The sequence below is a fragment of the Clostridium porci genome, from assembly GCF_009696375.1.
In the GTDB taxonomy this organism is placed as follows: Bacteria; Bacillota; Clostridia; order Lachnospirales; family Lachnospiraceae; genus Enterocloster; species Enterocloster porci.
The window spans coordinates 1-57,671 of sequence record NZ_VUMD01000001.1 but is presented as its reverse complement, the minus strand read 5'-3'; the positions used below and the strand labels follow the sequence as shown (position 1 = coordinate 57,671).

Sequence of the window (57,671 nt, the reverse complement as noted above, 5' to 3'; positions counted from 1 at the left end):
ATCTCTGATTTCCTTCTCATCATCCGCAATCAGCAGATTGTATTTTCCTTCCTTCATATCTATCCCTTTCACCCTTCTATTCCAATGCTCCATGGAGGATGCAATCCATTTGCGGCTCCTTCCGCTTCACGGCCCTCCTTATACGCCTGCAAACTGACTTTTATATAATGCTGCATAGAAGCCCTTTTGTTCAAGAAGCTCCTCATGCCGTCCCTTCTCCAATATCCTTCCTTCCTTCATCACCAGGATCACATCCGCCTCCTTAATGGTAGACAGGCGGTGGGCTACAATAAAGCAGGTTCTTCCCTTCATCATCTGTGCAAAGGCCTTCTGTACCTGCAGCTCCGTCCTGGTATCGATGGAGGAGGTAGCTTCATCCAATATCAGCATAGGCGGCAAACAGAGCATAACCCTGGCAATACAAAGCAGCTGTTTTTGGCCCTGAGACAGGTTTCCGGCTTCCTCGCTGATAATGGTATCATAGCCCTGAGGCATACGCATGATAAATCCATGGGCATGAGCCGCCTTCGAAGCCTGCACGATCTCCTCCTCTGATGCCTCCGGCCTCCCATATGCAATATTTTCCCGTATGGTTCCTGACTTAAGCCAGGTTTCCTGAAGCACCATTCCGTAGCTTGCGCGAAGGCTCTCTCTTGTAACGTCCCTTATATCCCGTCCATCTACCTTGATGGCCCCTGATCTTACGTCATAAAACCTCATCAGAAGATTGATCATGGTTGTCTTTCCACAGCCTGTAGGACCTACAATGGCCACTCTCTGCCCAGGCTCCACCTCCAGATTTAAATTCTCAATCAGCCTCTGATCCGGCTCATAGGAAAAGCTTACAGCCTGAAGCTCCACCCTTCCCCTGGCCTGCTCCAGCTTTACAGCGTCCTCCTTATCCTCTGGAATGACCGCCTCATCCATCAGCTCAAAGACCCTGGCCGCACAGGCCAGCGCATTCTGGAGCTCAGTCACCACTCCCGAAATTTCATTAAAGGGTTTTGTATACTGGTTAGCGTAGCTTAAAAAGCTGGTCAGCTGCCCTACCGTCATAAATCCCTGAATCGCCCCCCAGGCTCCGGTCATTCCTACAGCCGCATATACCATACTGTTGACAAACCGGGTAGCCGGATTTGTTATAGATGAAAAAAACACAGCCTTCAGGCTGTACCCTTCCAGCCGCTTGCTGAGCGCTTCAAACCGGGACTGAACCTGACTTTCACAGCCGAAAGCCTGAACCAGCTTCATGTTGCCCAGCATCTCATTTGTAAGAGCCGTCAGCTCTCCTCTGGTTTCCGACTGGCGCTGAAACATCGTAAAGGTTTTCTTTGCGATAAAGCTGGCCACAAACAAGGAAAGGGGTGTCAGAAGCACAACGACAACTGTAATAAAAGGATTGATCAAAACCATAAAGGCCAATGTGCCGCCAATGGTCATCACGCCTGTAAACAGCTGAGTAAAGCCCATTAAAAGCCCTTCCGAAAACTGATCCACATCTGCGATCATGCGGCTGAGAATGTCCCCGGATGGCTGAGAATCCAGATACCTCAGAGGCAGCCGTTCCACATGCTTGAATGCTTTTGTGCGTATATCCATCACCACCCGGTAGGTAATCCTGTTATGAATGTGGTTCATCAGCCACTGGGCAGCAGCCGCAAGAGCTACTATCACCAGAATTTTCCATATTATTTTTGCAATTTCCCTGAAATCCACCTGTCCCTTTGCCACAACACAATCCACTGCCTGGCCAATCAGGACAGGAACATACAAGGTAAGGGCAACCGTAAGCAGAGCCAGAAGCAGAGAAAGGATTACCGCCCACCTGTACTGCCTGATATATTCCAATATTTTCTTTAGGGTCCCTCTGCCTGTATCTCCCGTCATAGAAGCCTTCCTACTGCTCATCCTTCTCAACCTCCTCAGATAGCTGGGACAGGCATATTTCCCTGTAAACCTCACAGTTTCTAAGAAGCTCCCTGTGGGTTCCCAGGCCTGCCAGATGCCCATCCTCCAGCACCAGTATTATATCTGCATTTTGTATGGCAGAGGCCCTCTGAGAGATAATGAACACAGTCATGTTATCCATATGCTCTCGAATCGCAGCCCGCAGCCTGGCTTCTGTAGCAAAGTCAAGAGCCGACGCACTGTCGTCTAAAATCAGGATTTCCGGCCTTCTCACCAGAGCTCTTGCAATGGTGAGGCGCTGTCTCTGGCCTCCTGACAGGTTCCTTCCCTCCTGGTCAATAGCAAGCTCCAATCCCTGCTCCTTGCTGTCAACAAATTCCCTGGCCTGGGCTATCTCCAGGGCCTCATAGATTTCCTCATCCGACGCATTCTGCCTTCCCCATTTCATATTGTCCCGAAGGCTTCCCTTAAAAAGCGACGCATGCTGGGGAACCATCCCCACCTTCTCTCTCAGCTCCTTAAGTCTGTACTCCTTCACATCTGTACCGTCAATCAGGACCTGCCCTCCAGACGCTTCATAAAACCGGGGAATCAGATTCACCAAAGTTGTTTTACCAGAGCCTGTTCCTCCAATCACTCCAATGGTCTGTCCTGGCATAGCTTTAAATGAGATGGATTTTAAGGCCTCTGCCCCAGCGCCTTCATAGATAAAATCCATATCCCTGAACTCTACCTTTGGCGCAAAAGCTGTTATCGCTTCCGGCCTGGCTTCTGCATGAGCTGCCGGTGTATACACTTCCCCCCACTTTATTCCCTCTTCCTTTCTTTGGGGCTCCCGGATGGAGCTCTCCACCTGGAACACTCCGTCCACCCGGTTCATGCAGGCAATGGCTTTGGAAATTAAAATTATTAGATTTGCCATCTTAATAAGCTCTACCAGAATCTGGGACATATAGTTTACCAGGGCAATAACCTTACCCTGACTGATGGCTCCCGCCTCCACCTGCTCTGCTCCAGACCAGAGTACGGCTACTAAAGCTATATTGAGAATTACATAGGTAACAGGATTTAAAAGAGAGGATGTGTTTCCGACAAACACCTGCATCTTCACCAAACGGGCATTTTCGCCCTGGAATTTCTCAGTCTCGCTCCTCTGCCGGTTAAAAGCCCGTATCACCCGGACTCCCGCCAGGCTTTCTCTGGTAAGCAGGAGCACCTTATCAAGCTGTCTCTGAACCGCTCTGTAAAGAGGCATGCTCACCAGCATAATTCCAAATACCACCACGCACAAAACCGGTATGGCTGCCACAAATATCATAGCGGTTCTTACATCCACTGTAAAAGCCATAGCCATAGCTCCGAAAACCACAAAAGGGGAACGCAGCAGCAGGCGCAGAGCCATATTGAGCCCATTCTGAACCTGGTTGACATCGCTGGTCATTCTGGTAATCATGGCGGAGCTCCCCAACTGATCCAGCTCTGTATAGGAAAGGCCGCCAATATGAACAAATAAATCATTTCTCAAACGGGCAGCTATCCCTGCGGCTGCCTTAGCTGCAAAATACTGGGCTGTGAGGGAGCAGGCCAGTCCGATCATAGCCAACATAAGCAGCAGGCCTCCCATCCTCATAATGTATCCTCCATCCCGGTTTTTGATTCCCACATCTACCATGCTTGCCACTACCAGGGGTACAAAAAGCTCGAAGCTAGCCTCCAGCATCTTAAAAAGAGGGCCAAGAACACTCTCCTTCTTATAATCCTTCATATATCTGAATAATCGTTTCATCCCCTGCTCCAATCCAAAAGGACTATCCCCTGCAGCCGTCCTTGTGGCAGACAATAGCCCTTTTTCATTCTATTCCTCCTACTCCAAATACAGGTTGCCTCAACTGTAAATTTCCAAGCCCTTATTGTACCGATCCTGCCTGCCATGTTCTCTCCCCTCTGCCGGGCTTATAATAAATCTCAAACTACAGTATATACTATTTATTACTAAATTACTATCCAAACCTTATCTCATTCTGTCAAAATCGGTGTTGCCGCAGCAGCTTTGTCCAGGACAGGCAAAAAAGCAGGAAGCCTTTTTAAGGCCTCCTGCTCTTGCTGCTGCAGAAGATGGGAGTCGAACCCACAAGGTATTGCTACCACACGGACCTGAACCGTGCGCGTCTGCCAATTCCGCCACTTCTGCATCTCGCTGCTTTTACAAGCAACGAAGATTATTATAATGGATATAAAAGCTATTGTCAATCATTTTTAATCCAAAATGTTTCAGATCCGTTCAATGGCTCTATCCTCTTAATTCAATGCCAAGGCCCTTCAGCCCATTTAAAATTTTATTCATAACAGAGGTTACCTCCTTTTCCTCCAGCGTATGGTCCTTTGCCCTGAAGGTAATGGAATAAGCCACTGACTTATGACCTGCCAGCACCTGCGCTCCCTCATAGATGTCAAACAGCTCATAGCTCTCCAGCATCCTGCCCCCTCTTTGCTCAATCACCTCCTCAATCTGTCCTGCCAGAATATCCTTAGGAACTACCATGCTGAGGTCACGGGTAACAGCCGGGAATCTGGCAATTCCGGTATACTTCCGATCAAAGGTAGTGTATTCCATCATAGAAGGCATATCAATAACAGCAATATAGGTTCTATCACCGATTTTATAATTGTCAGCCACCTCCGGGTGAACCTCTCCTAAAAAGCCGATAACCGTTCCCTCATAAAGGATGTTGGCTTTTCTTCCGGGATGGAGATAGGGATGCCCGCACTGAGGATTATAGCGGGGCTTCCTGCCCATCCCGGCTTTCTCCAGGAATTCCTCTACTACGCCCTTCATAGTATAAAAGTCCCCGTCTCCATAAAAGCCTAGGGTAAACTGCATCCGCTCATCCGGGAGCTGGGAAAGAGGCAGAGCCTTGGGGCGGTATACATTTGCCAGCTCATAAAGGCGCACAGCCTTATTCCTGCGGTTATAGTTGGTGGACAGAGAGGTCAGCATACCATTTAAGGAAGTGGTTCGCATCACGCTGAAATCCTCCCCCAAAGGATTGGAAATATTCACTGCGCTTCTCAGCGGACTGTCTGTGGGAATCAGCATTTTATCAAATACCCTGGGGCTCTCAAACGAATAGGTCATTCCCTGAGAAAATCCGCTGAATTCTGCAACCTCCCTTGCGATCTGCTCAATTCTCAGCTTATAGGACAGCTTTCCTGTAGTAGCTTCTCCAGAAGGAAGCGTGGCTGGAATCCTGTCATATCCGTAGAATCTGGCAACCTCTTCTGCCAAATCTGCCATTCTCTCCAGATCCTGGCGCCAGGTTGGAACGATGACCTCCTTTTGTTCAGGGTCAAACCCAAGATCAATCGCCCTGAAATACGCTAGCATGACTTCCTCTTTCACATTCGTTCCAAGCAAACGGTTGATCTTGGAGGAGTCAAAGGGGATACGACGTTCCCTTTTTTTCTCAGGATAAATGTCGATGATTCCTCCGATAACCTCTCCTGCCCCCAACTCCTGAATAAGCTGGCAGGCACGGTTTACAGCTTCCTCTGCTGTATTGGGATCAAGGCCCTTCTCGTACTTGCCAGAGGCGTCTGTCCGAAGCCCCACCTTCTTAGCAGAAAGGCGAATGTTCGTTCCGTTAAAGCAGGCAGACTCAAACACCAGCCGCTTCACATCATCGGTAATTTTGGAGTTTTCACCGCCCATGATACCGGCGATGCCCACCTCCTTTTCCCCGTCATTGATCATAAGAATGGTAGAATCCAATTTCCGCTCCTGACCGTCCAGCGTCTGGAATACGTCCCCATCTGCCGCGCATTTTACTATGATTTCATGCCCTGCCAACTGATCATAGTCGAAGGCATGCATTGGCTGTCCGTATTCCTCCATTACATAATTGGTAATATCCACAATGTTATTAATAGGGCGAATTCCGCTGGCTGCCAGCCTGCGCTGCATCCACTGAGGAGACGGAGACAGCTTTATATTCTTCACCATCCTAGCGCAGTAGCGTGGACACAGCTCTGTATTTTCCACCTGAACCTTCAGATAGTCATGAATGCTTTCATGGTTGCCTGTAGCAACTGCTGCCGGAGGAACAAAGGTCTTTTGGAAGGTAGCCGCCGCCTCTCTAGCAATGCCGATCACACTGTAGCAGTCCACGCGGTTGGATGTAATCTCGTACTCAAACACCACATCTCTAAGCCCCATAACCTCCACTGCGTCAGCTCCCGGCTCGCTGTCTGCCGGAAGCAGGTAAATACCGCTTTCCGGCGCATCTGGATACATATCCCTGCTTGCTCCAAGCTCCTCTACAGAGCACATCATGCCACAGGATTCCACACCTCTTAATTTGCCTTTTTTTATTTTAATTCCTTCCTCCGGAATGGCTCCTCCATCATGGCCTCCTGCCACACGCCCCCCGTCCAAAACCACAGGAACCTTAACTCCCGCCGACTCCTTTGTAATGTTTGGAGCGCCTGTTACGATCTGCACAGGTTCCCCTGTGCCCACATTCACCTGGCAGACCACCAGCTTATCCGCATCGGGGTGCCGCTCCACGGAAAGGATTTCCCCCACTACAATCTTCTCCAGATTTTTATCCAGGCAAGCATAGCTCTCCACCTTAGTGCCTGTTAGGGTCATAGCGTCCGTGTATTCCTGAGCCGTTACATCCAGATCCGGAACATATGCTTTAATCCATGATAATGCTGTATTCATGTCGTTTCTCCCTTTCTATCTTCTCACTGGTTTTCGATCCATCTCAGAACTGCTTTAGGAATCGGATGTCATTCTCATACAAAAGGCGCATATCGTCAATCTCGTACTTAAGGAGGGCGATACGCTCAAGCCCCACTCCGAAGGCAAAGCCTGAGTACTCGTCAGGATCAATGCCGCACATTTCCAGCACATGGGGATGCACCATGCCGCAGCCTAAAATCTCAATCCAGCCTGATCCCTTACAGAACCGGCAGCCTCTGCCGCCGCACTTAAAGCAGGTTACGTCTACCTCCGCGCTTGGCTCCGTAAACGGGAAATGGTGGGGACGAAATTTAACCTTGGTCTCAGGTCCGAAAAGCTCCTTTGCGAACTCAGCCAAAGTTCCCTTCAAATCCGCAAAGGTAATGTTTTTATCAATCACAAGCCCCTCAATCTGGTGGAAGGAGGGTGAATGGGTCGCGTCCACCTCATCGGAACGGAATACACGTCCCGGAGCAATCATACGAATGGGAAGCTTTCCCTTCTCCATCGTGCGGATTTGCACAGGAGAGGTCTGGCTTCTTAAAAGTATTCTGTCATTGATGTAAAAGGTATCCTGCTCATCCCTTGCCGGATGTCCCTTTGGAATGTTCAGCTTCTCAAAATTATAGTGATCATACTCCACCTCAGGCCCTTCCACCACTTCATAGCCCATTCCTATGAAAATACGCTCCACTTCCTCCAATGCGATGGTATTAGGATGACTGTGGCCTGTTTTACGCTTCTTCCCCGGAAGGGTTACGTCAATTACCTCTTTTTTTAGCTGCTCCTCCCTGGCCTTTCTCCCAAGAACGGCCTTGGCCTCCTCCAGACAGCTTTCAATCGCAGTCCTGGCATCATTAACCATCTGTCCTACCTTGGGCCGCTCCTCAGGAGCAACATCCTTCATACTCTTTAATAGATTTGTAAGCTCTCCCTTTTTTCCCAGGTAGCTAACCCGTATTTCATTCAGCGTTTCAAGGGCTTCTGAAGACTGAATCTGCTTCAGGGCTTCTTTTTTGATTTTTTCTAACTGCTCTCTCATGGCTTCTCCTTTTCTTTATATGGCTTCAGGAACCTCACAAAACAGGCTTTGAGCCTTTCCCGTTTATCTGCCTGATTTACGCATTAAGGCTACGGCTTGCAGACCGCTATTGAGTTCTTGTCAGCTACTCCGCTTGGGACTTCTCACTAGGAGCAGAGCATGACCGTCACACTATAAAAGCCCCGTCTCTTCATCTGAAGGGACGAGGCTGTAAGCTCGCGGTACCACCCTGCTTCCCGCTCCGGCTGTCTCGTTATGCAGAGGAAGCCCGGACAGGCGCTCATATCACGTAACGTGTGTAAACGTCACAAACTACCGGGAGTCTCCTCCCATTCATCCGTGCGGCTTCCGTGGGAATTTCAACTGCTTATCTGAACCTGGGCAGGCTTTCAGCCGGTGGCCTTCCCTCTCTGACGGAAAATAAAGCATCTACTATACACGTTCATAGCCTTTTAATATGAATCTAATCTTCATTCTATCCACATCTTTTGAAAATGTCAAGACTTTTTACTATGTTTTTCACAACAAACGCAGAAGTGAATTTTATATTTTATTCAATCATGCATTCTCGCTATGTTTTTAAACTGGACAAGCCGGCTTAGCCAGAGCGCATCCGGCAGGAGTTGCCGCGCACCCCCCCATGGCTGTTTCCCGAAATTCCACAGGAAGCTTTTTACCAATGGAGTACATGGCCTCCAGCATCTCATCAAAAGGAATGAGCTGCCTGATCCCGCTAAGAGCCATCTCAGAAGCAGCCAGGGCATTGGCAACTCCTGCCGCATTTCTGCTTTGGCAGGGACATTCTACAAGGCCTCCTATCGGGTCGCACACAAGGCCCAGCATGTTCATCAGAGCAATCGAAGCCGCATCCAGGCATTGTCCTGGCGTTCCACCCATCAACTCAACGGCAGATGATGCTGCCATAGCTGAGGCAACCCCTACCTCCGCCTGGCAGCCTCCTACCGCTCCGGCCACAGTAGCATTGCGCATAGCCAAATAGCCTATAGCGCCTGCATTAAACATTACATTGATAACTCTGTCATCAGATATGTGATACTCATCCTTCAAAGCAAGCATAAGGCCAGGGACAATGCCTGATGATCCCGCCGTAGGAGCAGCCACAATCAGCCCCATAGAGGCATTCACCTCAAGCATGGCTACTGCATAAGTCATAGCCCGGCTCAGCACATTACCACAGATATTCTTTCCCTTCGCCCGGTGCTTATCCAGCAGTTGGGCCTCTCCTCCTATGAGGCCTCCTATTGATTTTTTCGGATTTTTAACCGGTATAATAGAAGATTCCTTCATAATTTCCAGCGCGTGCTTCATCTTTTCTGTTATCTCATCTGGATTTTTATGTTCAAGCTGACATTCCCGAAGCTTCATAATCTCGGAAATGGGCTGGTATTGTGTTTGACACAGCTCCAGCAACTCTTTTCCACTTTTAAAGTCTGCTTCCATCGGTTCCTCCCTGCAAATTAACCAGCATTACATCCTGGACATATTTGTTTTTCTTAATCTCACCTGATACATGTTCAGTCAGCTGCCCGTCTGATTCCACAATGCTGTAAGCCAGTTTACCCTTTTCTTCTCTGAACAGCTTCATAAAAGCAATATTAACATTCTCATCGCTGAGGCAGCGAGTGATATGGGCCACTACACCTGGCTTATCCCTGTGAATTACGATTACTGTGCTGTATTCTCCCGTAAAATCCACCTCTACGTTGTTGATTCGGGTAATGCGGATTTTACCTCCCCCAAGGGATTCCCCCCGTATAGTCATCCTACGTCCAAGCTCATTGGTCATAACAATATCTACTGTATTAGGATGAACCTCCGTTTCTCTTTCATTCACAGCAAAGGAAAATAAAAGTCCCCTCTGCCGGGCGATGGAGAAGGAATCAGGAATCCTCTTGTCATCTGTAGCAAAACCCATGATTCCTCCTAAAAGAGCCCTGTCTGTTCCGTGTCCCCGGTAGGTCTTGGCAAACGAACCATATAGAATAAATTCCACTTTTTTGATTCTGCCGCTAATCATCTTGCGGGCCAGGCAGGCAATAGAGGCAGCCCCTGCCGTGTGGGAGCTGGAGGGCCCAATCATATTGGGCCCTAAAACGTCAAATACACTGATATATGGCATATGATTCTCTCCTATGCAGTTTCCTTCATTATAAACCTGTGGTAAATTGTGTCAATAATCACTCCAATGGCATTATCGCCAGATACGTTGCAGGCAGTGCCAAAGCTGTCCTGAGTAATATAAAGAGCAACCATAATGGCGCAGATAGGTCCGTTGGGATCTCCAAGCTCCCGTCCGAATATCATCCATAGGAACGGCAAAGCCGTCATGATGGAACCCCCTGGAGCACCCGGAGACGCAACCATAGCAACTCCTAAAGTGGCAACAAAAGGAACAACCGTGCTCAGATTAATGGGAAGCTGATTCATCAGACATACTGCCGTAGCACAGGCCGTAATTGTAATGATTGAGCCGGACATATGTATGTTGGCGCACAAAGGAACCACAAAATTCCGTATCTGTTCAGAGATGCCGTCTGCCGCGGCACATTCCAGATTCACAGGAATGGTAGCTGCTGAGGACTGGGTTCCCAGAGCCGTAATATAGCCGCGAAGCTGATTCTTAAGCAGCCTTGCAGGATTTTTCTTTCCCACTGACCCTGCCACAATAAATTGGAACAAAATAATTACAAGATGCATAATGATAACCACCAGAAACACCTTCCAGAGGATACCCAAAATAACAAAGGTCTTTCCGGATCGGGTCATGTCTACAAAGGTTCCGCAGATATACAGAGGAAGGAGCGGAATAATAACGGAATTTAAAACCTTATCGATCATTCCCGAAAAATCCTTCATAGACTCGTACAGCGTATCGCCGATTGTCCGTCCCCTAAGGGTAGAAAAACAAAGCCCCAAAACAAATGCCAGCAGCACAGCTGAAAGGGTATCTAACACCGGAACGATTGGTATGCTGAAAAATGCCTCCACCGATTTCCCTGATGTGGCGGCTATCTGTTCCAGAGCGCCTTCATCCATAAAGGAAGGAAAAAGAGTGCTGGATACTGTATAGGAAAAGGCGCCTGCAATCAAAGTTGAAACATAAGCAATACCCACAGTTATAAGCAAAAGCTTTCCAGCTCCCTGTGACAAATCTGCAATTCCCATGGTAACATAGGCCAGAATCATCAGCGGAATAATGAACTTCAGGAAATTGCTGAACATGCCAGATGCCGTTACCACAAGGCGGCAGACAACCTCTGGCAGAAACTGACCAATCAGAATACCAAGGATAATAGCGATAACCAGCCTTGGCACAAGACCCAGCTTCTTCTTTTTAGTTTCCATTTTCATACCTCCATTATTGCAAATTGGCAAATTCACGATTGACGTCCTCGTAATTATATTGTATCATAAACAATATTTATAAATCAAATTCATATAATAAATAGGTGCGTTGAAAAAGAATAATAATAAAGGAGGATTTTCCCATATGGAATTAAGGCAGATTCAATCCTTTATCACCATTACACAAGTGCAAAGCTTTTCAAAGGCCGCCGAGCTCTTGGGCTATTCTCAATCAGCCGTTACCGTGCAGATCCGCCTTCTGGAAAGAGAATTGAATGTCCGCCTATTTGACAGAATGGGAAAAAAAATTTCTCTTACCTCTCATGGCCGCCAGTTTCTTGTCTACGCTAACAATATAATTCAGGAAATGCATAAAGCAGAGCAGCTGGCAAGACAAAATGAAGAGCTTCATAATCCCCTGCACATAGGAACCCTGGAGTCTCTCTGCATTTCCAAGCTTCCTCCCATTTTTCACTACTTCCGGCAGAATTACCCCAACGTTCCCCTGCGTATAACAACCAGCACCCCAAAAGCGCTGATTGAGATGATGGAAAGCAACCAGCTAGACTTGATTTATATTTTAGACAGGCCTCGTTATCATAATAACTGGAATAAGGTGATGGAGCTTAAGGAGCCTATCGTCTTCGTTTCCTCTCCCTCTTTTTATATGGTTGGAAAAAAGAAAATTCATTTAGAAGAATTGATAGCAGAGCCTTTCTTTCTTACGGAAAAAAATGAAAATTACAGAAGGGAGCTAGACCAGTTTCTGGAATCCAAGGGATTAGAGCTGACCCCCTTTCTTGAAATCAGTAATACAGAGTTTATCATTCAGATGATGAATCAAAACCGCGGCATTTCTTTTCTTCCTTTTTTTGCAGTTCAAAAAAGCATTAAAGAGAAACGCCTGGCAATACTGGATGTGTGTGATTTCCAATCAGTGCTGTACCGTCAAATCTTTTACCACAAAAACAAATGGAAAACCCAGGAAATGGACTGCTTCATCCGGCTTGCCAAATCAAGCTTCTCCTGATTTCTTCATAGAGACAATCAGACCAGCCTAAGGGAAACCGTCCTTTTGAAACCAAAGCGTGATAACATAATATAGCATATTCAGAAAGGTCAATACGATGATAACCACTTTCACCATTCCATGTCTCAGCTTAAGGCAGATTGCCCAATCGGGCCAATGCTTTCGGATGACGCCCCTGCCAGAGCATAAGCTGCCTGTAGATGCCGATTCTGGCTATCGGATCATCAGCCGGGGGCTGTGGCTGAACATCTGGCAGATAAACGAACAGCTTGTTTTAGACTGCCCAAAAGAAAATTTAGATTTCTGGCTGTCCTATTTCGATTATGAAACTGACTATCAGGCTGTTCTATCCTCAGTTTCACCAGAAGATTCCTATTTACAGGCTGCAGCCCAGGCAGGCTGCGGCATCCGCATCCTCCGTCAAGATCCCTGGGAAATGATCATCACCTTTGTCATCTCTCAGCAGAAGACCATACCGAACATTAGAGATCTGGTAGAAGCCCTGAGCAGCAGCTACGGAACGCCTCTGACCTCCTCTCCTTCAGAAGAACCAGCCAGACAGCCTGTTCTTTATAGCTTTCCAACACCCGAACAGCTGGCTGCGGCTACCCTGGAGGAACTTCAATCTTTGAAGCTGGGCTACCGCTCCAAATACATATACCAGCTGGCCCAGGATACAGCTGCAGGAATACTTAACCTTTCCGCTTTAAAGGAAATGCCCTATAAAGAGGCCATGAGCTATCTCACCAGTTTCTACGGAATCGGCAAAAAGGTAGCCAACTGCGTCTGCCTTTTCGGACTGCACCATATAGATGCCTTTCCCGTAGACACCTGGATTGAGAAAATACTGATGGAGCAGTACTACACCAAAAGACGTTACGGCCGGATGCCCAAGGCCCGGCTCTACGATCAAATCATACATGATCATTTCGGACAGTATAAGGGCTGTGCCGGCATTATGCAGCAATATATCTTTCATTTTGAGAGAAATATAAGAAGCAGAAATGATGAAAGCCACGCCGGCAGGGAATCCGGACAGAACAAACAAAAATGACTTAGCTGCCACAGGCATAAAACCATAGCTGCACCTTACTTATTGTTCACTATCCCTCCCGGCATTCCCTTCGTTCCCTGCCGCTATGATTCCATAATCAGAGCAGCAGAGCTTGATTCCCTTCCGCGTATCCGGCAGCATAACACCATAAGATTCCAGTTTTTCCGTGTTCATATTCAAATTCCTGGGCCAGGCTGCAAAGCGCTGTTCATCACGCTTCACAAGCTTTGCGGCCTCTGCGGAACCGTCTATGACCTCCAGAAACATTTGTCCGGTGTCATAGGTACTCAGCTCATTTCCGCTTCCCATATTATAGACGCCTCCCGGAAGCTCCAAAACAGCCTCCATGCGGCGCACTACTTCCCATACATAGGTAATTCCCCTGTAATCGTGAACCGGCAGGATCAGCGGTTGTCTGCCCGCCAGGGCCCCAACCAACTGATGGAGGAAATCCCTTCCCCCTATACGTCCCTTTGAAGGATAATCATACATCCAGGAAAGCCTTAAAGCCACTCCGTCCTTAAGATACGTCAGCACAGCTTCCTCTGCCCGCAGCTTATCCCTTCCATACACAGTATCAGGTCTTCTCTCACTGCCCTCCCTATGGGGTTCGGCGCCGTGGGTTGCTCCGTAGATTTGATCCGAACTCATAAATATCATTTTACTTCCTGTATCTCTACAGGCCTTGGCCATATTGAAGGTTCCCTTTACATTGATTTTATGGGACATCTCTGGTTCCCGTTCACAAACTGCTGTGTCGGAAATGCCCGCACAGTGAAAAACCACATCAGGACGCACCCCCTGCATAAACGCCGATACAATCAGAGAGTCTTCAATATCCAGTTCTCTATGTCCCACAGCTACACATTCATAGCCTTCCCTATTCCTAAAATATTCTGAAAGCCTGGACCCTAAAAAACCTCCGGCGCCTGTAATCAATAAACGCTTACTCATACTGCCGCTTGTACCTTTCCTTAAATATGCTATTATTATAGCCTACAAACCGTATATATGCTTTGCGATTTTCTTAATTTTTCTATCAACATGCAGAAAATGCAGGCCCTTTCATCCGACCTGCATCTTTTCTCAAGCTTTCTTATTTGAAAATTCCCTTCTTCTTCGGCTTTTCCTCCTCAGAAGTCTGGACTCCATTCATGGCATCGTCAAACCGTCTCAGAGCCTCCTTCTGAGCCTGGGTCATGCGCTCCGGAACCTGCACTACTAAAGTTACATAGTGGTCGCCTCTTATGCTGCGGTTACGCAGAGAGGGCACCCCCTTACCCTTTAAGCGCACCTTTGTATCAGTCTGGGTGCCTGGCTTCACCTCATATTCCACATCTCCGTCTACTGTTTTGATGCGGATAGCTCCGCCCAAGGCCGCTCTTGCAAAGGTGATAGGCACAGTAGAATAGATGCTGGTATCCTGGCGCTTGAAAATGGGGTGATTGGAAACTACCGCCTCCACTAACAAATCGCCCCGCTCTCCTCCGTTCACTCCCGGCTCCCCGCCGCCTGCCAGACGGACGCACTGTCCATTGTCAATGCCTGCCGGAATGGAAACTTTAAATTTCTTGCGGACTGTCTTATAGCCTGTTCCATAACAGTCAGGGCATTTATCCTTAATAACCTTTCCTGCTCCATTACAATCTGGGCAGGTCTGGACATTCTGCACCTGTCCAAAGAAGGACTGCTGGGTGTACATGATTTTCCCTTTTCCATTACACTTGGGACAGGTCTGTGGAGAAGTCCCCGCCCTGGCTCCTGTACCGCTGCAGCTGGAGCAGGTTTCCTTAAAGTTAATCTCAATCTCCTTCTCGCAGCCGAATACGGCTTCCTCAAAGCTTATACGTATGGAGGTTTTTATGTTCGCTCCCTTCATAGGCCCGCTTCTGGCTCTGGAGGATCTTCCGCCCCCAAAGATATCTCCGAAGATATCTCCGAAAATGTCCCCCATATCTCCGCCAAAGTCAAAGCCGCCAAAGCCGCCGAAGCCGCCTCCGCCGCCTCCGCCCTGCTCAAATGCAGCATGGCCGAACTGGTCGTACTGCTGGCGCTTCTGGGGATCGCTTAACACACTGTAGGCCTCGGAAGCCTCTTTAAATTTAGCCTCTGCTTCCTTATTGCCAGGATTGGCGTCAGGATGGTATTTTTTGGCCAGCTTTCTGTATGCTCTTTTTAAGGCATCATCGTCCGCATTTTTAGGAACGCCAAGCACTTCATAATAATCTCTTTTACTCTCTGCCATGTTGTTCTACCTCTTCTATCATTTCATTCAATCCACACTCTGAATTTGCACACTCACTCAGAATGACATAGTAGCTCAGCAGCTTTGTCCGATTATGTGGATCATATACCTTTTATCATCCGCCGTCTGTAGAAAATGACGGTTTTCACGCAAAATCCTTTATCAGTCACAAAGGGGTTAGGTGCCAAAAACCCCGGCTCCTAATCCCCATATCAAATCCGCGTAATTCTAAATTATACTTCCTTGAAGTCAGCGTCTACCACGTCATCATCAGAAGCTGCACCGCCTGCAGCGCCGCCCATGTCAGGGCCTGTGCCTGCAGCGCCCGCTGCCTGTGCCTGCTCATAAACCTTTGCGAAAAGCTTCTGAGCGCTGTTCATCAGCTTCTCCTTACCTGCCTTGATATCCTCCACCTGAGCATCCGTCATCTCCTCAACCGGAGCACGATTAATGGCTTCCTTTAAAGTCTTCAGGTCAGATTCTACCTCAGCCTTGTCGTTAGCGTCGAGCTTATCGCCAACCTCCTCCAGAGCCTTCTCAGTCTGGAATACCATGGAGTCCGCGTCATTTCTTGCATCGATTGCTTCCTTACGCTTCTTATCCTGTGCCTCGTACTCGGCGGCCTCTTTTACTGCCTTATCAATATCAGCATCGGACATGTTGGAGCCGGAAGTGATGGTGATATGCTGCTCCTTGCCTGTACCTAAATCCTTGGCAGATACATTAACAATACCGTTAGCATCAATATCAAAAGTAACCTCAATCTGGGGAACGCCTCGTCTTGCAGGAGGAATTCCGTCCAAACGGAACTGGCCTAACGTCTTGTTATCTCTTGCAAACTGACGCTCGCCCTGTACTACATGAATATCTACTGCCGTCTGATTATCAGCGGCCGTTGAGAAAATCTGGCTTTTTTTAGTAGGAATCGTGGTATTTCTCTCAATCAGTCTGGTAGCCACACCACCCATGGTCTCAATCGAAAGGGACAACGGAGTAACGTCCAGAAGAAGAATATCTCCTGCTCCGGCGTCGCCTGCCAGCTTGCCGCCCTGGATAGCTGCACCAATGGCAACACATTCGTCAGGGTTCAGAGACTTGCTCGGTTCCTTACCTGTAAGCTGCTTTACCTTCTCCTGAGCTGCGATCATACGGGTTGAGCCGCCTACCAGCAGAACCTTCCCAAGCTCGGCTGCCGTAATGCCCGCATCCTTAAGGGCGTTCTGCACCGGAACTGCAGTGCGCTCCACCAAATCATGGGTCAGCTCGTCAAATTTAGCTCTGGTCAGATTCATATCCAAATGCTTGGGGCCCTCTGCAGTTGCGGTGATAAAGGGCAGGTTTATATTGGTCGTGGTTGCAGTGGACAGCTCCTTTTTCGCTTTCTCGGCTGCTTCCTTTAATCTTTGAAGAGCCATCTTGTCAGCGGACAGGTCAACCCCTTCTGCCTTCTTAAACTCAGAAATCATCCAGTTAGTGATGGCGGCGTCGAAATCATCGCCCCCCAGACGGGTATCGCCGTTGGTGGAGAGAACTTCAATAACGCCGTCGCCGATCTCAATGATGGATACATCGAATGTACCGCCGCCCAGATCATATACCATGATCTTCTGCTCTTTTTCATTATCAAGGCCATAGGCCAATGCAGCAGCCGTAGGCTCGTTGATAATTCTCTTAACGTCCAGTCCCGCAATCTTGCCTGCATCCTTGGTAGCCTGACGCTGCGCGTCATTAAAGTAAGCGGGAACCGTAATAACCGCCTCCGTAACCGTCTCACCCAGGTAGCTCTCCGCGTCTGCCTTCAGCTTCTGAAGGATCATAGCAGAAATTTCCTGGGGAGTATATTTTTTATCGTCAATCGTCACCTTGTAATCTGTACCCATATGACGCTTGATGGAGGAAATAGTCTTATCTGCGTTGGTTACTGCCTGACGCTTTGCCGGCTCGCCGATAAGCCTCTCTCCTGTCTTAGTAAATGCCACCACGGACGGAGTTGTTCTCACACCCTCTGCGTTAGCAATAACAGTTGGCTTTCCGCCTTCCATTACGGCTACGCAGCTATTTGTTGTACCTAAGTCAATACCGATAATCTTGCTCATAGTTTTTCCTCCTGAAATGTTCTATAAAATTCAACTATTTGTCCTGCCTAAGCTGCCAAAGGGTTTTCCTAAGAAATTTGAAACAGCCTGGTTGCGTTAGGCAGGTTTATTCCGCTCAACTAAGCCTGGAAAAACCTCCCTAAGCTTCAGTAACAACCTTCGCTCTTACTCTTACGGGGACGGATCTCCTTAAAAGCTCAATGCCTCAGTTTGCGACTTTTACCATGCTATGTCTTACTACATTCTCTCTGTAGAGGTAGCCCTTTTGCAATTCCTCAGCTACAATATTTTCTCCCAAAGCCTCGTCCTCCACATGCATCACCGCATTGTGGAAATCCGGATTAAATTCCTGGCCTACAGCTTCGATTGCCTTTACGCCGGCTTCCTCCAGGGTTTTCTGGAACTGCTTATAAATCTTCTCCATGCCCTCCGCAATGGAGCTTCCCTTTTCCGCCTCCGGAACAGCTGCCAGTCCCCGCTCCAGATTATCAACCACAGGAAGTATCCGCTCGATGATATCCCTTGCGCCCATCTCATACATAGCTGACTTTTCCTTATCTGTCCGCTTGCGGAAATTCTCAAACTCTGCCATCTGGCGTTTTACCTGATCGGTAAGAGCTTCTATCCTCTCATCCCTAGGATCTTTCTTTTTCTTAAAGAAGCTCTTTTTCTCCTCTCTTCCTGGTTCCTCCTCTCCAGTTATGTCTGATCCCTCTGCTGCTTCCGATTCCTCTGCCGTATCTGCCTGCCGATCCTCAGCCGCCGCTTCTTCCAGCCCTTCTTCTCCAGCTTCTGCCTGTACCTCGCCGCTTTCTTCCTGGCACTCCTTTGCTGGAGCGCTTTCCTCCTCCATTAACTCCTGTTTCCTCTTATCTTCGCTCACAACTTCTCACCTTTCATCTTTTTTAAATGCCGTATCCAGCTGGCTCATCAAATTTCTCAAAGTACCCAGCACCTTCTCATAATCCATCCGCTTGGGGCCTATAATACCGATGGTCCCCCGAAGTCCCCCGCCCAGGTCATAATTGGCAGTAACCACGCTGCAATCCTTCATAGACTGCACTGGACTTTCATCGCCGATATAAACCTGAATACCCGACTCCTCCTCTGCACCGGCGTTGACCTCCGACACAAATTCCTGAAGAAGCTCCTTATGCTCTAGAGTACTGATCAGCTGGCTTGCTTTATCTCCCTCAGACAGTTCCGGATATTTGAAAATGTTCGTAGCGCCGCTGGTGTAAATCTGCAAATCCTCTTCCCCTGCCCGTATGGCTGTGGCTACCTCATTCAGTACCAGCTCCACGACCTGGCTGTGGATTCCAGCATCGCTTTTGAGTCTGCTGATAATATCCAGGTTTATCTCCTCTATAGTCAGCCCGTTTAAGCTGCTGTTCAGAAGAATATTCAGATTCAGAACCTGCTCATCCCTTAATTCCTCATTAATATCAATCATCGCGTTCCTGATGATATTTCCCTCTACCACCACTACTACCAAAAGCTTGGTTTTCTCCAGCTTGGACAGCTGGATGAACTTAATCTTTGTCTTATGGTAGCTGGGTCCGCTTATCATAGCTGCGTAATTCGTATTGGAAGCAAGAGCCTGAGCCATCTTTTTCAGGACCAGCTCCAGCTTATCAACCTTCTGGACCATCATCTCCTTAAACTCAGTTACTTCATTATCTTTTTCCTGCATAATCTGGTCTACATAAAACCGATACCCCTTATCGGAGGGAATCCGCCCTGCCGATGTGTGAGGCTGTAAAATATAACCCATCTCCTCCAGATCTGACATCTCATTGCGGATGGTGGCAGAACTGAGCTTCAGCTCCGAATACTTGGATATAGTTCTGGAACCTACCGGCTCTCCCGTCTCCAGATACGTTTTGATAATAGCCTTTAATATTGTAACCTTTCTGTCATCTAAACATGTATCTGACGACATCCGCCCGCCTCCTTACTTTTCAATTATTAGCACTCAATGCTCCAGAGTGCTAATATCTACATTTCATAATATATTCCTTCTGATTTGATTTGTCAATAGATAATTCCAAATTCTTTTCGTGAATTTCTATTAGCTCAATCCTAAGCGAATCAAAAAACCGGATCATCCGTACCTCTCTTCCTTCCACTTTACGATAGTTTTGAAATTTTTGTGCTTTCAAAGCTCAAAAATTACTTTTTTATAACCTTCTCGCCGGATATTTTATAGGTTTGTAACAAAACCTTAACCATTAGTTCTTGACAATTAACAATTTTGTAATATAATATAAACTGTCCAGAAGTCATATAAGACCACAACAACTGAAACAGATTGCGAGGTAATTGTATGCATCAAATGATAAGGAAGGTGTTTCTGATTGCTTCCATTACTGCGGTCAGCGCTATGAACCTATTTCCAGCCTTCGCTGAGGGGGCCGCAGGACAAGCGGTAACTGCCGTGGAAGCAGTGTCAGAAGAACAGCCTAAAGACGAACATTCAAAAGTCAGCTTTTCTGATCAAAGCAATCCAGCTCCCGTCTCCCCTTCAGACAGCGGGTATGTCGATGCCGGGCCTGGAATTGAAAAAAAGGAACCTGAGCCGGAAAAGCCGAAGGAGATTTCTCTCGGCATCTTCAAAATAACCGGTTACTGCAACTGCGAACAATGTTCCGGAGGCCACAATCTTACGTACTCCGGCACTGTACCTGCTCCTAACCACACCGTTTCCGCTGATTTATCCAGATACCCTCTGGGCACTAAGCTAAAAGTAAACGGAACCGTATACACCGTTGAGGACAAAGGCTCCTCTGTAAACGGCAATATTCTTGATATTTTTTACAGCACACACGAGGAAGCGGTTGCCAAAGGCACCTATAACGCAGAAGTTTTTTTAGTACAGGAATAGCCAGATAGTTTGAAACTGCCGGAAGATCTTATCCGGCAGTTTTTTATACGCAAACAGGCTTCTGTGTGCATAATCCAATGTCTTGAAAACGGCATTTGAATTAGTCCACGAATATCTTTATTACACCAATAATCAATCAGCCAAATTGCTTTTTCATTGTCGTTTACTACATTCAACGATTCTAAGTATCCTTTTCTTTCTTCCGGTATTTTTCTTTTCAATTCATCATAAGATAACCGTTCAAGCATTTTCTCAGTGCTTTCCCGTACTTCAAAAATATATGAATATAATTCTTCCAGATTAAGCTGTTTTGAAAAGTCTGCAATCTGCTGTTTAATGAGTTCATTTCCTGTTGTAATGATGGGTGAATTGATACGCTCTTGATAATTGCCTGCAAAAAATACTTGTTCATCTTCATTTATCACTGTATGCACAACTATATCTTCAATGCGGAAAATATGCCAAATAGAATAAGCAATCGTCTTACTATGATAACCATCAGCGTTTATGAAGGGGATTGAGTTAAAAGCTTCTCTGCATAATTCCTCTTTGAAAGATACTAAGGTTTGCATTAACTGACTTCGTAAACTAAGTAAAGTATCAATACCCATCCTATAAGTATCTTTCTTTTTTATTTGTGCCTGCATTGTTTTATTAAGTTCAGACCATTCCTTATTCATATTCAATTCCCTCTCAATTCCAATTTATCTTTATGCGCATTATACCATGATACTTCAATATCGTCATTTCTTTTCTGCTTTTGAATGCTGTTACACTGCATAGAAAAAGACACTCTGTTTCAAGTGCCGTTCCTCCATAACTTTGTATAACTCTCTATAAGTCGTTACATAAGGCTCTTTCATTTGTTGTAATTTCGTTGTAATTTTCTTCTTTTTTCTTTAGTTGTTTTGCTGGTAGATACTGTATTTATGCGGACATTTCCGATTTCCTATCTATTTTTAATTTCAAAAAACTATAACCATAGGTCAAAAACGCATCTGCCAAGCTTAGCGACTTGACACAGAAAAAAATCTATGTTAAAACTGTGTTTATTACTCATATATTACAAAAATGTTACATATTATTTATTATGTGTTAATTAAATATGTCAAGCATAATTTGAGTATTAGGAGGATTAAAGAAATGAAATTCAGGCACATAGTAACCGGAACCTTTTTCACCTTTAGCTTACTAGCAGCAGCTGCATTTACATCCTTTGCAGCAGTTTCAAAGGGGCGCTTTGAAACCGTGGATGCAGCTGCTATCACCGGCTGGGCCTACAACAGCGACAAAGCCGATGCAGCTTTAAATGTACAGGTCGTCATCACGAATAAGCATACAGGAGAGGTAATGTTCAGGGAGGTGGTTTCCGCTGGAGAATACAGGCAGAGCCTTTATGATCAGAATATGGGCAACGGCTGCCACGGCTTTACAATTAACATCGACTGGACAAGCTATCCCGAAGGGATATACCTGGTAGAGGGAACCGTAGGAAGCAGAAGGTTTTCCAACACCCGCACCTACACAAATGGAAACGCAGATACGGATGTAAGCCAGCAAAAGCAGCCCCCAGAAGACCTGAAGCTGATTCCGCTGGGGGTATTTAAAACTACAGGCTATTGCCCCTGCAAAAGCTGTTCTGAAGGCTGGGGCCGCCACACCAGCACAGGAGCGATCGCTGCCTCCAACCACACAATCGCCGTAGACCCCAAGGTTATTCCTTACGGCTCCCGGATTATGATCAACGGAATCATCTATACCGCCGAGGACAAGGGAGGCGGTGTGAAAGGAAATCACATTGATATTTTCTTCGATACCCACAGCGAGACAAAGCAGCATGGCGTGCAGAACACGGAGGTTTATCTGGTGCAGTCGTGAATCCGCCGGATGTAAACCATTTGCCTCATCCACTGGAACAGGGATGAAGCAACCGCTAGATCCGTTCCTTCTATATTGCGTTCAAGCTTCCATTGGTGTACAAAATGCCTTTACTCAGAAGCTGCATCCCCGGATACCTCCATAAGCTCCGTACCTTGATAAAAAAAGCTTAAAATAGATGCATAATCCATGCCTTCCTTAGCCATTTTCTGGGCACCGTTCTGGCTCATGCCCACACCATGACCATATCCGCCTCCATAAATATGGAAGGACACCTCTCCCTCCCCTGACACCCGCTTCTCCACCGAAATAAATGCGCTAGGCAGGGTAGGACTGCCCTTCATGCTGTTTCCGTCCTTCTTTTGAATCACCAGCTCCCTATTGCCAAGGGCGGACCGAATCGCACTCTGCCCTTTTATGTAATCGGTTCCATCAGATCCTACTACCTTAAGAACACTGGCAATCCCGCCAGGACCGCGCTCGGTTATGACCAGATCCTGCACCACGCCCACAGTATTTAGCTGGGCATTCACCATTCCTGCACTGATATCCGTCTCCCAGCGGAACATAGGACAGGGGGATTCATAGGCGGCCGGATCGTCTCCCCTGATAAATGCGTCAAAGCTTTCATTGTCATCCTCATCCAGCACGTTTCCCCCACTCTTTATTTCCCTTGCCTTAAGGTATGGGAGGCTGGCTCCGCCTTCTCCCCATACGCTTCCGTCCGTAGTGTGTCCGCAGGAGGTGGAGTAGTAAAATGCATTGATGGGTTTTCCCTCACATATGAGCATTTTTCCATAGGTCTCCTTCACAGCCCGGCCGGTACGCTCATTGGTATCGGCATTGTTATAAACCTGAAAATTAATGCTGTCATCCACATGGGCGCCATATTGGCTGTAGGCATTTCCCTGTATCTGCCGGTAGGCATAGGTTCTGGCGCAGACAGCCTGGGCCTTTAGAGCTTCCATCTCATAGGAGGCCGGCATCTCACTGGGCACTACCTTAGTCAGATATTCCTCCAGATAGAGATCGTTGACCAGCACCAGCCCGCCGTCCTCCGCTTTGATTTCCAGACTGCCGCTGTAGGAGGGTGTTCCATTACTCCGCTTAATGGAACGGATCGTTATGCCATCCTCTTTATCAGGCGTAATTGTAATACGCCCATACTGAAGCCTGTCGTCTTCCGGTGCAATGAGCAGCTCCGTGCCAGCCTCCAAATGCTCGCTCTCCGTCTTTCCCCCGGAAGTTTCATATTTCATCACAGCCGGGCTGCCAAGCACCAGGTCTGCATTGGGGTGAAATACGCTCTTAAACTCTGAGTCCATAAGAAGCACGCGGATTGTCTTGGCATCAAACTCCCGCTCCAAAAGGGCCGCGCACAACCTTCCCTCTGCTGTCACAAATTCCTGAAGATCATAACCTACCAGAATATCCCCGGCAGTCATCACCTTAAAATCTCCGTAAGCCTTATATACATGAAAGTTGTCAGCCAGAGGAACCTCGCCGTAGCCCTCAATTTCAATGGCATTGTCTGTTACAGACAAAACCTTGCCTCTGATGCGGTCTTTTTTCATCGTTATTTTTGTAAGCTTACCTTTTTCCATATGAAGATCTGCAAGAAGATTCACCATATCCTGACTGTTCTCCATAGTGTCATTCATCGGAAATTCCCGGTATGAGGTACCCAAGTACGCTTTAAAATAACCAGCATCTTTCTGTGTCAGCCAGACATTTTCATAAACCACATCCTCTGATACCAGCTCCCGCATGGCAATCATCTCGCCTTCTCTGGCCAGAAACCGTATCTTACAGTCCAGATAGGCATCTAAAGCCAGACCCTGAAAGCCATAATTTCCCTCTGTTGTGTAGGCGGTCCAGCTATTAGCCTGGGGAAGATTAGAGGGTGTTCCATAGAGCACTCCCTCCACCATCCGAACCAAGCCTTCCGGATCGGTTTCCTGTAAAATACCATCATAAAGCTCCCACCATTCCTCCTGCGGATAAACACTATCACGATTGTATTTTGTGGCTCCCACCTGGCGTTTCAGCCTTCCGGATATTCTGCCTGCTATAAAGGCAGCCTCTCCATATGTAAGAAATCCCTGAGCCGATGCCAGAGTGGGAACGCTTAGCTCTTCGTTCAGATACTGCTCCTCATAAAGGAAATCCATATATTTCACAAACCAGTTATCCTTCTCCTTGGCAGAAAAATAAGAGCTTCCCCTCTCCTCTTCCTTCTTTTCACAATCTTCCTTAGAGATCAGGGACAAAGCCAGAGCCTTAAAAGCCTGGGCCCTGGTAATGCCGTCCTTAGGAGGCTCAATCGCCACAATGATCACCATCAGTATAATAACAATGGATACAACTCCCGTCACCCATGCAATCATTCTGTTTTTCATACTTTTACATCCGCTCCTGTAGCAATAGGCATAACAAAGTAAAGCAGCGGGCAACCGCTGCTTTTATCATCTGTAGCCCCAAAATGCCGTCTCTTACTTATTGACGCCTAGCAAAGCTAGGTGGGCAACCTCACTCAGACATCTGCCTTCCACTCAATGGAGGCCTGACATCCGCCTGAAAATATTGGAATCCCTGTTGTCTAATGTAGGTTCAAAATTGGTAAGAATATCGAACATTCCAGGTAGTTACAGACATATATCTTTTATGGTGTTATTATACCCCAATCATCTCTCTTTTTCAAGAAATTTTTTCTGAATATTTATGGAAATGAAAACTCCCCCGGCAGGCTGCTTCCCCGCCGGAGATTCTTTATGGAGCTATCTGCGGTTATTATTTGCCTTTTCCACATGAACGCTCTTTCCTTTTATCTTCGCATGAGCCATAGCCTTGAGCACCGCCTCCGCATACCTTCCCGGCACATCCACAAAGGTATAGCCGTCGTACATATCTATGCTTCCCACCATGCGACCTGGTATACCAGATTCTCCTGCCACAGCGCCCAGAATATCTCCCGGAGTTACTCTCTGTGCCTTGCCGATATTAATAAAAAGCCTTGACATGGTTTCTTCACCCATCCCATAATCCGCAGAACCTCTGCGGCTGCTGCGGCCATAGCCTCCCCGGTCGCAGCCTCTGCTTCTTCCTCTCTGTCCGTAGCTGCCCAGTTCGTCCAGAGAGCGGGGCTGTACGGAGCAATCAATAATATCCTCGTTATCCTCACCCATTGCCATCTTAAGAAGGGCTGCCGCTAAATCCAGCGAGGTATAATCCTCCTCCAGCAGCTTCTTCTCAATAATAGTTACCATCTTGGACAGGTCGCTGTCCTCCAGTACCTCTGCTACCTGATCCAGAATCTTTTCCACCTTAATCTCAGTGATATCATTCAGAGAAGGAATCGCCTGCGGAATAATCTTCGTTTTACAGTACCTCTGTATATCCCGAAGCTTATAAACCTCTCTCCCTACTACCAGGCTGAAGGCCTTTCCCTCACGTCCGGCTCTTCCGGTACGTCCGATTCTGTGTACATAATACTCATCATCCTGAGGCACATCATAATTAAACACTGCCTCCACATCACCCACATCAATTCCTCTTGCAGCCACATCCGTAGCAACCAGAATCTCCGTACGGCCGTTGCGAAAGCCATTCATAACTCTGTCTCTCTGAATCTGCTTTAAATCTCCGTGGAGCCCTTCGGCAAAATAGCCTCTGCCCTGAAGAGCCTGAACCAGCTCGTCCACCTGTCTCTTAGTATTGCAAAAGGCAATGGAAAGCTTAGGTGCATACATATCTAGAATACGGCACATTACCTCCACCTTGTTCTTTGGCTTCACCTCATAGTAATACTGCGTCACCTTTGGAACTGTCAGTTCCTTCTTAATCACACGTACCGTAACAGGAGAATTCTGGAACCTCCTTGCGATATCCGCAATGGCCTGAGGCATAGTGGCAGAAAACATAAGAGTTTGCCGCTGCTCTGGAAGCTGGCTTAAAATCGTTTCCATATCCTCCAAAAATCCCATATTCAGCATTTCATCCGCCTCATCCAAAACAACCGTGTGAACATAATCCACCTTCACCGTCTTCCGGCGCATATGATCCATCACACGTCCAGGCGTGCCTACCACAATCTGAGTTCCGTCCTTTAAGGAACGAATCTGCTTCACAATATCCTGCCCTCCATAGACTGGCAGTACCTTAATGCCATGCATAAATTTAGAAAACCGGCGCATTTCCTCCGCCACCTGGATAGCCAGCTCCCTGGTAGGAAGAAGCACGATAGCCTGCAGCTTCTTCACCTTTGGGTTCACCTTCTGGAGAAGGGGCAAACCAAAGGCCGCTGTCTTACCTGTTCCGGTCTGGGCCTGACCAATGATATCCCGTCCCTCCAGAACCACCGGTATAGCCTGTGCCTGGATCGGAGAAGCCTCCTCAAATCCCATCTCTGTAATAGCCCGAATCATACGCTCGTCTAATTGTAGCTCGTCAAACTTCACTGTCTCCATAAATCTGATAATTTCCTTTCTTCATCGGCCGCCGCCCGCAAAGATGTATTTCCAGCACAGCTTCTGGGCTATTGGGGACCTTGCGGCAGGCCGCCTTGTGCATTTCCCCACATTACCGCCGGACACTCCTGGCCTTAGTTCCCTTTTTACACAAAAAACGAGAGACTGCCAGGCACGTCGCGGCCTTACATCCTCTCGCTTCCTACGGTATTTAACTATAACAGAAATCAAAAAACCTGTCAATGAATGGTACAGTAGAAATTTCCTCTATTTTCCCCAAAATTCTTGTGAAAATGCCGGAAGGCTGCTCATGACAACGCTTCAATTAGGCGCGGCAGCATGTTCTTCGTATACCGGTATCCGATCTCCATACACTCTTCCATCCGGTCAAAGGTAAGCAGCCCGGCCCTGGGACTTAGCGGTGGCGTCAAAAGCAAAGCCTCACCTTGGGAACCACATTCCTTCAGCCGTGTGCTCATAATCGAAAAGGAATGGGAAATCACCTCTGTGATGGAATTGTCAGTGAGTCCTTGGTAAGAGCCCCCGATATCCACCTCAATGATCCGCTCCGCACCTGCCGCTTTCAGCAGCCTTCCTGGAAGATTATTCGTAATTCCTCCGTCTGCAAGCAGGTAATTTCTCAGTCGTCTGGGCGCAAAAACCGCAGGAACGCTGGAGCTGGCCATCATCGCTTCACAAAGGTATGCCTCCCACTCCCAGCGCACGTGCTCCACAGCCGTCACGTGCTCCATATTGGTAAAGCAGATGGTATTGCCGCTTATTAAATCTACCGCAGGAATCACCAGCTTCACCACCGCCTCATCTAACTGTTTTCTCCCTGTAAGCCTGCAAAAATAATTCAGAAGCCGGTTTCCCTTTAAAAACCCGGACAGGCTCACGGGCCTTCCAGTCAGGAGCTGGGGCACAAGCTCTACGATTCCTCCATAATCCGGATCTAGATATTCAGCGCCTCTCTTTGACAAATGCATCACTGCCGTCTCCAGTTCCTCCATCGACAGACCGGAAGCAAATAAGCCTGCCACCACACTTCCTGCGCTGGCGCCTGCCACTGTATCCGGAAGCATATCCGCCTCTGACAACGCTTTCAGCACTCCCACATGGGCCGCTCCTCTGGTTCCTCCCCCAGACAGGGCTAATCCGTAATTCATATGCTTCTCCTGTTGCTACAATATTTACTATACGGTATGTAAAAACGCCTGTGGAGTGCCGCATCTTATCCCTCATTATGACTATGCGTATTATTTCTCTTTGTTAAAGGGATGGGATTTGAAATTGGGGAAACCGTCTTTCCAGCCGGAAAATAGCAAAAAAGAGGTATCATCCCAGCCATCATCGATAGCGGAATCATATCTCTTTTTCTCTGCCATATTATAATATGCAGGTTAACGTTAATGAGCAGGACGGTAAGCCGGGTTATGTCATTGGATGGTCATCTATCTAGGGCTGCCGTCGCCGGCAGTCTCAAGCAACCTACCCGGAAGCTGACGGGCCGCCATATGCTTCCTGTTTGGTCTTGCTTCGGATGGGGTTTACATATGCCCCGCCTGTTACCAGACGGGCGGTAGTCTCTTACACTGCCCTTCCACCCTTACCTCCTACGGACTGGCCGTAAAAGGCGGTATATTTCTGTTGCACTGTCCCTGGAGTCACCTCCGCCAGACGTTATCTGGCACCCTGCCCTGTGAAGCCCGGACTTTCCTCTCCTGCGGCCTCTCGGTATCGCAGCAGCGACCATCTGTCCTACTCCTAACCTAAACGCCGCATCATATCCACTTCCATAAATACAAGGCAGACAGCAAAATAAATATGAAAGCCTGCTCTATTCTAGCACAGAATGGGGCGGTTGTCCAGTAGGTAAGCCCGGCTTTCCTCTGAATTGAAGGGCTGCCGTAATCACACCGCTGACAGCCAGCATCCCGTAAAAGCTGATGCCTCTGCCCAGCACCAGTACGGAAAATGACAGGCCGGCCCCCAGCGCCGGCCCGTATAAGGCCATAAACGCCCCTTCCGAGGCTCCTACAGAGCCAGGCAAAGGCACTGCAGTCACCGCCAGGCTTAAAATAGCCTGCAGGGCCAAAAATCTGCCTGGACATACATCCAGGCCCAAAGCCAGTCCCGCAAAATACGGCACCAGATAAAGGCCGCTTAGCTGAATTGTTGTATATAAAAACATTCTCGCTATTACAAGAGGATACTTTCTCAGGTACGCGCCGCCTCTGCTATACTCATTGATTATCTCCTCCAGCTTCCGCTCGGCTTTTCTTTTGTTCCTCATAAGCTTAATCTTACACAGAAAACCAATCAGAGCCCGAATCAGGCGCTTAGCCAGCAGGCTGTTTAATATGGTAAGAAGAATCAGCCCGGAGCAGCATCCATTTACTAAAATCCCCATCAGCAGCAGACATTGCATCAGCTTCCCCTGGCTCATGCACAGAGACAGGTTTAAAAGGGCCGCAATACTGCCATAGATCAGAATTGTCATCTGATAAACTGCGGTTACAGCCAAAAGAGTGAAGGAGCTCTGAGCAAAGCCCAGCCCATCTCTTGTCATATAATAAAGCTGCATGGGCTGTCCTCCGGTAGCTGAAGGGGTAATGGCGCTGAAATAAAAGCCAGCAAAGGCATAGGACAGGGAACGCCTGTAGGGAACGCTCCGACTGAAGGTTCTCATCAGCATACGTATATTTGCAGCCTCGCAGTTGACAAACAAAAGCATACAACCAAGCCCTGGCAGCAAAAGCCAAAGCTCGGACCTTTGCAACGCTTCCTTCAGGGCCTCTATAGAATGGTTTTTAAACAGCACATGGAAGGTAACCCAGGACAGAAGGATAATCCCACAAAGCCCAATAAGCATTTCCCTCCTCTTCATCCTCTTTCGTTTCATCTTAAGCTTCCTTCCCTTGTCATAGGTTTGATGGATCAGGCTACATGATTGCAGCCGGATCTATTATACCGCCAAATTATTAAGATCTATGGATCTTTTTAAAATAATTCTATTAAGCTTCCCTGAAACAGCAACGAGGGACAGCCTCAGCTGCCCCTTGTGTTCCGCTTTCGATTTCCGTCAGACGTCCAGACAGCTTCCTCCTATAAATTCCCGGAGAATGGAATTCTTAGGAATATCCTCACTGCTGACGCCAATAAAATAGTCCAAAAATTTCAAAAGCCGCTTAGCCTCTATATATTCGTCTGATTCCTTTGGTATGCTGAACAATAAAGGCTCTGCATACTGCTTCAGCACAGCCAGTTCATAGATCAGAGCTGAATTAAACATGGCATCTGCTTCTTCCTGAAAGGGAAAAATATTTTCCTCCTCTCCCTTCCTCACAGAAGGCCACATTTTTATCGTTTCCTGGGCCGAGGAGCCTCTGGTTCTGGCATCCCTGACCATCCGCCGAATCAGCCGTCCGTCTGTAGTCGGTATCCGGTTGTGCTCGTCAATGTTGAGCTGGGTCAGGGCGCTGATGTATATTTTAAACTTACTCTCCTTGGGAAGAGAATGGCTTAATCGATCGTTCAGGCAATGAATTCCCTCAATCACCAGAATATCCTCTGTGCCCAGCTTAAGGAAATTCCCCTTATATTCCCGCACGCCCTTCTTGAAGTTATAATAGGGAAGCTCTACCCTCTCCCCTGCCAGAAGAGCCGTCATATCCCTGTTAAAGCACGCAACATCCAAAGACTCCAGCGCCTCATAATTATAGTTTCCCTGCTCATCTCTCGGACTGTCCACCCGGTTTACAAAGTAATTATCAACCGCGATGGGATGAGGCTTTAAGCCGATCGCCTCCAGCTGCACTGACAGACGGTGGGAAAATGTCGTCTTGCCAGATGAGGAAGGCCCCGCAATCATCACGAATTTCGCGTCCTTCCTGGCTGCTATCATAGCTGCTATCTCCGCTATCTTCTTTTCCTGAAGAGCCTCCTGAATCAGGATCATGTGGGCCATATCTCCCTGGGAAATCCTGTCATTCAGGGCGCCTACAGTTTCCAGGCCCATTCTCCTGCCCCACTCTGTTGATTCGGCCATAGTAGCAAACAGCTTCTCCTGGGGCACAAACTCCTGTATCTTTCTGGGGGAGTCAATATCCGGGAATACCAGAAGGAATCCATATTGGAAGGGCAGCAGGTCGAAATACCTGAGATACTTCGTATTCTGAACCATATACCCGTAGTAGTAATCTTCAAACCCGTCAATGCTATATACATTTACTCTGGATACCCGGCGGTAATGAAACAGCCTTGCCTTATCATACATCTTATGCTTCTGAAACAGATCAACCGCATCATCCGTAGATATGCTGCGCTTCATAATGGGAATCTTACGCTTTACATACTCCAGCATCTTTGCCTTCACCTGGCCCAGAAGCCCCTGGTCTACCGTAACGTTTCCTCTTACCTCCACAAAAAAACCTCTGCCCAGGGAAAAATCAAACAAAACCTGCTCCACATTATCAGCGCCTGCTACCGAGTAGAACGCCTTAAGCATCATAAGTGACAAGCTTCTCTGATAAGCGGAATGTCCAGGCTTATCCCTGGCTGTGATAAACCGCAGTTCACAATCCTTCACATGCTTGTGAAGCTCCTGAAGCTTGCCATTTACACGCACCAGCAGAATGTCATTCTCATATTGAGGCTGATACTCCTCAGCCACCTTAAGCCAGGCTGTCCCTTCCGGATACGATCTCACCTCGCTGCCTATCATTACCTGTGCCATTTTAATCAGCCTCCCTATATTATAACCCTTGCTTCTTTCCTGTTTTCTCCAGCACTGAACCAGCCAGGAACTTTCCGGCGTTACATAATAACAGCCGGCCATGCAGGCGGCTCCTCCAATATCTCTACCTGTCCCCCAAGCTTTCCCTCTAAATACTCTGCCATGTATGAAATAAATACATGCTCCAGCCCATAATGGCCTCCGTCTATAATCGCCATCCCTCTCGCAGCACAGTCAATTCCCTGGTGATGGCTAATATCTCCCGTCACCAGCGCATGGGAACCGTTTGCAAGGGCTCTTTCTATTTCACTGCCCCCCGCTCCGGGACAAATGGAAATCCGTTCCACCACCTCATCCAAAAGCTGCTGCCCGTATACCACCACAAAGGGAAGGCCAAAGGCTTTCTTTACCTGGGCCGCTAACGTTCTTAGGGTCACAGGAGCATCAAGAAGCCCTGTCTTTCCGATTCCATAGGAAATAGCCTGTCCCCCTGCTTCCACCTCCCCAAAAAGCTCTAAGGGCACACAGCTTTTAAGTCCTAAGCGCTCTGCCCCAAGGTCGGCCATACAGCCGGGAGCAGCATCAAAATTGGTATGCATGGCATAATAAGAAATATCTGCCTGAATCAGCCTGACCAGACGTTTTGTAATAAAATTCTGATCATTGACCTTTTTTATTGGCTTAAAAATAAGGGGGTGATGGGTCAGAAGCATATCCGCCCCGGCCTGTACAGCCGCCTCGATCACCTGATCAGTGGCATCCAGGGCAATATAAATTTTCTTAACCTCTTTATCGCTTCTGCCTGCCAGCAATCCTGGATTATCCCATTCACAAGCCCATTCCTCAGGCGCCAGCCCCTGGAGAAGATCGATTATCTCAACGCATTTCATCCTGTGCCTCCTTTATCCATAGCAGCTCCTGTTCCAGAGCCTTACAGGCTCTGGACTGCCCCTCTGTCATTGGTTCTGACCCGTCGCTCTTAAGGCCATTGTATATTCCCTTTATCCTGTGCATTTCCTTGTCCAAGTACTCCTTAAGAACCAAGTCCCTTTTCTCCATCAGCCTGGCCCCATATAGATATTCGATTTGACGCTCATACCTCATATGCCCCCGTCCCGCGCTGATAACAGTATAGAATTTGCCTTCTTCCTTAACCATGGCCTCGTCCAGTATCACAAAGCCGTTGGCCTCCAGGTAACGTCTTACCTGCTCCAGCTCCGAATGAGGCGAGAGGAGCCAATGGCTCACGCTGTCCCACATATGGCGGCCCTGATCCAGAATACGGATTTCCAGCTCACCCCCCATGCCTGCCATAATAACGGTATCTGCCTCGCCGGGCTTTAGCTCCTTTAAGCCGTCGCTTAGCCTGGTCTTTACAGGACACGGCCTTTTGACATTCCTGGCAGCCCATTCCTCATACTGCCGTATATGCTCCCTTGCCCTCTCCAGAGGACCCGTTCTTACATCCATAGCCAGAGCCGATCGTATTTTTCCCGTCTGTGCCAGATACACCGGCACATATCCATGGTCTGTGCCGATATCTGCAATCCGGCTTCCTGGCTTTACAAAGTCTGCAACCTTCCTCAGCCGCCGGGACAGCTTGACAATTCCCTGGCAGCCCTCTTTTTCATTCGCTTTCATCTTTTTATGATTCATCCAGATAATCCTTCAATTTTTTGCTTCTGCTGGGATGGCGCAGCTTCCGCAGCGCCTTGGCCTCTATCTGACGGATTCGCTCTCTGGTTACCTTAAACTGCCGTCCCACTTCCTCCAGCGTTCTTGGGCGGCCGTCATCCAGGCCGAACCGCAGCCTGAGTACCTTCTGCTCTCGATCCGTAAGGGTTAAAAGCACCTCCATCAGCTGTTCATGAAGAAGGGTAAAGGCAGCGGCGTCCTGGGGTATCAGCACATTGTCATCCTGTATAAAGTCTACCAGATGGCTGTCCTCCTCCTCTCCGATGGGCGTTTCCAGGGAAACTGGCTCCTGAGACATTTTCATGATCTCAGCTACTCGCTCCACCGGCATCTCCAGCCTGGCTGCTATCTCCTCTGTGGTTGGCTCCCTGCCCAGCTCCTGAAGCAGCTGGCGGGAGGTACGGACCAAACGGTTAATAGTTTCGACCATATGGACGGGAATCCGAATGGTCCTGGCCTGATCCGCGATGGCTCTGGTAATGGCCTGGCGGATCCACCAGGTAGCATAGGTGCTGAACTTGTAGCCCTTTGTATAATCAAACTTCTCCACTGCCTTAATGAGCCCCAGATTGCCCTCCTGAATCAAATCCAGAAACTGCATGCCGCGGCCCACATACCGCTTAGCTATGCTTACCACCAGACGCAGGTTAGACTCAGCCAGACGCTTCTGAGCATCCTTATCGCCCAGCTCCATCTTCTTTGCCAGCTCAATCTCCTCCTCAGTAGAGAGCAGGGGAATCTTTCCGATTTCCTTCAGATACATGCGGACCGGATCCTCAAGACTGATTCCCTCCGGCACAGAAAGATCCAGATGCTCCACATCGATCTCCTCTTCCTCCTCCAGATCCTCATCCAAAAACAGCTCAGGGTCTAAATCTCCTTCGGCATCTGACCGGAGCACATCCACCTTGTTCTGATCCAGGAAATCAAACAGCAAATCCATCTGGTCGCTGGTAGGCTGCTCCTTGCCGAAGCTGCTTATAATCTCCCTGTATTCCAGAACGTTTTTTCTTTTCCTGGCTTCCTTCAGCAATGCTGCCATTTTCTCCTCAAATACTGTTGTCCCTTCCATATCTGGTCCATCCTTCCTATGAAATGCTGTTTAATCCAGGGAAATATGCAGCTGCTTTAAGGCTGCCTGCTGCTTGATAATTTCCTGCAACTGCGTTATATCTTTTGCATTACGGCTGGCCACGTCCAGACTGTTTTTCCTTACCTTCATTACAGTTTCTGCAAATGCTTTCTTTTGCTCTTCATTGCTCAGAGATTCCTTAAGGCTGGCATTGAACAGGGCTGCCACCTCTTTATACTGATCCTCGTCATTAATAAAGCGGCTGAGTATAGCGGCAGGATTCAGATTCCCCGCTTCATGGCCCTCAAACACCATTACCGCCACCTGGTGATACAGTTCTTCCACAAAATCATCTGCGGTAATGATTCCCCTGATTTTTTCAAACAGCTCCTGATTCTCTATGAGCCAGGTAAGAAGCAGTCTCTGGGAACGGCGTATGCCGTCCTCTCTGTCCGGCTTTCTCACCTTGCCCTGAGGGTCTCCGCTATAGGAGCGATACCTCCCCTCGCTCTCTCCCCTGCCGTAGCGCCTGCCCGCCCCGTCTGCTTCCATCCTCCGCGCTCCAGGCTCTGCCGGCCATTCCACTCCGCCTGCTTCATGAAGGCTTCCGTCCCAGTTCAGGCTATCTCCCGCTTTCAGTCCTAAGGACATACCCATTCGGTTTACCAACCCCCTAAGCTCGTCTGGATGAATCATCTGCTCCCTGGCAACCGCCTGCAGATAATTCTCCCGCTCCAGCGCTTCCCCAAACCGCAGAAGCCTTCTGGCAATCTCCTGATAGAAGGTAGTTTTCTGTTCCGGATCATTCATATGGTAATTTTCCTTTAGTACATCTATCTCAAATATAAAGCTGTTTTTAGCCTGATCGATCCTCTGCTGAAATGCCTCAGGCCCCATATGCTTGATAAACTCGTCCGGATCCTTGCAGGGCTTCATGTCCAATATCTTACAGGAAATACCTGCGTCCTTCAAAACAGGGATGGCCCTCAGGGCCGCCTTAGTGCCTGCTTCGTCGCTGTCATAGGTAAGAACGACCTGATCTGTATACCGCTTCAGTACATTGGCATGCTGGCTGGTAAAAGCGGTTCCCAGGGAAGCCACTGCATTGGTAAAGCCAGCCTGATGCAGAGAAATAACATCCAGATATCCCTCGCATAGCAACAGATAGGATGCCCTGGATGTCCTTGCATAATTCAAGCCATAAAGATTGCGGCTTTTATCAAAAAGCCGGGTCTCAGGAGAATTTAAATATTTCGGTTCCCCCTCACCCATCACCCTGCCTCCGAACGCGATTACCCGGTTATTCACATCCATAATGGGAAACATAACCCGGTTCCAGAACTTGTCCCTTCCTCCCCTCTCCTCCAGCGTTACAAGCCCCGTGTCCTTAAGAAAGCTGTCCTCATAGCCCTTATCCTTAAGGAAGCGGTACAGATCATCGCTGGTCTTATTAGAATAGCCCAGTCCAAAGTGGACAATCGTTTTATCCGTCAAGCCCCTTTTATCGTGGAAATACTCATATCCATGCCTTCCCTGGGGCTGCTTTAGCTGGTAATAAAAATAATTGGCAGCCAGCTTGTTCACCTCCAAAAGCCTGGCTCTGTACTCCGCCTGGGCTCTGGCCTCCTTGCTGTATTCCATCCTTGGCAACGTAATTCCCGCCCGATCCGCTAACATTTGAAGCGCTTCCTGGAAGGTATAGTTTTCATACTCCATTATAAAGGTAAGCACATTTCCCCCTGCTCCGCAGCCAAAGCAGTAATACATCTGCTTCCCTGAGGAAACCGAAAAGGAAGGGGATTTCTCGTTATGGAAGGGGCACAGTCCAAAATAATTTGCGCCCTTTTTCTGTAGCTTCACATAACCCGAAATCACATCTACTATATCATTGTTCATTCTTACTTCTTCTATCAGCTCATCAGGATAGTACACGCAGCCGTCTCCCTTCCGTTCCTTTTCATTTATCCTCTGTTCTGAAAATCCTGTGGAAAGCGCATTTCTGCCTCGCCTCCTTACAGGCCGAGCCTGTCTTAATATACGTTCCATCGCTTTGGAACGAACAGTTCCTCAAACTGGTCGATGGCATAGATATCGCTCATGCCCGCAATGTAATCACAGACAACCCGGGACTTTTTCTCGCCTTTATTTACCATAAGAAGAAGGTATTCCACCGGCAGTTTGTCTACATGCTTCATGTAATAATCATAAAGCTGAGATATCATCTGCTGGGCCTTGCCCTCCTCCGCCTTTGGTATGTCATTTTTGTATACATTCTCAAACATCCATCTGCGAAGCCCTCCCATGGCTTCCTCCATGCCGTCAGACATGATGATTGCCGGCTTATCCATACTGTTTATAATAATGTCATGAATCAGATTGTTCAGCCGCTCCCGAACGCTTTTTCCCAAAACATCTGTAAATACAGCCGGAATCTGTGCCTCTGTAAACATTCTGGCCCGGATCGCGTCATCAATATCATGATTAATATAGGCAATCTTGTCCGATAAGCGTACAACAGCCCCCTCTAAGGTGGAGGGCTGTCCTGTGGTACGGTGATTTAAAATACCGTCCCTCGTCTCCCAGGTAAGATTCAGCCCCTTCCCATCCTTTTCCAGAATCTCCACAATGCGTACGCTCTGCTTATAGTGGGAAAAGCCGTCCTCACAAATATGATCCAGCACTGCCTCGCCGGAATGACCGAAGGGCGTATGGCCTAGATCATGACCCAGTGCAATGGCTTCTGTCAGGCTCTCATTCAGGCGCAGAGATTTGGCAATGGTTCTGGCAATCTGGGATACCTCCAGAGTATGGGTCAGTCTGGTGCGGTAATGATCCCCCTCCGGCGCCAGAAATACCTGAGTTTTATGCTTAAGCCGCCGAAATGCCTTGCAGTGAAGAATCCGATCCCGGTCGCGCTGATACTCAGGCCGGATATCGCACGGAGGCTCCGGTCTGTCCCTGCCTCTGGTTCTGCAGCTCAAGGCAGCATAAGGGCTCAGTATCTGTTCTTCCAATGCCTCCATTGATTCCCTGATATTCATCCTCCCACTTCCTGTCTCTATATATTATATTGTTATTCCTGCTATTTTACTACAAAATTTACACTCTGAAACCAGTATATCACAAATTCTGACGATTTCCTAGATCGTGTCTGAAAATTCCACCTGGGCCTTCCGCTTTTAAAAACAGCCCCTTTACTCAAAAAAATAAGAGCCTGATTTCAACACAGCACAGGCTTACTCTGTACCGTACATAGCGCTTCTCTGACTTCAATCGTCACAGAGCAGCACCGGCAAAATCAGGCTCTTATTTTTCTTTTAATTCGTAAGGCTTACCTGCGGCTATAACTGCGCAGCACCTCTTCCAGCCGAGGATAAGCATAAGCAAAAAACTCCCGATAGCCTTCGCAGAAATAATTTTTTCCACTGGTATCTGCCGTTACAGGCTCCCTGTGGCGTCTACAGCCTCCCCGGCATAAATTTCTCCATTGGCAGAGCCGGCAATTTTCAGGCAGGCGCCTGGACCACTCCATAAAGCCCAGCTTATCTCTTCTTTTGTCCATCTCCTCAAAGCTGTCTTTTGTGATATTCCCCAGCCTCCATTCATCCAGAGCGTAAAAATCACAGGGATAAACGCCACCGTCCGCCTCAATCACCCACTGGCGGCCGCAGACTCCCTGCATTCCGCAGCTTTCCGGCCACTGCCCTGCCATAATCATCATCAGATTCTCAAAATAACGGTTGTATACATACCTTCCAGCCATCATATCCATATACCATGGATCAAAAACGCTTTTTAAGAAATTCCCCAAGCGCTGAGGCGTCAGAGAATACTCCTGACTTCCCGGCTCTTCTCCGATGGGGTCCAGGCACTCAATGTACTGCTGGAAGGTAAACCTGTTTTTCTTAAAGAACTGATAAAGCTTCTGCCCGCTGCGTGCGCTTTGAGCCGTCACCACCGTAAGGATATTATAATCCACTCCCTTCTTTTCCAGAAACCGGATTGCCGCCATCACCCGGTTGAAGGTGCCCTTGCCTGCCGCGTCCAACCGGTAACGGTCATGGATTTCCTTCGTTCCATCCAGAGAAATACCAACCAAAAAGTGATGCTTTGCAAAAAAATCCGCCCATTCCTCGTCAAGCAAGCAACCATTGGTCTGAATCGAATAATGAGTTTTTACATGCTTTGGATTTGGATGAGAAGCTACATAGTCAACCAGGCCGCGGTAAAAATCCAGTCCCGCAAGGGCCGGCTCTCCTCCCTGAAAGTTAAAGACACACTCCTTGTGAGCGTAGGCCAGGGCCTTGTCAACAATGCAGGACATAGTATCGCCGCTCATCATCCCATAGGAAGCGACCATACGGTTTTCTTGTTCATTTGCATAAAAGCAATACCGGCAGCGAAGGTTACAGTTTCCAGAAGCCGGTTTTATCAGCAGGCTTAATGCAGGCATATGTTTCATATTCTCCTTATATACAGCAATTAAGGGTGTCCCCAAAATCACCAAAGCACAAATTTCCTGGAATCAGAATCGTTCTTCAGAGCTCTCCCCTTCTATGGAAAAGCCGGCCTTTACCTCCTTTTTTAGACAAAGCAGTTCCCTGACCTCTAAATCCCCTGCTTTTTATATCTGTCTGCCATCTGCTCCAGAGTTACCAGTTCTACCTCCGGCCCTTTTCCGTAGCTGCCGAATTTCACGATCAGGGTTCCGACTACCTCCTTTACGCCATCCTCTATGCACTTGCAGATTCTCGCCACATCCTCGTCCGGCACATTACCATACATCACTGTATCCATAATAGGCGTAATAAAAACACGGGGATCAAAGGCTGACTTGTTCTTTTCCAAAAGCTCATAAACAGCCCCGATAGAGGCGCTGTTTCTTAAGGTCTTTTCCTTATCAAACAGTTCCTTCATATTTCGCGTTACAGCAAGGCGTATATCTGTATCCACATTAATTTTATTGATGCCGCAGTGAGATGCCTCAATTAACTGATTAACGTCAATACCATAGGTATTCGTCAGCTCACCTCCCAGCCCGTTAATCTCGTCAACAATGTATTGTGGAACGGTGGATGAACCGTGACTTACCAGATAGCCCTCAATCCCCTCATGGCGCATGCATTCCTTGATAGCGATGGCAATTTCCTTGCGGATGACCGCGCCCTTTCCCTTATTTGCCCCATGCATGGTTCCATAGCTAATCGCAAGGGCGTCCACTCCCGTCTTACGGAAAAACTCGATTGCGCTGAGTGGATTGGTATAGGTGCTGTCTGCCGAAAACACATGATCCTCCACACCGGCCAGTACCCCCAGCTCTCCCTCTACTGAAACTCCGCGCTCATGGGCATATTTTACAACCTCTCTGGTAAGCTCTACATTTTCCTCAAAGGGAAGAGAGCTTCCGTCGATCATGACGCTGGTATAGCCCCCTTCAACAGCTGCCTTGCAGGAATCCAGATTCTTTCCGTGATCCAAATGCAGAGCTACCGGAATGGGGCTATCCATACCGTATTTTTTTACCGCTTCCGCAATATTCTTAGCTCCCCTTTTTTTATCCTCCAAATCAGCATTCATAAAATCCGTGCGTCCGCCCATAAATCCGTTGGCGAGATCCGCTCCCTGAAGAATGGCCGGGCTTCTGAACATCTCGTGAACCTTGATCACCGCCTTTGCCTGGCATACCGCATTTACATTAAATGCCCCCTGGGCAAAATCATTTCTGTCGGCAGCCTCTAAGATTACTCTCATTGGTACTAACATTTTATTTCCTCCATTTCAATCTGTTTGACCTTCATTTTCTAATAACATTTTATCTTTCAAACTACCCTGTCCCTTTTCATCTGCCCTGTTTAAAACAGATGTCCGATGTTCAGTTCCCGGATAATCTGTAGGATCTCTTTCGTTCTGCTGCACCCAAACTTACGGAGCAGCCCCTTGATCTGGGTCTTGACCGTACTGCTCTCCACACAACGGATTCCAGCGATTTCATTGACCTTATACCCTTCCAGCAAAAGCTTGATCAGCTCCCGTTCTGTTCCCGTCAGCTTTGAAATATTATTAATAAAAAACAGCAGACTACGCTCACTTTTTTGCAGCCTTGCATATTCCTGCATAATCGTCTCATGGATTCTGCTCTGCATAACAGGATGTCCTTCCATAGCGGAACGGATGTGATAGAGGATTTCCTCCTCCCCGCAGCCTTTCACCAAATAGTCAAGAGCTCCGGCTCCCATGGCAGTCACTATCATTTCCCTGGTCTCATGGGCTGTCAGAAAAATCACATTAGCATCCGGCTGCTCCTCCCGGATTCTTTCAGCTGCAAGGATTCCCGCATTCATCTGCTCCATTTCAATATCCATCAAAATCAGGTCATATTCTGTCTCTCTGGCCAGGGCCACGATTTCCCCTCCCGTAGAAGCCTCTCCTGCCACTACCATATCATCCTGCCTTCCGATAAGCTCCGCCAGATCTTCCCGAAGCAGCGGAAAATCATCTGCAATTAAAATCCTGATTTTATCCGTCATAGCCTGTCAACAGTCCTTTCTGAAACTCCCATCCCTCTTCCTCTCCGGTGGAAGCAGTCTCTGTCACTGGTATTTCGGCAGCAGAATATAAAAGCTGCTTCCTTCTCCGTCCTTACTCTCTATCCGCAATGTCCCCAAATGGGATTTCACAATTTCTCTGACATAATACAGACCCATGCCCCAGTTGGAGTTAGAATTTTTACTGGAATAAAATGGCTCAAATATTTTCTTTAACTGGCTCTTGGTCATTCCCCTTCCATTATCCCTTACCTCAATCACCGTATAGAGCCTTTCATTATGGGCAAGAAGAGAGATATTTCCCTGGCCGTCGCGCCCCGCTTCCATTACCGCCTCCTGGGCATTTACCAATAAATTGTAAAGGGCCTCGCATAGATGAACTCTGTCTGCCAGGATCTCTGTGACATCTCCCAGATCCCACTTTACCTTCGCCTCAGGATATTTCGTATGAAAACGCTCTATGGAATTTTCCGCAATCTCCGAAAGCCGTACTGGAACCATATAAATTGCATTTGACTTCACACACCGGTATAGCTCCTCCATGCGCAAAAGCATGGCGTCATTAAATGCCTCCAGCGTTTTTACATATTCCTTCAGCCTTTTGTAATCCAGCTCAGGTTCTTCATAAAGCTGGTTGATTCGCTTAAAAAGCACTCTGCTGGACAAAAGCTGATTCTTCATGCTGTGGACAAAGGTGGAGGCCCCAACCTTTGCAGTATCAAACTTCCGCTCCATCACAATCTCTTCCTTGCTGGTTTTAAAATTCCCTCTGGTATAGCGTCCAATGTTATAAAAACCGAGGATACAGCAAATAATGCTGGTCAACACCAGAAGAACATAGCTTCCCAGAGAAGGATCGATCTGCATGTAGCCAATTCCCTTATTCCACGCCCCAATGGAGCTGTAAAAGTGGTATACCTGCCCTGGGTCCTGCTGATAGTAGAGAATATAGATACCGGTTAACGCCGCCATGCTTGCGGCAATCTGGCTGAACTGCCTTTTGCAGAATTTCATGGTAATAGACTTATACTCATAGGCCAGCAGGAACAGGGCGATCCACAGATAAAGAGTCATCCACACAAGAGCGCCTCTCTGGATGATCTTTAACAGCTGAGGGTGAAAGGTCAGTCCCATACGGTAAAGAGGCGGGAAATACAGGAGCAGCGTAATACCGGGCAGAACAAAGGCTGCCTTTTGTATCCACGTATTCTTCCGGATCACCGGTATCATGGAATAGCTCATGGCAAGCTCTATCAGAAAAAAGGGGAAAAGGGTTCTTCCTACTGCAATCAAATATCCAAGCTGGTTCAATGTAATCAGAAAAAACTGGATTTTTGTCTGTATGACTCTGGAAAAATACAGAAATTGCAGCACCTCCTGAGAAAGCCCTCCCTTTTTGGCAATAAAAATCATCACTCCGCATATTTCCAGCATCAGGCTTAGACATAATCCAAACAGCTGGATTGACTCCCTGCTTCTCTTTACGCACAAAATCAGAACAGACGCAACCACTAATCCAACTGTCAGTATAATCAGCATAGGAACTCACCCCTAATATCCTTACCTCTGAATTTTACCATAAATAAACCTATTTTCCTACTATATCTTTTTGAAAAATTGCTTTTCTGCAGGCGCAGCAGGCCATCTGCTCCTTGCCGTGTTCCTACTTAGGAAGATTTGCCACAAACTCTGTAAGCCGGATGTTAATATCCGGGTGATCCTGCAGCAGGCTGACTGGGAAATGAGCGGTCTTTTCTCCATAAGCGGCATGTCTTACCACGCTTCTGTGCCAGTCACGGAAGCATCCAAGCCTTATTTTTTTCGCATGGAAGATTTCGTTCATACCGATAGTAATACAATAATTAGGCATATCGTCCAGCGCTCCGTTTAAATCTCCGATTGAATTAACGGCCCTGGTCTCTTTGGAAATCTCTAAAACCCTTGTGTGAAGCTGCAAAAACGCTTCCGGACTTATATCCTCACGGGCCTCGTTAAAGGCCACATGCCCGTTGATGCCAATGCCTCCAAAGCAGGTATCTACTCCGCCCAGCCGTTGGATTGTCTCCTGAATATAGGCAGGATTTTTCGGATCCGGAAAGATTCTCTGCTGCTCAGGCATTACAAGCTCCGGCCGAATCCTTGTATAGACAGAGCGCTCCATAAATCCCCTAAAGCTTAGTCTATGCTCCTTGGGAATCCATTCCTTGTCATCCGTCAGATACTCATCCATATTGATAAACCAAACATTTTTTAAGCTGATCCTCTCTTCGTTCACCCGCTCCACAAAGTAGGGGTACTGGCCCACAGGGCCTACCGGGCAGATATAAACCGTGCTCTTTCCCCGATCATTGTTCCGTTTGATCTCCTCTGCCATCTCCTTTGCCATTGCCTGAAAGACAGTCTGATTATCCTCCATTACAATCAAAGGAATTTTCGGCGCTCTCAGCAGTTCTTCTTTTGTAAAGTAATAATAATCATGCATGTTGCTTCTCCTTACATCATTTCCCTGAATAGGAATATAGAGCTGCCAAAAAGCAGCTCTACCATCCCGTTATTGGTTACAGTATTTCGTTACAGCTGCTGTTTAATAATTTCCAGCCTCTACCATGACATCCAGCAAAACATAATCAGATACTGCCGGATCTCCTTCTACTGCGCCAGCGTCGATAAAGTTCTTCTTTTGCAGCTCGTAGTAGCCCTCTACCTTTCCGTCTGCCGCTCCTGCGGAAACCTCTTTTCCTGTCAGCCACTGCGCATCTCCCCGCTGCTCATAGACAGTTGCTTTATCCTGTGCCACCTGCTTTGCTACTAATTCCGCAGTTTCTTCCTGATGCTCAGTTGCCGCATAGTCCATAGCCTTAAATAACGCTCTTGTAAATCTTACAAGGACATCTCTGTTTTCAGAGGCATATTTCGGCATAGCAATCCAGCTTGCCAGGGATACCGTCTTGTCAGAAAAGGTCATATTATCCGTAAGCTTGGTGGCTTGCGGCATTTCCTCTAATATTTTCAGGCTGTTAGGAGACCATGTTGCGCATGCGTCAACGCCGCCTGAAAGCATTGCGGTTACGATTGCTGATGCGTCCATGTCCACCGCCTCAATGTCCTTCATTGTCATATCTGCGCTTGCCAGTGAGTTTACCAGAATATCCTCGCTGGAACTGCCGGAAGAATAGGCAACCTTCTTACCTGCCAAATCTTTAATGGAAGCAATGCCGGGACCTCCAATCAAAGCGTCACCGTTTGAAATATGGGATAAGGCAAAAATCGTCGCCTGGCCGTTAATCGCAAGCTTATGGGCACCCTGTCCAATATATCCGATATCTATACTTCCCGATTCCATTGCAGCGATAATCGTAGGGCCGTCCTGGAATTCCGTCAGATTTACGGTAATTCCCTCCTTCTCCAGATAACCCTGCGCAATGGCATTCTCAATGGCCCACAAGCTTCCGTAGTTGGGCATGTAAGCTACATTCAGAGTAACCGGTTCTGCTGCAGGAGCCGCTTCCTGTGAGGACGATACTTCCTTTGCAGAAGCCGCTTCCCCTGTGGTGGTTTTCTCTGTCTCTGCCGCTGTTGTCTCCTGTGCCCCGGCAGGAGCCTTCTGAGCACCTTGGCAGCCAGACAGCATTCCTGCTGTCATAGCCGCTGCCATTAACAAACCTAATGTTTTCTTTTTCATATGACGCTTCCTCCTTTAATAAAATGAAAATTTGCTGCTGGGGTCAGGAACTTCTCTCCTCTCCCCACACCTTTTAAGCTGCTTTGTCATCAGCTTTGGCATTCATGCTGTCATTTTCTGACTTCCAGGTATTCCTGATATACCTGACCCCAGATATGATTTTTCAGTTCCAGAAATCTCGGTGTCATCTTAGTCTCCTGGGTACGGGGATATGGAATATCAATATTAACGATTTCCTTGATACGTCCTGGTCTCGCACTCATGATAATCACCTTCTGCGCCAGAATAATCGCCTCATCCACATCATGGGTGATAAAGAAACAGGTCTTTTGCTCTTTTTCCCATGTTTCCAGCAATTCTGTCTGAAGCTGGGTTCTGGTCTGTGCGTCTAAGGCCCCAAAGGGTTCATCCATGAGAAGCACAGAAGGGTTTACCGCGTAAGCTCTGGCAATCGCCACACGCTGCTTCATACCGCCGGATAGCTCCTTGGGATAGTGGTTGACAAAATCCTCCAGCTGTACCATCTTGATGTACTTCATGGCTATATCTTCTGCTTCTTTTCCCTTAATCCCCTTTAAATTCAGGCCAAACATAACATTTTTCTTTACAGTCATCCATGGGAACAGCGCATACTGCTGGAACACAACGCCCCTTTCGGTTCCCGTACCCGTAACCTCTTTACCATCGCAGTACACCTTTCCAGAGGTAGGCTCCGAAAGTCCTGCTATAATATTAAGCAGCGTGGACTTTCCACATCCAGAAGGCCCCACAACACAAATAAATTCATTTTCCTTAATATCCAGACTTACGCCGTTTAATGCAATCATTTCACCATTTCTGGTGTCAAAAACCTTTCTGACATTGTCGATTTTGAGCTTTATACTTCTCTCTTCTCCTGCCATCCTGTAAACTTCCTTTCTAAGAATTTGACGACTTTTTCAACAATCATACCGATAATACCAATCAAAATGATGTACAGAAGCATCGGCTCCGATTCAAAGCTGTTATTCAGGGATCGGATTCTCATTCCCAGCCCCGCTACCGCGCCAGTCGATTCCGCCGCTATAAGTGTAGTAAGAGCGGTAGAGCTTCCCAGACGGATTGCCGTTATGATAAACGGTAAGGTAGCCGGAGCAATGACCTTCAGGAAAATATCCTTGTCCGTAGCTCCCAATACCCTTGCAGCCTTTATCAGCGTCTCGTCTACATTGACCACGCCCTGATAGATCGTAACAGTCATAATCAAAAATGTAGCAATCGTGATAACTATGATCTGGGCCTTGCGTCCAACGCCTGCTGATAAAACAACTAACGGCACATATGCCAGAGGCGGGATGTTACGGATAAACTGAATCCACGGTTCGATAATATTTCTCACCGGCTTATACCAGGCCATAAGAATTGCCACAGGCAGGGACAGCGCAAATCCAATGGCAAAGCCTGCTGTTACGGAGATTAAGCTGCTGGAAATATCCGCCCACAAAACCCCCCTGTTTATCATTGTTCCGATTGCATGCAACGTTACGATTACATTGGGAAAGCTTCTTGCGGTCTTTGGATTCAGCGAAAGCAGATACCACACTACCATTGCCACCGCAAAGGAGATAAGCAGCCACGCCCATCTGGGAATCCCTCCGGTTTTGCTTTTTTTATTCATACGACCTCACCTTTCTTTGGTTTTTCATTTGTTAATCTCAGTTTATCATTTTTCTGATATTTTTTAAGGTGGAACTTTTTTCATCCTTTTTTCCTTGCATCCTTCTGCTGGCGGACAAGCTGGCAGACGGAGCAGCCTGTCTCCACTGTAGTCTTTCTTCCTACGGCTTCCGCCCTCCCGGAAGGCAAAGGCTTCTGCTGTAAAAAAAGGACCCCTTCCCCAGAAACATATCATCCTCTGGATAAAGAGTCCTTCCGTCGCCTGTTCCCCTGCTCCCCTATGCCGTCTCTATGGTTTTACAGCATAGAGCTTTTCTTTCTAACCTCTCAGCCCTTCTTCCCAGCAGGCAGCTGTTTCGATTCCCCTAAGCCTTTTGCCGGACCGCTGGACTCTCTCACCGCCAGCTCAGCAGAAAAAAGAATATGCTCATAGCCCTTCCTTCCTGCAATCATGTCAAACAAAAGCCTGGCCGTAGTCTTTGCCATATCCTTCACCGGCTGCTTCATGGTAGTAATCGATGGGTTGTAGTATTCAGCCATATCAATCCCATCAAAGCCAGTGACAGATACATCCTCTGGGATTCTGACGCCTGCCTCTACCAACGCCCGGCAGGCTCCCACGGCAAGGATATCCGCAGTAGCGAATATTGCCGTAAAGGGCTCTCCCGAAGCAAGCAGACTTCTTGTAGTGAGATAGCCGTTTTCCATTGAATAGTGCTCTACATCATCCTCCACCCGGCGTATCAGATTTTCATTCACCGGGATTCCCTTCTCCTTTAATGCCTGCGTATATCCCTCCAAACGAAGCTGTCCGATGCTGTTGATCTCTGTCTCCGCAGACAAGATCGCAATATTCCTATGCCCCTGCTGGAGCAGATAGGCCGTCATAAGATAGCTTTCCCTCCGATCATCCACAGACACGCTGGAATAGAGCGCGGGACTAATGTGTTCCGGCACTGCCGTACCAATGGTGCTAAAGATATAAGGAACCGTCAGCTTATGAATCCTCTCCTCCGAATGTAAAAAATAACCTCCCAGAAATATAATTCCCTTCAGACGCTTTTCCTTAACCATCTCAATGGCCACTTCCACCTCATCCTCATTATATTCCACATGCTTTAGCTCCAGAGAATATTTTTCCCTTTGCGTCTCTTCCTCAATTACCTTTATCATGCCGCCAAAAAGCGGATTGGCAATGCCCTTTATCAAAACGGCAATCCGATCCGATTCTGTTCTCTTTAAATTTCTGGCGCTGTTATTCGGTACAAAGTCATACTCTTTTATCACCTTCAGCACCCTGCTTTTGGTTTCAGGATTAATATCAGGATGGTTATTAAGCGCTCTGGAAACGGTACTCACTCCCACCCCGCATAGCCTGGCAATATCCTTAATTGTTAACTCAGACATACCCCTTTCCTCCCCGTTGCTCTTTGCCTCATGTCACAGGAACACCTCTCACTTATCTGCTATCTGCCATACAGCTTTGTCATTCCTCTGATTTTCTGCGCGATCCGTTCATCCGTTTGTCCGGGCAGCAGACGCCACCTCCAGTTATTCCCCACTGTGGAAGGAGTATTAATCCTGGCTTCGCTGCCCAGCCCCAGATAGTCCTGCATGGGAATTACCGCAGTATCTGCCACGCTTGCCAGGGCGCTCCGTATAAATTCCCACTGAACCCCCTGATCAGTCTTTAGATTCAAATACCGCTTTGCAAATGCTTTGTCCTGTTCATTCAAGGTGTTATACCAGCCAATTATTGTATCGTTGTCGTGGGTACCTGTATAGACAATGAAATTCTTCGTATAATTATGAGGAAGATAATCGCTTTCCTCCCTGGAATCAAAGGCAAATTGCAAAACCTTCATCCCCGGATATCCAGTATCCTTAACCAGTTTTTTTACGCTCCCCGTCAAAAAGCCCAGATCCTCAGCAATCACCGGCTTATCCCCCAGCTTCTCCTTCATCCTTTTGAATATATCATAGCCCGGCCCCTTTTCCCAATGACCATATTCCGCCGTAGGCTCTCCGTAAGGGATAAAATAGTATTCATCAAATCCCCGGAAATGATCGATTCTTACAATATCATACAGCTGATAGCAATAGGCAATCCTCTGTGTCCACCATTCATAGTCCGTAGCCTTATGGTATTCCCAGCGGTACAATGGATTCCCCCACAGCTGCCCCGTAAGTGAAAAGGCATCCGGCGGACATCCGGCCACTCCCACAGGCCTGCGTCCCCCGTCCAGCTGGAACAGCTCCGGGTTTGCCCATGTATCCGCGCTGTCAAAGGCCACATAAATAGGAATATCCCCAATAATTTCTATGCCTCTTTCATTGGCATAGGACTTAAGGGAATTCCACTGTTTCGTAAACAGATACTGCTGGAATTTATAAAATTCCACTTCCTCCTTATATCGTTCTTCGTAAACATTCAAAGCTTCAGATCTGCGGAGTCTGATATTCTCCTCCCATTCAATCCAGCATTTCTCCCCAAAGGATCTTTTTACCGCCATGTAAAGGGCATAATTCGGAAGCCAAAAGGCATTTTCCTCTTTAAATCTTATAAAATCCTGCTCTGCATGTATTCCGCTCCGCTCATAAGCCATCCGCAAAGCTTTCATACGAGACGAATATAGCTTTTCATAGTCCACATACATCCGGTTATCACCGAAATCATAGGAGGAACATTCCTCTTTGGTCAGCCATCCCCTCCCAATCAATTCCTCCAAATCAATATAATATGGATTCCCTGCAAATGCAGAAAAGGATTGATAAGGGGAATCTCCATAGCCGGTAGGGCCAAGGGGCAGTATTTGCCAAAGCCTTTGTCCGGCAGATTGAAGAAAGTCCACAAATTCATATGCCTCCTTAGAAAATGCGCCAATACCGTATCTGGAAGGAATACTTGATATAGGCAACAATATGCCGCTTTTTCTCATGATAATTAAAAGCTCCTTTCCATAGCTGCCTTCACACTAGCCCTTTACCGCTCCGGCAACAACGCCCTGGATAATATATTTCTGACATACCAGATAAAAAATAATAATGGGGATAATCGACAAAACAAGCATTGCCATCAGCGCTCCTAAATCCTTATTTCCATTGGAGCCAACCAGCATCTGAACTACTACCGGTATGGTCTTGTATTTTGTGCTAACGCCGATGATCAGGTAGGGAAGCAAAAAGTCGTTCCATATCCACATTGCATTTAAAATCGCCACTGTAATTGCGGTAGGCTTTAAAATAGGAAATACCACCCTGAAAAATGTTTGCAGAGGATTGCACCCATCAATCAGAGCTGCCTCTTCTATCTCCAGAGGGATCGTCTTGATAAAGCCCACAAACATAAATACCGAAAGACCAGCGCCGAATCCTAAATACAGAATACACATTCCCAGCGGATTTCGCAAGTGAAACCTGTCTGCCAGACTAGTCATGGTAAACATTACCATCTGAAAGGGCACAATCATGGAAAATACAAACATATAATACAGGAGTCCAGCGTACGTTGACTTTACTCTGGCAATATAGTATGCTGTCATGGACGTAAATAAAATAATCAGTATAACAGAAACGACCGTGATAAAGAATGACCATCCGATCGCCTTAAGCAGACCTGTCTTAACCAGCCCGTTCACATAATTATCAAGTCCCGCAAAGGTTTTGCCGTCCGGCAGTCCAAAGGGATCGGCGCTGATGAAAAACTTTCCTTTGAAGGAGTTATTCAGAATGAACAACAGCGGATAAAGAATCGCCATTGCAAATGCGCATAAAAATGCAAAGACCATTCGGTTGGAACCTTTGCTTTTGTTTGAAGTCATGCTTGCTCTACCTCCTTGCTTCTTGTAATAGACAGCTGCAGCAATGCAATGGCCGCGACTATGATAAAAAACACCACGGCCTTTGCCTGCCCTACGCCCTCATAGCTGGTTCTGCCATAGAAGGTTTCATAAATATTCAGAGCAAGCATCTGGGTTTTTTTCATAGGCGCTCCGTCCGTAAGGGCCTTGTTCTGATCAAACAGCTTAAAGCTGTTTGACAGGGTCAGGAACGTACAGATGGTGATGGAGGACATTACCAGAGGAATTTTCACCCTGATTAAGGTCTGCCACGGCGTAGCTCCATCTATATTTGCCGCTTCAATCAAATCCGTTGGTATATTCTGAAGCCCAGCAATATAGATAATCATCATATATCCTACCATTTGCCAGTTCATAAGAATAACCAGGCCCCAGAAGCCAAATTTTGCGTTGGACACAATGGTCGTTCCATATTTATATAAAACAGCATTGATCATCTGCTGCCAGGTATAGCCAAGAACAATGCCCCCGATTAAATTCGGCATAAAAAATACGGTTCTGAATAAATTGGTTCCTTTCATTTTTCTTGTGAGCAATACCGCGATTGTAAATGCCAGCAAATTGATTGTCAAAACACTAACTACCGTAAATGCTGCCGTAAAGCCCAATGCTTTTGTAAAACCCTGTCCTTGAGAAAAGGCTGTTTTATAATTGTTAAGTCCCATCCATACCGCGTTTTCTACCGTTGTGAATTTGCAAAATGAAAGATATATTCCCTGCAGAAAGGGAATCATAAAAGCAAAGGCAAAGGCTGTCACTGTAGGCAGGGTAAAAATAAGAGCATATCGTTTTAATGTTTTTTCCATCATCCATCCTCCTTCCGAATCATTGCCACCATCAGTTATGCCGCTTTTGAAAGCGCAGGTAAGCTCTGATGAAAAGAAATTCTAAGCCGGCATGGGTTGCTGGCTTAGAATTTCCTTTGTCGCCATTTAAATTTCTTTTCTACTGGACGATCGCAGCTTTTTCTTCTGCCCATCTGGCAACCACCAGATCCTTTACCTCATTCCATGTCATATTTCCGTTGCAGTATTCCAGTAAAGCCGCGCCAAAATCATCCTTAAAAGCCTGGCTGGGGAAGGTCGTAAAATTCCAGGTTATGCTTGTTTTTCCGCTGTCCATATAACGGTACATTTCTTTTGCAAGAGGATCGGAAGGCTTCTCATCATCACCAAAGGTTGTAAAGGGCGCTGCGTTGCCTAATTTATTTACCATATAATCCTTTCCTTTATCGGATGTGATCATCCAGTTCACAAAATCCAAGGTTGCTTTCTGATCGGCTTCAGAGGCCTGACTATTTACACACCAGAAGTTTTCCGTACCAGTGCAAAGGCCCTGGTTCTCTTCTCCTTCTATCCCTGTATAAATGGGCATGAATTTTATGTCCTCTTCCTTTACCACATTGCCTTCTACCTCTGAAATCTGGCTCCAGGCCCAGTTGCCGTTCTGTACCATGGCGCACTCTCCCAAAGCAAACTCAGCCATAGAATCAGTTACTGCCTTGCTTCCAAGCAAACCGGGAGCGCAAGTAGAATTATTGATATACAAGTCAAAGATATTCTTATAGTTATCGGAATAATAGAAGGTCAGCTTTTCCATATCGCTTACATGGTTGTCCCTGTATTCATAATAGACCGGAATATTAGCAAGGTGCGTCTGCCATCTCCAGTCCTCCCCGGGAAGAAGGGAGGTAGAGGCAAACACGCCCTCAATACCCAATTCCGGCTTTTTTAACGTCATATCTTCCACAACCTCTTTTAATTTGGCAAAGCTGTTGATTGCATCTACACTGGCTGCCTTGGCGCCTTCCGTTGCAAAGTACGCCCTCATAATTGCATCATTATAAATGATGCCATAGGACTCAACCGTATAGGGTATGCCATATACTCCTCCATCCTCGCCCTTTACTGCAAGCTCCTTATCGGATAACGCATTGTACAGCTCTGTATTCGTCAGATCCAGGCAGTAATCCTTCCAATTTTGATAGCCCACAGGCCCGTTGATCTGGAACAGCGTAGGAGCCTTTGAGCCAGCAATCTCAGATTTCAGCACTTCTTCGTACGTGCCGCTTGCCGCAGTAACGACCTTAAGCTCTACTCCTGTCTCTTCCTGGTACGCCTTCGTGATTTCCTGCCACTGTTCATCTACTTCAGGCTTGAAGTTTAAATAATATACCCTTCCGGTTTCTGATGAAGCGCTCGTTTTTCCCACAGCTTCCTGCGCCGCCGTCCCGGTTGCGCTGTGATTGCCGCTGCATCCGGCTAACCCGGAAGTAACCATTGCTGCACAAAATAATGCACGAATCAGTTTCTTTTTCATGATGACACCTCTCCTTTTAATATATTTAATTGTATTTTCATAATGCTACACGGATTTTTTGCTATCTCACGGCAGCAGCAAGGGCAAAATCCACAGGATAAACCAGCCAGTTTCATGTGATTCTTAAATATGGAAACTGGCTTCGGTATCGTTATCGGCAACGTTTCCATTGTGACATTAGTATAGCATACTGTTCTTTATTTTGCAATATTTATTTATATTTACTTATCTCAGCTCTTAGATGATGATCATGAATGCTTTCCTGTACTTTTCTTCTGTCCCCATTCCATAAATGTTCTTTTCGTAGAATTAAGGATTCTTTTCAATTCTAATGTTTACAGGTTTTATTGTGAGATTTCCTTTACCGTTCACTGTATACCATTTTCCCCTTTGTAACTTTATTTTTTTCTGATACACCAGATGTAATATAGCCTATCGTATAAGTTTTTCCAGTCTCAACATCTGTAAATACTACATCGGTATCGCAATCTCCAGAAACTCTAACTACTCCAAATACTGGCTGTATCTATTCTTCTGTAAGTGATGCTGCGCTCATTTCTGCAAGCGTAAATGTATGTGCTCTTTGAATTTCAAGATACAAGCTAATTGCTCCTAACTTTTTCTACAAAGCTGCTGAAATGGCTAGAATTTCATCTGTTGATGTGGTATCCTAAAAGCAAGAATCCACCACACAGTTCTATTGGAGTCAAGACGGCACTTTCAACAATCGCTCAGAATAAATTAGGAAATCTAATGGTATTAAGTTTAAGAAGCCAATTCCATCTTCCGTTCAGGGCATCACGGTTCCGGTGTATTCCTTGGATGACCGGGAGGAGTAGGCATTCGAATACCAATTTCATATTTTAACCGGAAACCATATATCCTCAAGCAAAGGAAGAAGTGCCAATGATGATAGGTACCTAATTTCTTCCTTGCAAGGAGCACTTAAAATAAAGAAATGAGAAGCAATTCCCGCGAAGGAGCGGATTGCAATAAATCAATCATAAATAAAAGGAGGTATCATCATGGAACAAACATTTTACATCTGCAAACATTGTGGGAACATTATGGCAAAAGTGAAGGATTCCGGCGTACCCGTAGTATGCTGCGGAGAAAACATGACAGAGATCATTCCCGGAACAACCGATGCTGCCGTGGAGAAGCATGTACCTGTATATGAAGTGAAAGGGAATCTGGTTTTCGTTACCATTGGTTCTGCAAAACACCCCATGCTGCCGGAGCACTATATTGAATGGGTATCCCTCCAGACCAAACAGGGAAATCAGCGCAAAGCCTTATCTCCGGGAGACGCGCCAAAGGTCTGTTTTGCCCTCTGCGAAGGAGATGAGGTAGAAGCGGTTTATGCTTATTGCAATTTACATAGCCTCTGGCAAGGATAATGGCAAAAAGCATATGGACACAGGAGGGAAGGCTTTCAAATGGCCTTCCTTCCTGTTTTTACGCATGTATACAAATTGACGTCCTTATTACCCTTCATCCGCGTACATGTCCGGCACAAAGAAAATCGCCGCCTCGAAAGGCAGCGATCTCGTTGTATACATTACTTATTCTTACGTTTCTTTCCAATTCAAAAGCAATGCAGAGTTGACAATAACAAGCACCGAGCCTGCGTTATGTACCAGCGCACCAAAAACGGGTCCAAGTAATCCGGTAATCGCAAGAGCAATAGCAAGGAAATTCAATCCCATTGAGAATGTCAGATTCACCTTGATCGTAGCCGTCATTCTTTTTGAAAGAGAGAGCAGGTGTGGCAGTTCTTTGATTTCATCATCTACGAGAGCAATATCTGCGGCATCTACCGCAATAGCACTACCGGCGCCGCCCATCGCAATACCCACATTCGCTTTCTTAAGAGCGGGCGCGTCGTTGATACCGTCACCGATCATACATACCACATCTCCGTTCTTTTGGTAACTGTCGATATGGTTTAATTTATCTTCGGGCAAACAATTAGCGTGTACCTCTCTGATATCGAGTTGAGCTGCAATAGCATCTGCGGCATTTATATGATCGCCCGTAAGCAATACAGGCTGAACGCCAAGTTTGCCAAGCGCGGCAATCATCTGCTTGCTTTCTTCTCTGACTGTATCGGAGAGAACGATATATCCTGCAAGAACATCATCAAGTGCAACATAAATAACGGTGCTCCCTTCGTTGAGATATTCACCTGCGCTGTCTGAAAGGTCTTTGGAAATTGTTATATCTTTCAGAAGTTTCAAATTTCCTGCTTTTACAACCTTTCCGTCGACAGTCGCAGTGACACCCTCTCCCGGATTCATCTGAAAGCTACCGCAAGAGGGAATTTCCTTACCGTAGCAACGAACCATGGCTTTGCCAAGAGGGTGTTCGCTCAACTGCTCGGCAGCGGCGGCATAAGCGTAAATATCATCTTCTCCATAATCGGAAACGGATTTTACGGCAGTAACCTTTGGCGTGCCGTAGGTCAGTGTACCCGTTTTATCAAATGTGATCTTAGACACTTTGGAAAGCCGCTCTAAGGCATCTCCCTCACGAACAAGGAAACTGTGTTTTGTGGCATTGCCGATTGCCGCCATAATTGCAGTAGGAGTTGCAAGCACCAACGCACAAGGGCAGAACACTACCAGAATTGTGACCGCACGTATCACTTCACCCGTAAACGCCCAGGTCAGACCTGCGGCGGAAAGTGCAATAACCACAATCCAAGTTGCCCATTTGTCTGCAAGACCAACAATGTTTGCCTTTCCTGCATCAGCAGACTGAACGAGCTTGATCATCCGCTGGATGGAACTGTCCTCGCCAACCCTTGTGGCTTTCATTTCAAACGCACCGAACTGATTCACAGTTCCCGAAGACACCTCATCTCCAACCGTTTTATCTACGGGGAGTGATTCTCCCGTCATAACCGCTTGGTTTACAGAGGTCTGCCCCGAAAGGATAATACCGTCAACGGCAACCCTTTCACCGGGAAGAACTCGGATCCTATCTCCAACCTTTACCTGCTCGGCAGGGATAACTTTTTCAACGCCGTCAGCGATCAGTCTTGCTGTCTGCGGTGTAAGATGTACGAGCCTTTCAATGCCCGCTCTCGCTTTTGCAACGGTTAGATCTTCAAGCAGCGCTCCAAGCTGCATAATGAAAGCAACCTCGCCTGCGGCAAAGTCCTCCCTAATACAGATGGAAGCGATAAGAGCCAAAGATACAAGCACATCAGCTTTAATGTCAAAAGCAGTCATAAGACCAATCATGGCTCCCATTATAATCGGCACACCGCAAAGGAGAATGGCAACCCACGCCGCGTCAAAAGGCAAGGGTATCAAATCAAACATGCTTATAATGAGTGAAAGACCTCCGAGAACAAGGAACACAATATCTTTCTTTATGCCGCCAAGTTCCATAAAAGCTTCTACTTTTTCGATCATCTTCTTCATTCAAAGCCTCTTTTCTATACCTATCTATACCTATGGGGGTATTCCTATATTATACCCATATGGGTATCAGATGTCAAGGTATTCAAAAGAAAAAGACAGTCGTAATGACTGCCTTTCACAAAAAGGGTTTGTTTTATTGCATATTTGCAAAACGTTCTACTGCCTTGGTAAATTTCTCAATGGTTTCATCTGCATCGCCGTGCTCAATACCGTCCTTTACACAATGCTTAATATGACCTTCGAGCACAACCTGACCGGCTTTGTTGAGGGCAGATTTTGCAGCGTTTATCTGAGAAAGAACGTCCTCGCAAGGAACATCCTCGTCAATCATTCGATCAATGGCTTGAATTTGCCCGATAATCTTTGCAAGTCTGCGGTGCAGATTTGCGGAATCCATACATTGTTTCATATTCTAATCTCCATACTATTAGGGGTATGTGTATTATAGCAATTTTTCATGAAAAAGTCAATGTTACACAACCCCTATGCGATTGATCTTTTTGTCATTAATAGGATATAATCTTAAATAGATAAAATAACTTTTGCTTGTATTCAATCGAAGGAGAATTCGCACTTCTTCTGAGAACGCCGATTCCGCCAGCCCCCCTTAATCCCTGCGCATAGGGGCGCTTCACACCCGTAAATACATAAAGCAAAGGAGCTATCACAATGAGAAGCGTCACACAACTGAACCTGCAATATGAGCACCGCTTTTATGTCTTGATATATCCTTGAAAATAAGTAGATTTTTTGATGGATTTCCTATATAATAAAAGCAGTTAGCTGTGTATAACAAAGTGAAGTACAGGAGGTTATGTCTTGGGGATTATCAAACAGTTTTTTAACAACACCAGAAAGCCAAAAGGCTGGATGGGAAAAGTGATGGTCAGAAGTATGAATCAAGGCCATGCCGCTGTTTCGGATTGGGGGCTTTGTCATCTTTCAGCCTCTACTGTGTCCGCCTCTATGATTGCGGATTTCGGCTGTGGCGGGGGCCGCAACACCGAAGAGCTCTTAAAACGATTTTCTTCGGCAACGGTCACAGCCCTGGATTATTCCAAGGTCGCTTGTGATAAAACAAAGCAGCTCAACCGGCATGAGGTACGCACAGGGAGATGCAAAATCGTGCAGGGCGATGTGTCCTGCCTCCCTTTTGAAGCGGAGACATTTGATGTTATCACCGCCTTTGAAACCGTCTATTTCTGGCCAGGGCCAGCAAAAAGCTTCCGGGAGGTCTGGCGGGTGCTCAAACCAGGCGGAACCTTCTTGATCGTGAATGAATCAGACGGGACCGATCCGGCAGGCGAAAAATGGACGGGCATCATCGGCGGGATGTGTATCTTCACCCAGGTGCAGCTGAGGCAATTTTTACAGGAAACAGGCTTTTCCAGGATAACCGCATATATAAACCAAAACCGCCATTGGCTTTGTATCCTGGCAGAGAAAGAACCATCTATGTAGAAATCGTAAGCAAATGCTCAAGCGGATTTGATTAAAAGAAATCTATTTTTGGTTCCCCCAATATCTATCTATGAGTTTATCGCACCATAGTCAAACAGAAACGATCATTCGCCCCCACCGTGGGCACATCCTTCCCAACGTTCTGGCAGCCCCGTGCGAATCCCTTTTGACGCAGGCCGCTTGCCGCTGCGCTTAGAAGTGCGGCGGCAGCCTGCGCATTGGTATATCGAAACATCACCGAGACGTAGCTGCGGAGCGCAGGGAGATATTCTTCTCTCCTATTGTCTAGATTCGCTTTTCCGGGCCACCACCACAAACCGCCCATTTTCCGTATGATAGCTGCACGTCACAAGGGTCAGCAGCGTGTCCCCATATTCCGCTGTTTCGCCCGTATCGTACAGGGAGGCCGCAGCCACGTTGTCCACGTACTGGGAAAACGACCCAGGATCGCTCAGATCCGGATAGGCATAGAAGCGGAACACGTCCCTTTCATCCTGGT

45 protein-coding genes, 1 tRNA gene, 2 other RNA genes and 1 pseudogene (1 of these 49 running past the window's edge) are annotated in these 57,671 nt (G+C 47.2%); 6 read left to right on the top strand and 43 right to left on the bottom strand.

All coding sequences use genetic code 11. The annotated features are described in order from the left end of the window. The 9 genes from FYJ39_RS00245 to FYJ39_RS00205 form a co-directional block, all read right to left on the bottom strand. A protein-coding gene (locus tag FYJ39_RS00245; protein ID WP_154470476.1) for a response regulator transcription factor crosses the window boundary here: on the bottom strand, nt 1–57 show its start. Its footprint begins 642 nt before the window's first position; the window shows 57 of its 699 coding nt (coding positions 1–57); its start codon is at nt 55–57; its stop codon lies beyond the left edge, outside the window. Between the two features lie 81 nt (nt 58–138). After that, nucleotides 139–1,908: an ABC transporter ATP-binding protein gene (locus FYJ39_RS00240; RefSeq protein WP_154470475.1), complete on the bottom strand. Its 1,770-nt coding sequence runs from the start codon at nt 1,906–1,908 to the stop codon at nt 139–141. Further along, nucleotides 1,898–3,694 (bottom strand): ABC transporter ATP-binding protein, encoded by a 1,797-nt coding sequence (locus FYJ39_RS00235; RefSeq protein WP_154470474.1) that lies wholly within the window; start codon nt 3,692–3,694, stop codon nt 1,898–1,900. The genes FYJ39_RS00240 and FYJ39_RS00235 overlap by 11 nt, the downstream gene beginning before the upstream one ends. A 321-nt stretch (nt 3,695–4,015) precedes the next feature. Beyond that, nucleotides 4,016–4,099: transfer RNA gene (locus FYJ39_RS00230), tRNA-Leu, on the bottom strand. A 99-nt stretch (nt 4,100–4,198) separates the two neighbouring features. Then, the gene (gene pheT / locus FYJ39_RS00225) at nt 4,199–6,631 is read right to left on the bottom strand and encodes a phenylalanine--tRNA ligase subunit beta (RefSeq protein WP_154470473.1); all 2,433 of its coding nucleotides are present in this window, start codon (nt 6,629–6,631) and stop codon (nt 4,199–4,201) included. Between the two features lie 43 nt (nt 6,632–6,674). Continuing rightward, complete coding sequence (gene pheS / locus FYJ39_RS00220) at nt 6,675–7,694, bottom strand: phenylalanine--tRNA ligase subunit alpha (protein ID WP_154470472.1); 1,020 nt, start codon at nt 7,692–7,694, stop codon at nt 6,675–6,677. 579 nt (nt 7,695–8,273) lie between these two features. Next, nucleotides 8,274–9,155, bottom strand: a complete 882-nt coding sequence (gene sdaAA, locus FYJ39_RS00215; RefSeq protein WP_154470471.1) for an L-serine ammonia-lyase, iron-sulfur-dependent, subunit alpha — start codon at nt 9,153–9,155, stop codon at nt 8,274–8,276. After that, the gene (gene sdaAB, locus FYJ39_RS00210) at nt 9,139–9,834 is read right to left on the bottom strand and encodes an L-serine ammonia-lyase, iron-sulfur-dependent subunit beta (RefSeq protein ID WP_154470470.1); all 696 of its coding nucleotides are present in this window, start codon (nt 9,832–9,834) and stop codon (nt 9,139–9,141) included. The genes sdaAA and sdaAB overlap by 17 nt, the downstream gene beginning before the upstream one ends. Nucleotides 9,835–9,845: 11 nt before the next feature. After that, nucleotides 9,846–11,060, bottom strand: coding sequence for a dicarboxylate/amino acid:cation symporter (locus tag FYJ39_RS00205; RefSeq protein ID WP_154470469.1), 1,215 nt, complete (start codon nt 11,058–11,060; stop codon nt 9,846–9,848). Nucleotides 11,061–11,205: 145 nt separating this feature from the next. On the opposite strand from FYJ39_RS00205, the gene FYJ39_RS00200 reads away from it, so the two are divergent. After that, nucleotides 11,206–12,090, top strand: a complete 885-nt coding sequence (locus FYJ39_RS00200; RefSeq protein WP_154470468.1) for a LysR family transcriptional regulator — start codon at nt 11,206–11,208, stop codon at nt 12,088–12,090. A gap of 97 nt (nt 12,091–12,187) precedes the next feature. After that, nucleotides 12,188–13,144 (top strand): DNA-3-methyladenine glycosylase family protein, encoded by a 957-nt coding sequence (locus FYJ39_RS00195; RefSeq protein ID WP_154470467.1) that lies wholly within the window; start codon nt 12,188–12,190, stop codon nt 13,142–13,144. Nucleotides 13,145–13,183: 39 nt separating this feature from the next. Here the strand turns inward: FYJ39_RS00195 and FYJ39_RS00190 are convergent, their stop codons facing one another. The 5 genes from FYJ39_RS00190 to hrcA form a co-directional block, all read right to left on the bottom strand. Continuing rightward, entirely contained in the window at nt 13,184–14,098 is a 915-nt protein-coding gene (locus FYJ39_RS00190; protein ID WP_154470466.1) for an SDR family oxidoreductase, read from the bottom strand. A 142-nt stretch (nt 14,099–14,240) separates the two neighbouring features. Further along, nucleotides 14,241–15,389, bottom strand: coding sequence for a molecular chaperone DnaJ (dnaJ, locus tag FYJ39_RS00185; protein WP_154470465.1), 1,149 nt, complete (start codon nt 15,387–15,389; stop codon nt 14,241–14,243). Between the two features lie 233 nt (nt 15,390–15,622). Further along, complete coding sequence (gene dnaK / locus FYJ39_RS00180) at nt 15,623–17,485, bottom strand: molecular chaperone DnaK (protein WP_154470464.1); 1,863 nt, start codon at nt 17,483–17,485, stop codon at nt 15,623–15,625. A gap of 205 nt (nt 17,486–17,690) precedes the next feature. Next, complete coding sequence (grpE, locus tag FYJ39_RS00175; RefSeq protein WP_154470817.1) at nt 17,691–18,338, bottom strand: nucleotide exchange factor GrpE; 648 nt, start codon at nt 18,336–18,338, stop codon at nt 17,691–17,693. A gap of 36 nt (nt 18,339–18,374) precedes the next feature. Continuing rightward, nucleotides 18,375–19,427 (bottom strand): heat-inducible transcriptional repressor HrcA, encoded by a 1,053-nt coding sequence (gene hrcA, locus FYJ39_RS00170; RefSeq protein ID WP_154470463.1) that lies wholly within the window; start codon nt 19,425–19,427, stop codon nt 18,375–18,377. A 384-nt stretch (nt 19,428–19,811) separates the two neighbouring features. On the opposite strand from hrcA, the gene FYJ39_RS00165 reads away from it, so the two are divergent. After that, complete coding sequence (locus FYJ39_RS00165) at nt 19,812–20,369, top strand: 3D domain-containing protein (RefSeq protein ID WP_154470462.1); 558 nt, start codon at nt 19,812–19,814, stop codon at nt 20,367–20,369. Here FYJ39_RS00165 and FYJ39_RS00160 read toward each other — a convergent pair. Then, nucleotides 20,336–21,049, bottom strand: coding sequence for a phage head-tail adapter protein (locus FYJ39_RS00160; RefSeq protein ID WP_154470461.1), 714 nt, complete (start codon nt 21,047–21,049; stop codon nt 20,336–20,338). The two genes, FYJ39_RS00165 and FYJ39_RS00160, sit on opposite strands and share 34 nt — an antisense overlap. A 463-nt stretch (nt 21,050–21,512) precedes the next feature. Here FYJ39_RS00160 and FYJ39_RS00155 point away from each other — a divergent pair, with 463 nt between their 5' ends. After that, on the top strand, nt 21,513–22,247 hold the full coding sequence (locus FYJ39_RS00155) for a 3D domain-containing protein (RefSeq protein ID WP_154470460.1): 735 nt from the start codon (nt 21,513–21,515) through the stop codon (nt 22,245–22,247). Nucleotides 22,248–22,357: 110 nt separating this feature from the next. On the opposite strand, the gene FYJ39_RS00150 is transcribed toward FYJ39_RS00155, so the two are convergent. The 25 genes from FYJ39_RS00150 to FYJ39_RS00030 all read right to left on the bottom strand — a co-directional run bounded on the left by FYJ39_RS00150 (nt 22,358) and on the right by FYJ39_RS00030 (nt 52,280). Continuing rightward, nucleotides 22,358–24,646, bottom strand: a complete 2,289-nt coding sequence (locus FYJ39_RS00150; RefSeq protein ID WP_154470459.1) for a SpoIID/LytB domain-containing protein — start codon at nt 24,644–24,646, stop codon at nt 22,358–22,360. Between the two features lie 71 nt (nt 24,647–24,717). Next, nucleotides 24,718–24,894: non-coding RNA, 6S RNA (ssrS, locus tag FYJ39_RS00145), on the bottom strand. A 130-nt stretch (nt 24,895–25,024) separates the two neighbouring features. Next, nucleotides 25,025–26,713, bottom strand: a complete 1,689-nt coding sequence (locus tag FYJ39_RS00140; protein WP_154470458.1) for a DEAD/DEAH box helicase — start codon at nt 26,711–26,713, stop codon at nt 25,025–25,027. A gap of 308 nt (nt 26,714–27,021) precedes the next feature. Further along, complete coding sequence (locus FYJ39_RS00135) at nt 27,022–27,882, bottom strand: patatin-like phospholipase family protein (RefSeq protein WP_154470457.1); 861 nt, start codon at nt 27,880–27,882, stop codon at nt 27,022–27,024. 240 nt (nt 27,883–28,122) lie between these two features. Beyond that, nucleotides 28,123–28,481, bottom strand: an RNA gene (gene rnpB / locus FYJ39_RS00130) — RNase P RNA component class A. Nucleotides 28,482–28,553: 72 nt separating this feature from the next. Continuing rightward, entirely contained in the window at nt 28,554–29,618 is a 1,065-nt protein-coding gene (locus tag FYJ39_RS00125; RefSeq protein WP_154470456.1) for a lysylphosphatidylglycerol synthase transmembrane domain-containing protein, read from the bottom strand. Between the two features lie 180 nt (nt 29,619–29,798). Then, on the bottom strand, nt 29,799–31,451 hold the full coding sequence (locus FYJ39_RS00120; RefSeq protein ID WP_154470816.1) for a nucleoside kinase: 1,653 nt from the start codon (nt 31,449–31,451) through the stop codon (nt 29,799–29,801). Nucleotides 31,452–31,531: 80 nt separating this feature from the next. Then, nucleotides 31,532–32,341: a Nif3-like dinuclear metal center hexameric protein gene (locus tag FYJ39_RS00115; protein WP_154470455.1), complete on the bottom strand. Its 810-nt coding sequence runs from the start codon at nt 32,339–32,341 to the stop codon at nt 31,532–31,534. After that, nucleotides 32,328–33,107, bottom strand: a complete 780-nt coding sequence (locus FYJ39_RS00110) for a tRNA (adenine(22)-N(1))-methyltransferase (RefSeq protein WP_154470454.1) — start codon at nt 33,105–33,107, stop codon at nt 32,328–32,330. The genes FYJ39_RS00115 and FYJ39_RS00110 overlap by 14 nt, the downstream gene beginning before the upstream one ends. Then, nucleotides 33,097–34,218: an RNA polymerase sigma factor RpoD gene (rpoD, locus tag FYJ39_RS00105; RefSeq protein WP_154470453.1), complete on the bottom strand. Its 1,122-nt coding sequence runs from the start codon at nt 34,216–34,218 to the stop codon at nt 33,097–33,099. Before rpoD ends, FYJ39_RS00110 begins: the two co-directional genes overlap by 11 nt. A gap of 30 nt (nt 34,219–34,248) precedes the next feature. Beyond that, entirely contained in the window at nt 34,249–36,150 is a 1,902-nt protein-coding gene (dnaG, locus tag FYJ39_RS00100) for a DNA primase (RefSeq protein WP_178258712.1), read from the bottom strand. 98 nt (nt 36,151–36,248) lie between these two features. Beyond that, entirely contained in the window at nt 36,249–37,259 is a 1,011-nt protein-coding gene (locus FYJ39_RS00095; protein ID WP_154470451.1) for a deoxyguanosinetriphosphate triphosphohydrolase, read from the bottom strand. Between the two features lie 290 nt (nt 37,260–37,549). After that, nucleotides 37,550–38,671, bottom strand: coding sequence for an anaerobic sulfatase maturase (locus tag FYJ39_RS00090; protein ID WP_154470450.1), 1,122 nt, complete (start codon nt 38,669–38,671; stop codon nt 37,550–37,552). Nucleotides 38,672–38,826: 155 nt separating this feature from the next. Next, entirely contained in the window at nt 38,827–39,981 is a 1,155-nt protein-coding gene (locus FYJ39_RS00085; RefSeq protein ID WP_154470449.1) for a class II fructose-bisphosphate aldolase, read from the bottom strand. Nucleotides 39,982–40,070: 89 nt separating this feature from the next. Then, the gene (locus FYJ39_RS00080; protein WP_154470448.1) at nt 40,071–40,745 is read right to left on the bottom strand and encodes a response regulator transcription factor; all 675 of its coding nucleotides are present in this window, start codon (nt 40,743–40,745) and stop codon (nt 40,071–40,073) included. A 63-nt stretch (nt 40,746–40,808) separates the two neighbouring features. Further along, nucleotides 40,809–42,302 (bottom strand): sensor histidine kinase, encoded by a 1,494-nt coding sequence (locus FYJ39_RS00075; protein ID WP_154470447.1) that lies wholly within the window; start codon nt 42,300–42,302, stop codon nt 40,809–40,811. 124 nt (nt 42,303–42,426) lie between these two features. Then, entirely contained in the window at nt 42,427–43,245 is an 819-nt protein-coding gene (locus FYJ39_RS00070) for a sugar phosphate isomerase family (RefSeq protein WP_154470446.1), read from the bottom strand. 102 nt (nt 43,246–43,347) lie between these two features. After that, a complete protein-coding gene (locus FYJ39_RS00065) occupies nt 43,348–44,445 on the bottom strand; it encodes an ABC transporter substrate-binding protein (RefSeq protein WP_154470445.1) in 1,098 nt (365 codons plus the stop codon). A 110-nt stretch (nt 44,446–44,555) separates the two neighbouring features. Further along, nucleotides 44,556–45,347: an ABC transporter ATP-binding protein gene (locus FYJ39_RS00060; RefSeq protein ID WP_154470444.1), complete on the bottom strand. Its 792-nt coding sequence runs from the start codon at nt 45,345–45,347 to the stop codon at nt 44,556–44,558. Next, nucleotides 45,323–46,102, bottom strand: a complete 780-nt coding sequence (locus FYJ39_RS00055) for an ABC transporter permease (RefSeq protein ID WP_154470443.1) — start codon at nt 46,100–46,102, stop codon at nt 45,323–45,325. Before FYJ39_RS00055 ends, FYJ39_RS00060 begins: the two co-directional genes overlap by 25 nt. A gap of 326 nt (nt 46,103–46,428) precedes the next feature. Next, nucleotides 46,429–47,508 (bottom strand): LacI family DNA-binding transcriptional regulator, encoded by a 1,080-nt coding sequence (locus FYJ39_RS00050; protein WP_154470442.1) that lies wholly within the window; start codon nt 47,506–47,508, stop codon nt 46,429–46,431. 59 nt (nt 47,509–47,567) lie between these two features. After that, nucleotides 47,568–49,040, bottom strand: coding sequence for a 4-alpha-glucanotransferase (malQ, locus tag FYJ39_RS00045; RefSeq protein WP_154470441.1), 1,473 nt, complete (start codon nt 49,038–49,040; stop codon nt 47,568–47,570). A gap of 36 nt (nt 49,041–49,076) precedes the next feature. Next, nucleotides 49,077–49,922, bottom strand: a complete 846-nt coding sequence (locus FYJ39_RS00040; RefSeq protein WP_154470440.1) for a carbohydrate ABC transporter permease — start codon at nt 49,920–49,922, stop codon at nt 49,077–49,079. Continuing rightward, nucleotides 49,919–50,767, bottom strand: a complete 849-nt coding sequence (locus tag FYJ39_RS00035; protein WP_154470815.1) for a carbohydrate ABC transporter permease — start codon at nt 50,765–50,767, stop codon at nt 49,919–49,921. The genes FYJ39_RS00040 and FYJ39_RS00035 overlap by 4 nt, the downstream gene beginning before the upstream one ends. 139 nt (nt 50,768–50,906) lie before the next feature. After that, the gene (locus FYJ39_RS00030) at nt 50,907–52,280 is read right to left on the bottom strand and encodes an ABC transporter substrate-binding protein (protein ID WP_154470439.1); all 1,374 of its coding nucleotides are present in this window, start codon (nt 52,278–52,280) and stop codon (nt 50,907–50,909) included. Between the two features lie 1,025 nt (nt 52,281–53,305). Between FYJ39_RS00030 and FYJ39_RS00025 the strand changes: the two genes are divergently transcribed. Further along, complete coding sequence (locus FYJ39_RS00025; RefSeq protein ID WP_154470438.1) at nt 53,306–53,680, top strand: desulfoferrodoxin family protein; 375 nt, start codon at nt 53,306–53,308, stop codon at nt 53,678–53,680. 171 nt (nt 53,681–53,851) lie between these two features. On the opposite strand, the gene FYJ39_RS00020 is transcribed toward FYJ39_RS00025, so the two are convergent. Together FYJ39_RS00020 and FYJ39_RS00015 are read right to left on the bottom strand one after the other, a co-directional pair. Continuing rightward, a complete protein-coding gene (locus FYJ39_RS00020; protein WP_154470437.1) occupies nt 53,852–55,711 on the bottom strand; it encodes a heavy metal translocating P-type ATPase in 1,860 nt (619 codons plus the stop codon). A 133-nt stretch (nt 55,712–55,844) separates the two neighbouring features. Continuing rightward, the gene (locus tag FYJ39_RS00015) at nt 55,845–56,120 is read right to left on the bottom strand and encodes a metal-sensing transcriptional repressor (protein ID WP_154470436.1); all 276 of its coding nucleotides are present in this window, start codon (nt 56,118–56,120) and stop codon (nt 55,845–55,847) included. A 410-nt stretch (nt 56,121–56,530) separates the two neighbouring features. Here FYJ39_RS00015 and FYJ39_RS00010 point away from each other — a divergent pair, with 410 nt between their 5' ends. After that, the gene (locus tag FYJ39_RS00010; protein WP_154470435.1) at nt 56,531–57,172 is read left to right on the top strand and encodes a class I SAM-dependent methyltransferase; all 642 of its coding nucleotides are present in this window, start codon (nt 56,531–56,533) and stop codon (nt 57,170–57,172) included. Nucleotides 57,173–57,450: 278 nt separating this feature from the next. On the opposite strand, the pseudogene FYJ39_RS00005 reads toward FYJ39_RS00010, so the two are convergent. Next, a pseudogene (locus FYJ39_RS00005) lies at nt 57,451–57,671 on the bottom strand (class B sortase); the annotation flags it as partial.

Bases quoted from the DNA above. Each gene is read 5' to 3' on its own strand.
- FYJ39_RS00240 (WP_154470475.1), bottom strand. From the start codon at position 1,908: ATGAGCAGTAGGAAGGCTTCTATGACGGGAGATACAGGCAGAGGGACC.
- FYJ39_RS00235 (WP_154470474.1), bottom strand. From the start codon at position 3,694: ATGAAACGATTATTCAGATATATGAAGGATTATAAGAAGGAGAGTGTT.
- pheT (WP_154470473.1), bottom strand. From the start codon at position 6,631: ATGAATACAGCATTATCATGGATTAAAGCATATGTTCCGGATCTGGAT.
- pheS (WP_154470472.1), bottom strand. From the start codon at position 7,694: ATGAGAGAGCAGTTAGAAAAAATCAAAAAAGAAGCCCTGAAGCAGATT.
- sdaAA (WP_154470471.1), bottom strand. From the start codon at position 9,155: ATGGAAGCAGACTTTAAAAGTGGAAAAGAGTTGCTGGAGCTGTGTCAA.
- sdaAB (WP_154470470.1), bottom strand. From the start codon at position 9,834: ATGCCATATATCAGTGTATTTGACGTTTTAGGGCCCAATATGATTGGG.
- FYJ39_RS00205 (WP_154470469.1), bottom strand. From the start codon at position 11,060: ATGGAAACTAAAAAGAAGAAGCTGGGTCTTGTGCCAAGGCTGGTTATC.
- FYJ39_RS00200 (WP_154470468.1), top strand. From the start codon at position 11,206: ATGGAATTAAGGCAGATTCAATCCTTTATCACCATTACACAAGTGCAA.
- FYJ39_RS00195 (WP_154470467.1), top strand. From the start codon at position 12,188: ATGATAACCACTTTCACCATTCCATGTCTCAGCTTAAGGCAGATTGCC.
- FYJ39_RS00190 (WP_154470466.1), bottom strand. From the start codon at position 14,098: ATGAGTAAGCGTTTATTGATTACAGGCGCCGGAGGTTTTTTAGGGTCC.
- dnaJ (WP_154470465.1), bottom strand. From the start codon at position 15,389: ATGGCAGAGAGTAAAAGAGATTATTATGAAGTGCTTGGCGTTCCTAAA.
- dnaK (WP_154470464.1), bottom strand. From the start codon at position 17,485: ATGAGCAAGATTATCGGTATTGACTTAGGTACAACAAATAGCTGCGTA.
- grpE (WP_154470817.1), bottom strand. From the start codon at position 18,338: ATGGAGGAGGAAAGCGCTCCAGCAAAGGAGTGCCAGGAAGAAAGCGGC.
- hrcA (WP_154470463.1), bottom strand. From the start codon at position 19,427: ATGTCGTCAGATACATGTTTAGATGACAGAAAGGTTACAATATTAAAG.
- FYJ39_RS00165 (WP_154470462.1), top strand. From the start codon at position 19,812: ATGCATCAAATGATAAGGAAGGTGTTTCTGATTGCTTCCATTACTGCG.
- FYJ39_RS00160 (WP_154470461.1), bottom strand. From the start codon at position 21,049: ATGAATAAGGAATGGTCTGAACTTAATAAAACAATGCAGGCACAAATA.
- FYJ39_RS00155 (WP_154470460.1), top strand. From the start codon at position 21,513: ATGAAATTCAGGCACATAGTAACCGGAACCTTTTTCACCTTTAGCTTA.
- FYJ39_RS00150 (WP_154470459.1), bottom strand. From the start codon at position 24,646: ATGAAAAACAGAATGATTGCATGGGTGACGGGAGTTGTATCCATTGTT.
- FYJ39_RS00140 (WP_154470458.1), bottom strand. From the start codon at position 26,713: ATGGAGACAGTGAAGTTTGACGAGCTACAATTAGACGAGCGTATGATT.
- FYJ39_RS00135 (WP_154470457.1), bottom strand. From the start codon at position 27,882: ATGAATTACGGATTAGCCCTGTCTGGGGGAGGAACCAGAGGAGCGGCC.
- FYJ39_RS00125 (WP_154470456.1), bottom strand. From the start codon at position 29,618: ATGAAACGAAAGAGGATGAAGAGGAGGGAAATGCTTATTGGGCTTTGT.
- FYJ39_RS00120 (WP_154470816.1), bottom strand. From the start codon at position 31,451: ATGGCACAGGTAATGATAGGCAGCGAGGTGAGATCGTATCCGGAAGGG.
- FYJ39_RS00115 (WP_154470455.1), bottom strand. From the start codon at position 32,341: ATGAAATGCGTTGAGATAATCGATCTTCTCCAGGGGCTGGCGCCTGAG.
- FYJ39_RS00110 (WP_154470454.1), bottom strand. From the start codon at position 33,107: ATGAATCATAAAAAGATGAAAGCGAATGAAAAAGAGGGCTGCCAGGGA.
- rpoD (WP_154470453.1), bottom strand. From the start codon at position 34,218: ATGGAAGGGACAACAGTATTTGAGGAGAAAATGGCAGCATTGCTGAAG.
- FYJ39_RS00095 (WP_154470451.1), bottom strand. From the start codon at position 37,259: ATGAATATCAGGGAATCAATGGAGGCATTGGAAGAACAGATACTGAGC.
- FYJ39_RS00090 (WP_154470450.1), bottom strand. From the start codon at position 38,671: ATGCCTGCATTAAGCCTGCTGATAAAACCGGCTTCTGGAAACTGTAAC.
- FYJ39_RS00085 (WP_154470449.1), bottom strand. From the start codon at position 39,981: ATGTTAGTACCAATGAGAGTAATCTTAGAGGCTGCCGACAGAAATGAT.
- FYJ39_RS00080 (WP_154470448.1), bottom strand. From the start codon at position 40,745: ATGACGGATAAAATCAGGATTTTAATTGCAGATGATTTTCCGCTGCTT.
- FYJ39_RS00075 (WP_154470447.1), bottom strand. From the start codon at position 42,302: ATGCTGATTATACTGACAGTTGGATTAGTGGTTGCGTCTGTTCTGATT.
- FYJ39_RS00070 (WP_154470446.1), bottom strand. From the start codon at position 43,245: ATGCATGATTATTATTACTTTACAAAAGAAGAACTGCTGAGAGCGCCG.
- FYJ39_RS00065 (WP_154470445.1), bottom strand. From the start codon at position 44,445: ATGAAAAAGAAAACATTAGGTTTGTTAATGGCAGCGGCTATGACAGCA.
- FYJ39_RS00060 (WP_154470444.1), bottom strand. From the start codon at position 45,347: ATGGCAGGAGAAGAGAGAAGTATAAAGCTCAAAATCGACAATGTCAGA.
- FYJ39_RS00055 (WP_154470443.1), bottom strand. From the start codon at position 46,102: ATGAATAAAAAAAGCAAAACCGGAGGGATTCCCAGATGGGCGTGGCTG.
- FYJ39_RS00050 (WP_154470442.1), bottom strand. From the start codon at position 47,508: ATGTCTGAGTTAACAATTAAGGATATTGCCAGGCTATGCGGGGTGGGA.
- malQ (WP_154470441.1), bottom strand. From the start codon at position 49,040: ATGAGAAAAAGCGGCATATTGTTGCCTATATCAAGTATTCCTTCCAGA.
- FYJ39_RS00040 (WP_154470440.1), bottom strand. From the start codon at position 49,922: ATGACTTCAAACAAAAGCAAAGGTTCCAACCGAATGGTCTTTGCATTT.
- FYJ39_RS00035 (WP_154470815.1), bottom strand. From the start codon at position 50,767: ATGGAAAAAACATTAAAACGATATGCTCTTATTTTTACCCTGCCTACA.
- FYJ39_RS00030 (WP_154470439.1), bottom strand. From the start codon at position 52,280: ATGAAAAAGAAACTGATTCGTGCATTATTTTGTGCAGCAATGGTTACT.
- FYJ39_RS00025 (WP_154470438.1), top strand. From the start codon at position 53,306: ATGGAACAAACATTTTACATCTGCAAACATTGTGGGAACATTATGGCA.
- FYJ39_RS00020 (WP_154470437.1), bottom strand. From the start codon at position 55,711: ATGAAGAAGATGATCGAAAAAGTAGAAGCTTTTATGGAACTTGGCGGC.
- FYJ39_RS00015 (WP_154470436.1), bottom strand. From the start codon at position 56,120: ATGAAACAATGTATGGATTCCGCAAATCTGCACCGCAGACTTGCAAAG.